Genomic DNA, 57,671 nt, shown 5'->3' with positions numbered 1-57,671 from the left:
AGGTCGGGCGGCGGACGGCTGGGCGCGGTGGGAACGGCGGACGTGATTGGGGCCGAAGGCGGGGTCGGAGGCTCCCGACGTCATTTCGACATCAGCTATTGACGACGCCGTAACAGGTGGCCTAGCGTCTGTCGAACCGCTTCGTCGAAGCGCTTCGACGATCATTCGGGAGCTGTCCCACAACGGCTGACGCGGTCCCACGAGGGCTGGAACACGAGGGCTGGAGGAGGTGCGCGATGGCCACCATGCACGACGTCGCCCGCCTCGCGCAGGTCTCGGTCAGCACCGTGTCGTACGTGCTCACCGGCACCCGGCCGATCTCGCAGGCCACCCGGGCCAAGGTCCTCGCCGCGATGGCTCAGCTCGACTACCAGCCCAACGCGATGGCCCGCGGCCTGGCCAGTCGGCGCAGTCGAATCCTGGGCCTGTTGATGCCCATGGACGAGCGCGGCCTGGGTGCGACCGAGACGGCGTTCGTCACCGGTGCCGCCGCCGCTGCCAGCGTCGCCGGCTACCACCTGGTGCTCTCCCCGATCGGCGGCGGCAACCTCGACGACCTGCGGCGGCTGGCCAGCCAGCGGATGCTCGACGGCGTCGTGCTGATGGAGGTGCAGCTCGCCGACGAGCGGGTCACCGTGCTCCAGGAGGCCGGCGTGCCGCTGGTGCTGATCGGCCGCACCGGGGACGCCGACGCGCTCTCGTACGTCGATATCGACTTCGAGCAGACCGTGCGGGAGGCCGTCGAGCATCTGGTCGGCCTGGGGCACCGGCACATCGTGTACGTCAACCACTCGGCCGCCACCCTCGCCAGCGGTTACGGCCCCGCGCTCCGTACCCGGGACACGTTCGTGGCGGCCATGACCGGGCACGGCCTGGAACCGGTGATGATCCCCGCCGAGGACAGCGCCGCCGGCGGCCGGGCCGCTCTGGCCGCCGCGTTCGCGCAGGCGCCGGAGCTGACCGCTGTGCTGGCCATGAACGAGACGGCGATCTTCGGCATCCTCGGCGAGTTGACCGGTCGCGGGCTGTCGGTGCCCGACGACGTCTCGGTCGTCTCGATGGTCACCTCGCCGCAGGTCGCCGAGCTGGCCACACCGGCGTTGACCGCGATGACGTCGCCCGGGTCGGCCCTGGGCCGAATCGCGATCGAGGCGTTGTTGCGGCACCTGGACGGGTCCGGCAACGAGCGCCACCAGCAACTGCTGCCGTGCGCGCTGGAGGTCCGCGGATCGACCGCCGCGCCACGACGATCGACAGTGACCACCTCTGGACCACGACGACCGACAGTGACCACCTCCGAACCGTTACCGACGGTCGGGGGCTGACCAGCAAAAACGGCCCGCCGCCGCGCTGCAACGCGACGACGGACCCAGTGAAGTACCGGGCTCGATACTCAACGAGGAGGATAGCAATGCAGCGATTCCGCCGGATCGTCGCCGCAATCGCCCTGGCGGCGACCGCGACGACCACAGTGGCCGCCTGCGGCGGTGGTGACAGTGGGGACGACAGCGGGGCCAAGACCCTGAAGCTGTGGCACTACGAGAGCGCCAACAGCGCCATGGGCATCGCCTGGGACCGGGCGATCGAGATCTTCAAGGCCGAGCACCCGGGCGTCGAGGTGCGCTTCGAGCGCAAGGCGTTCGAGCAGATCCAGCAGAACGCCGGGATGATCATCAACTCGTCCGAGGGCCCGGACATCATGGAGTACAACAAGGGCAACGCCACGGCCGGCCTGCTCTCCTCCCAGGGCCTGCTCTCCGACCTGAGCGCCGAGGCCGACAAGCGCGGCTGGGCCGACAAGCTCAGCCCCAGCCTCCAGACCACCGCCCGGTACAGCGACAAGGGCGTGATGGGCTCGGGCAACTGGTTCGGTGTGCCGAACTACGGCGAGTACGTCACGGTCTACTACAACAAGGACCTGTTCCAGCAGAACGGCGTGCAGGTGCCGACCACCCTCGCCGAGATGACCGCTGCGATGGACACCTTCGTCGGCAAGGGCATCACCCCGCTGGGCATGGCCGGCGCTGAGTACCCGGCCGGGCAGCTCTTCTACCAGTTGGCGCTGGCCAAGGCCGACCGGTCGTTCGTCGACAACTACCAGCTCTACAAGAACCCCGTCGACTTCAAGGCCGACCCGCTGAAGTACGGCGCGGACACCTTCGCCGACTGGGTGAAGAAGGGCTACGTCGCCAAGGACTCGGCGAGCCTCAAGGCCGAGGACATGGGCACCGCGTTCATCGGCGGCAAGACCCCGATGATCGTCTCGGGCAGCTGGTGGTACGGCCGGTTCAAGACCGAGATGAAGGCCAACTGGGACACCTTCCTCTTCCCCGGCAACACCCTGCAGGCCGGCTCCTCCGGCAACCTGTGGGTGGTCCCGGAGAGCAGCAAGGCCAAGAGTCTGGCGTACGACTTCATCGACATCACGCTGCGTCCGGAGATCCAGGACCTGATCGGCAACAACGGCGGCGTACCGGTGGCCGCTGACCCCGCGAAGATCACCGACGCGAAGGACCGCAAGCTCATCGAGGACTTCAACACGGTGAGCAAGCAGGATGGCCTGGCGTTCTACCCGGACTGGCCGGTCCCCGGCTACTACGACGTGCTCGTCGGTGGCTTCCAGGCCCTGATCAACGGGTCGAAGTCTCCCGACCAGGTGCTCGACACGATCGCCAAGCCGTACGCCGATGGCGTCAAGGAGATCACCGGCAAGTGACGCGGCGGGCGGCGGACGCGACCGGTACGACCGGCGCGTCCGCCCGCCCCACCGGGAAGGATCTTCCATGGCAGTCTCCGAGACCGTCGCCGCCCCGGCCGCGACACCAACCCCTCCCGCACCCCGCCGCGCTCCTCGCGGCCGCAATGCGGCGTACTGGCTCTACCTGCTCCCCGGAGCGGTGCTGTTCGTCCTGGTCATCGGCGCGCCGCTGGTCGGCACCGGTTACCTGTCGCTGACCAAGTGGTCCGGGGTTGGCGACCCCACCTTCATCGGGCTGGACAACTACCGGCAACTGCTGCACGACGAGGTGTTCTGGGCGTCGTTCCGCAACACCGTCTGGATGCTCGTCGCCATGGTGGTGGTGCCCACCCTGCTCGGGCTGCTGCTCGCCTCGGTGCTCTTCGACGTCATCGGCCGCCGGTTCAAGCCCCGCACCGCCGCTGCCCTGCGGGCCGCGTTCTACCTCCCGCAGGTGCTGCCCGTCGTGGTGGCCGGCATCGTCTGGGGCTGGATCCTGCGCCCCGACGGCGCGTTCAACAGCCTGCTCGGCGCGGTCGGTCTGGGAGCGCTGCAACACGACTGGCTCGGCGACCCGGACACGGCGCTGCCGGCCGTGATGGCGGTGATGATCTGGGTGCAGATCGGCTACCCGGTGGTCGTCTTCATGGCGGCGTTGCAGCGGGTCGACCCCGAGCTGTACGAGGCAGCGGAGGTCGACGGCGCGAACTGGCTGCACCGGTTCCGGGCCATCACGCTGCCGCAGATCCGGCCGGAGACGTTCGTGGTGGCCCTGACCTGCACCATCGCCGCGTTGAAGGTGTTCGGGCCGATCTTCGCCCTGACCCGGGGCGGCCCGGAGAACGCCACGAATGTGCCGTCCTACTTCGCCTACTACACCTTCTTCAAGAAGCTCCAGGTCGGCTACGGCTCCGCGATCTCGACCGTGCTCACACTGATCATCGTGGTGGTGGCTGTGGTCTTCATCTGGATGCAGGCCCGCAGCGAGCGCCGGGACCGGGGGATCTGACATGGCCGTCACGCTCACTCCGACCCCCGCATCGGCGGCGCCTCGTCGGCCGGTACGGGATCGGCACCACCGCGGCGTCGGCCGCTGGGTCGTGCTCGTCCTGGTCACGCTCGCCGCGCTCGCCATGCTGGTGCCGTTCTTGTTCATGCTGCTCAACGCGTTCAAGTCGCCCGGGGACTACTCGTCGAACGGGCCGCTGAGCTGGCCGACGGAGTTCTACACCAGGGGCCTGCGGACGTACTGGACCGAGGTTAACTTCCCCCTGAAGTTGTGGAACTCGACGCTCATCGCCGGGTCCGTGGCGGTGCTCGGCGTCGCCGTCTCCCTGCTCAACGCGTACGCGCTGGGCATTGGTCGGGTTCGGGGTCGGCTCTGGATCGTGGGGCTCTTCCTGCTGGCGAACATGCTTCCGCAGGAGGCGCTGATCTACCCGCTCTACTACGTGGCGAAGCAGGTCGGCCTCTACAACACCCAGCTCTCGGTGATCATCATCTTCACCGTGATCCAGAGCGCGTTCGGCACGTACCTGCTCGCCTCGGTGCTGGGCACGTTCCCGCGCTCGCTGCTGGAGGCCGCGTCGCTGGACGGCGCCGGCAAGTGGACGGTGCTGTGGCGGGTGGTCTTCCCCAACCTGCGGCCCACCCTCGCGGTGCTGCTCATCTTCTTCTTCATCTGGACCTGGAACGAGTTCCTCATCCCGCTGGTCATGCTGATCGACAACCAGACGCAGACCATCCCGGTCGCGATCGCGTCGTTGCAGGGTGACCGGCTGATGGACGCCCCGACGACCAACGCCGGTGCGTTGATCAGCCTGGTGCCGGCCATCCTCTTCTTCCTCATCTTCCAGCGCACTCTGGCGCGCGGCATCACGGCAGGAGCCGAGAAGTGAAGTTCACCGACGGGTACTGGCAACTGCGCCCGGGGGTCAGCGTCCTGCGCCCGGGCACAGTGGAATCCGTGCAGCCGGACGACCGTGGCTTCACCGTCTTCGCGCCGGCCGGTCAGATCACCGGTCGGGGCGACACCCTCAACCGGCCGGTGGTCACGGTCCGGTTCTTCTCCCCCGCTCCCGGCATCGTCGGGGTAACCATCGGTCACCACAGCGGTGGGCTGCCCCGCGAGCCGCACTTCGGTCTGACCACCGACGACGACTTCCCGGTCGCCGTCGACATCACCGGGATCACCGCCTCGCTCACCACCGGCGAGTTGACCGCCCGGGTCGCGCTCATCGACGGCTGGCGGGTCGAGTTCCTGCACGGCGACCGACTGGTCACCGCGTCCACCGCGCGCAGCGTCGGCATCGTCACCGACGGCGAGGGCCGCCGGCACGTGCACGACCGTCTCGCGCTCGGCGTCGGCGAGACGGTGTACGGGCTGGGCGAGCGGTTCGGCCCGTTCGTCAAGAACGGTCAGACCGTCGACATCTGGAACGCCGACGGTGGCACGGCCAGCGAGCAGGCGTACAAGAACGTGCCGTTCTATCTCAGCAGCGCCGGCTACGGGGTCTTCGTGGACCACCCGGAGCACGTGTCGTTCGAGGTCGGCTCGGAGGTCGTCACGCAGACGCAGTTCAGCGTGGAGGGCCAGTCCCTCACCTACTACGTCATCGACGGGCCCACCCCGAAGGACGTGCTGCGCCGCTACACCGCGCTGACCGGCCGACCGGCCCGGGTTCCCGCCTGGTCGTACGGGCTGTGGCTGTCGACGTCGTTCACCACCTCGTACGACGAGAAGACGGTCACCGAGTTCGTCGACGGGATGGCCGAGCGGGGTCTGCCGCTGTCGGTGTTCCACTTCGACTGCTTCTGGATGCGCCAGTTCCACTGGGTCGACTTCGTCTGGGACCCGGCGACGTTCCCCGACCCGGAGGGGATGCTGCGCCGGCTGCACGAGCGTGACCTGAAGGTCTGCGTCTGGATCAACCCGTACATCGCGCAGCGTTCGTACCTCTTCGAGGAGGGGCGCCAGGCCGGCTACCTGGTCCGCAACCCCGACGGCTCGGTGTGGCAGTGGGACAAGTGGCAGGCCGGCATGGCGCTTGTCGACTTCACCAACCCGGACGCGGTTCGGTGGTTCACCGGCAAACTCAAGGTCCTGCTGGACATGGGCGTCGACTGCTTCAAGACCGACTTCGGTGAGCGCATCCCGACCGACGTGGTGTGGCACGACGGCTCGGACCCGCAGCGGATGCACAACTACTACTCCTACCTCTACAACAAGGCGGTCTTCGAACTGCTTGAGGCCGAGCGCGGCAAGGGCGAGGCGGTGGTGTTCGCCCGCTCGGCGACCACCGGCGGGCAGCAGTTCCCGGTGCACTGGGGCGGCGACTGCGAGTCGACGTTCGTGGCGATGGCCGAGTCGCTGCGCGGCGGGCTGTCCCTGGCGGCGTCCGGTTTCGGCTACTGGAGCCATGACATCGGCGGTTTCGAGGGCACCCCCGACCCGGCCGTGTTCAAGCGGTGGATCGCCTTCGGGCTGCTCTCGTCGCACTCCCGGCTGCACGGCTCCGGCTCGTACCGGGTGCCGTGGGCGTACGACGAGGAGGCCGTGGACGTGCTGCGGCACTTCACCCGGCTCAAGCTCAGCCTGATGCCGTACCTGGCGGCCGCCGCGCAGGAGGCGCACCGCGACGGAATTCCCATGATGCGCCCGATGATCCTGGAGTTCCCGGACGACCCCGCCGCAGCGCAGTTGGACCGGCAGTACATGCTCGGCTCCGACGTGCTGGTCGCGCCGGTGCTCAGCGCCGACGGTCAGGTCACCTACTATGTGCCCGCCGGCACGTGGACGCACCTGGTCACCGGCGCGCAGGTCACAGGCCCGGCCTGGGTCACCGAGAAGCACGAGTTCGACAGCGTGCCGGTGCTCGCCCGTCCGGGCGCGGTCATCCCGTTCGGGGCACGCTCCGACCGGCCCGACTACGAATGGGCGGACGGCGTGCAGTTGCGGCTCTACACACCGGCGCAGGGGCAACGCCAACGGGTACGGATACCGGCACCCGGGGACGGCCCCGGCGCGGAGTTCGAGGTGAGCTTCCGCGACGGGGTGGCCACCGCCGAGTTGGTGGCGGGCGCCTCGTCGGCGTACGACTGCGTGGTGGCCGGTACGGAGGTGGTGGGGCGATGACGGAACGTACATTCCCGGAGAGTTTCGTCTGGGGTTCGGCGACGGCGGCGTACCAGATCGAGGGCGCGGCCACCGAGGACGGGCGCGGGCCGTCCATCTGGGACACCTACAGTCACACCCCGGGGCGGACGCTGAACGGCGACACCGGCGACGTGGCCGCCGACCACTACCACCGGTGGGCCGACGACCTCGGGCACATCGCCGACCTCGGGCTCGACGCGTACCGGTTCTCGATCTCCTGGCCGCGGGTGCAGCCGGGCGGCTCCGGGCGGTTCAACCAGGCCGGCCTGGACTTCTACTCCCGGCTGGTCGACGGGCTGCTGGAGCGCGGCATCCGCCCGGTGGCCACCATGTACCACTGGGACCTGCCACAGGAGTTGGAGGACGCCGGCGGCTGGCCGGTGCGGGAAACCGCGCTGCGCTTCGAGGAGTACGCGTCCGGGATCGTCGCCGCGCTCGGCGACCGGGTGCACACCTGGACCACGCTGAACGAGCCGTGGTGCTCGGCGTACCTGGGTTACGCCTCCGGGGTGCACGCGCCGGGGCGTACCGAGCCGGCGGCGGCGCTGGCCGCGGTGCACCACCTCAACCTGGCGCACGGCCTGGCCGGGCGGGTGGTCCGGGAGCTGGCCCCGGCGGCTGAGCTGTCGGTGACGCTGAACCTGCACGTCGTGCGCGGGGCGTCCGACTCGGACGCGGACCGGGACGCGGTGCGGCGGATCGACGGGCTGGCCAACCGGGCGTTCCTCGGCCCGATGCTGGACGGGGCGTACCCGGCCGACCTGCTCGCCGACACCGCGCCGGTCACCGACTGGTCGTTCGTCCACGACGGCGACGAGAAGCTGATCGCGGTGCCGCTGGACGTGCTCGGGGTCAACTACTACTCCAGCACCCTGGTCCGTGCCTGGGACGGGGTCTCGCCCCGGTCCGACGCGGACGGGCACGGTGCCTCGGCGCACTCGCCGTGGGTCGGTGCCGACGACGTCGACTTCCTGCCGCAGCCCGGCCCGTACACGGCGATGGGTTGGAACATCGACCCGCCCGCGCTGACCGAACTGCTGCTGCGCCTGCACCGCGAGTACCCGAACCAGCCGATGATGATCACCGAGAACGGCGCGGCCTTCGACGACGTGGTGTCAGCCGACGGCCGGATCCACGACGACCGGCGGATCGACTACATCCGTCGGCACGTGGCGGCGATGGCCGATGCCCGCGCACAGGGTGCCGACCTGCGCGGCTACTTCGTCTGGTCGCTGCTGGACAACTTCGAGTGGGGCTACGGCTACGACCGCCGCTTCGGGATCATCCGCGTCGACTACGACACGCAGGAGCGCACCTGGAAGGACAGCGCCCACTGGTACCGGCGGCTCGCCGCGACCGGTGAGCTGGACCAGGCTTCGGAGTAACCGCACCACGACGCGCCGCCGGCTGCCCTGCCGTAGTGCCGGGCAGCCGGCGGCGCGCCTGCTGCCACCCCTACCGGCCTTCTCGGCCGTCGGCAGGGATGGGCGGAGGCGAAGGGTAGGTGCCCACCCCTCCCCCGACGTCACGCGTCACCGCTGCGGCTTGCCGGGCTGCCGAGCCCGCTGACTAGACGCCGACGCGCTGCGGCGGGACGGTCAGGCCGTAGAGCGCCATCAGCTCCGGGGTGTCGACCCGACTGCCGTCGGCCACCGAGTCGCAGGCGATGTCGACGATCTGGTCCTTGTGCGCCAGCAGGTACGGCCGGGCACCCACGTCGGCGCTGGCCAGAGTGGCGATGCCGGGCCAGTGCCGGCGGCCGAACAGCATGGGGTAACCGCGCAGCCCGTCGTAGGTGGCGCAGACCAGCACGTCCGGGTACGGCAGCGCGGACACCCGCCGCACCGCGGCGGAGGTCAGGCCCGGCATGTCGACCGGAACCACCACCACCGCCTCGATTCCCTCGTCGTCCATGGCGGCCAGCCCGGCCCGGATGGACGAGCCGACCCCGGTGCCCCACGCCTTGTTGATCACGACGGTGGCCTTGGCCAGGTCGGCGGTCTGTCGAACCTGCTCGGCGGCGGCACCCAACACGACCACGATCTGCTCGCAGCCCGCCTCGGTCATCGTGTCGATCATCTGGTTGACCAGGGGCTTCTCCCCCTGGTGCAGCAGCGCCTCGGGACCGCCGATGCGGCGGCCACCACCGGCGGCGATGATCATTCCTGCGATCCGGTTCAGCTGCGCCCCCTCAAGCACGGGACCGACCGTGACCGGTCGGCCCCTCCTACGGACACTGCAACGAGGACCGCTGGCCGAGGGTGGCGGGGCGAAAAGGAGAAATAGCGCAACCGTTACACGTCCGGCATCTCCGGGAACGGACGGGCCACCGGTCAGGCCGCGTCGGCGTAGCAGTCGACGATGGACAGATCCAGCGGAAATCGCACCGGGGTGTCGCCGAACAGCAGCGCCGTGGCCCGCTCACCGCTGCGCTGCACCGCCGCCGCGACCGCCTCGGCCTGCCCCGCCGGGCAGTGCACGACCACCTCGTCGTGCTGGAAGAAGACCAGCTCGGCGTCGGTGCTGGCCAGCGCGGTGCGCAGCGTGGCCAGCAGGGTGGACGCCCACTCCGCGGCGGTGGCCTGGATGACGAAGTTGCGGGTGAACCGCCCCCGCGACCGCGCGGCACGCGCCCGCGGGCTCTGCCGGTCGGCCGCGCCGTCCGGATCGACCGGCCCCTCGTCCGGGTCACCGAACCCGAGAGAGCCGGGCGGGCACGTACGCCCCAGCCACGAGCGCACCAACCCACCGGCCTCACCGGTGCGCGCCGCCGCCTCGACGTAACCGAACGCCGTCGGGTAGCTGTGCTTCAACACCGCCAGCGCGGGCAGCGCCGCACCGCCGGTCTGCCCGTACATCGCGCCGAGCAGGGCCACCTTGGCCCGGGCGCGGTCGCCGCCGAACGAGTCGCGGGCCAGCGCCGCGTAGAGGTCGCCGGCACCGCCCGCCGCCGCCAGCCGCGCGTCGCCGGAGACCGCCGCGAGCACGCGAGGCTCCAACTGGCCGGCGTCGGCGACCACCAACCGCCAGCCCGGATCGGCCACCACCGCCCGGCGGATCACCTTGGGGATCTGCAACGCGCCCCCACCCCGGGTGGCCCAGCGGCCGGAGACGACGCCACCCGGGACGTACTCCGGCTGGAACCGGCCGTCGCGGACCCACTGCTCACGCCACGACCAGCCGTGCGCCGTCCAGATCCTGTACAGCTCCTTGTATTCCAGCACCAGTGGCACCGCCGGATGGTCCACCCCGCGCAGCACCCACGCCCGGGTGTTGGGCAGCTCCACCCCGACGCGGGCAAACGCCTTCAACAACTCGGCCGGCGAGTCGGCGTGCAACTGCCGGACGCCGAACGCGTCGGCGATCCGACTGGCCAACTCGGCCAGCCGGCGCGGCGGACCGCCGACCGGGGACGGCTCGCCCAGCAGCCCGGCGAGGATCTCGTCGTGCACCTCGCCCCGCCAGGGCAGCCCGGCGACGCCCATCTCCGCCGCGATCAGCGCACCGGCCGACTCGGCGGCCACCAGCAACCGGAACCGGCCCGGATGCTCGGCGGTGGCGATGCGGGCGAGCTGGTCGGCGTACACCTGGATCAGTGCCTCGATGCCCGGGCCCGGCGGGCCGGGCAGCGTGTCGAAGAGCGCGCCCTGGCCGTGCCCGGGCGGCGCGGCGGCGCGCGGCGGCGGGTCGGGCGGCACCACCGCGCCGGTCAACCGGGCCCAGGCGGCGGCCAGCGACCGAGGCTCGCCCCAGCGGCCGGCGTGCCCGAGCAGCAGCGCCTCGGTCAGCTCCACATCGTGGCAGCGCTCGACGCGCACCCCCGCGCGCAGCAGCGCGGGGTAGACCGCACCGGCGGCCGACCAGACCCAGCGCGGACGCCCGGCGGCCTCTCGCGCGGCCATGGCCGCGGCGAGGTCGGTGACGATCTCGGTCGGGCCGGTCGGCCTGCCGGCGGCATCCAACGGGCGCAGCTCGCCGCCGCCCCGCTCATCGGACACCACCGCCACCAGCACGGATGTGATTCTGCCTCGCCCCTCTGACATCGGCGGCGCCCATCCGACGGAACGGGCCGGCGCGGACGAAACGGGTCAGTGGATCGTGGGAGGGCTCGGTAGCGTGGCCTGGTGCCCCCACAGATCCCGCATTCCGATCCCGGCATTCCGGACACCAGGGGGCCGATGCGCTACCTGTGGTGGCTGATCCGGTGCCAACCCGGGCGGGTGCTGCGCGGCAGCCTGCTCGGGACGGTCTGGATGGTCGGGCTGTCGGCACGGCCCTACCTGATCGCCCGCGCCGTCGACGACGGCCTGGGCGCCCGCGACACCCGGGCCCTGGCGCTCTGGGTCGCGGCGATCGTCGTCGCAGGGATGGCCTTGTCGTTCGTGGGCACCATGCGGCACCGCACGATGACGTTCATCCGGGAGGACGCCAAGGCCCGCTCGGCAGAGGTCCTGCTGCGCCACCTGTCCCGGATCGGCGCCGCGCTGCCACGCCGGGTCGCCTCGGGCGAGGTGGCCACCGTCGGCGGCTCCGACATCAACTGGACGGCGGAGGTGCTGACGCTGACCGGGCCCGGCGTCGGCGCGATCGTCGCGTACGGGGTCATCGCCGTGGTGCTCTGGTCGATCTCCCCGATGCTCGCGCTCTGTGTGCTGGTGGGGGTGCCGGTGGTCGGGCTGGTCGTCGGGCCACTGCTGCGCCGCCTCGAACGTGTGGAGTCGATCTACCGCGGGCAGCAGGGCGCGCTCACCGCCCGATCCGGTGACATCGTGGCCGGGCTGCGGGTGCTCGCCGGCGTGGGCGGCCGGGACCTGTTCGCCCGGCGGTACGCGGCCAAGTCGCAGGACCTACGCGTCGAGGGCTACCGGGTCGGGGCGGTCAACAGCTGGATCGACGCGGCCACCGTCGCCATCCCCGGGTTGTTCCTGGCGACGGTGGTGTGGCTGACGGCTCGGATGGCGGTGAGCGGTGACGTCACGGTCGGTGAGCTGGTCGCCGTCTACGGCTACGTGGCGACCCTGATCGTGCCGGTCTGGTTTCTGATGGAGGGCAGTTACCAACTGATCCGGGGTCGGGTTGCCGCCCGCCGGATCGCCGACCTGCTCACCCTGAGCCCGGACGATGTCGGCGGCCCGGGCCGTCGGTGGCCGGGCTCCGTGCCCGACGCACGTCGGCCGGGCGCCCTGGCCGCACCGACCGGCCCCGCCGACCTGCACGACCCGGTGACCGGCCTGACCGTGCGCGCCGGCCGGCTGACCGGGGTGGCGGCGGACGACCCGGCAGCGGCCGTGGCCCTGGCCGACCGGCTCGGCCGGTACGTCGTGAGCGACACCACCTGGGGCGGTGTGCCGCTGACCGGGATCGCCCTCGACGAGGTCCGGGCCCGGATCCTGGTGGCCGACCACGACTCGTACCTCTTCGCCGGAACTCTGCGGGACATCCTGCGCGGCGCCGACGCGGACGACGACCGGATCGGATCGGCGCTGCGGGCCGCCTCGGCCGAGGATGTCGTCGACGCCCTGCCCGCCCGGCTGGACACCCCGATCGACGCCCGAGGCCGGACGCTCTCCGGGGGTCAGCGCCAACGGGTACGCCTGGCCCGGGCGCTCCACACCGAGCCGGAGGTGCTGATCCTCGTCGACCCGACGTCGGCGGTGGACGCGCACACCGAGGCGCGGATCGCCGAGCGACTGCGTGCCGCACGGGCCGGGCGGACCACGGTGGTGATCGCCACGTCGCCGCTGCTGCTCGGCCGGGCCGACCTGGTCGCGCATCTGAGCGCCGGCCGGATCACCGCCACCGGCAGCCACACCGAGCTGCTCGACCAGGACGCCGGCTACCGGCACCTGGTGGCGCGGGGCAGCGAGGACACCGACCTCGATCAGCCCGCCGACACCGAGGAGGCGTACCGGTGAGCCGGCTGCCGGTGGCCGACCGCGGCACCGTACGCCGGGCGTTGCGGGACATGATCAGCCGACACCGGCGGGCGGTCGGCCTCGTGCTGGCGCTGCACAGCGCCGCCGCGGTCGCCGGGCTCGCCCCGCCGTGGCTGCTGGGCACCATCATCGACCAGGTCACCGCCGGCGCGGGTGTGGCCACGGTGGACAGGCTGGCGCTGGCCATCGCCGGCTGCGTCCTGGTCAGCGCGTTGCTCGCCCGATACGCCCAGTACGCCGGCCACCGCTTCGGTGAGCGGGCCGTCGCCGAACTGCGCGAGGAGTTCGTCTCCCGGACTCTCCGGCTGCCGGTGTCGGTCGTCGAGCGCGCCGGCTCCGGGGACCTGGCCACCCGCAGTTCGGTCGACGTCGCGACCGTCGGGACCACCGTCCGGGACGTGGTGCCCGTCATCGTCATCGCCTCGGTGCAGTTGACGTTGCTGTTCGGGGCGGTGTTCCTGCTGCATCCGCTGCTCGGCCTGGCAGCGCTGGCCGGGCTCCCGACGATCATCGCGGTGACCCGCTGGTACCTGCGTCGGGCCAGCGCCGCGTACCTCACCGAGGGCGCGGTGTCGGCCGAGTTGACCGAGACGCTGACCACCACCGCCGAGGGGGCCCGCACGGTGGAGGCGCTGCGGCTGACCGACGACCGGATCGGGCACGGCACTGGCCGCATCGCCCTGGTGTGGCGCGCCCGGCGGGCGACCCTCGCGCTGCGCACGGTGTTCTTCTCGGTCGTGGAGGCCAGCTATCCGCTGCCGATCGCCATGGTCCTGCTCGTCGGCGGCTACCTGCTCACCCGGGACATGGTCTCGCTCGGCGCGGTGGTCGCCGCCGCGCTCTACCTGCAACAGGCGATCGACCCGCTGGACCGGCTGTTGCAGTGGACGGAGCAGGCGCAGCGCGGCTTCGCGTCGTACGCCCGGGTGCTCGGCGTCGGCCTGGTCCCGCCGGAGCCCTCCGGCACGACGGCCACGTCGCGGGGTGAGCGGCTCGTGGTGCGTGGGGCGCGGTTCTCCTACACCAGCGGGCAGGACGTGCTGCACGGCATCGACCTGGAGGTGCAGCCCGGTGAGCGGCTGGCCGTGGTCGGTCCGTCGGGTGCCGGCAAGTCGACGCTGGCCCGGCTGCTGGCCGGGATCGACGCTCCGCGTCAGGGTGTCGTCAGCATCGGCGGTTGCCCCGTCACCGACCTCGACCCCGCCGAGCGGCGTCGCCGGATCGCCCTGGTCACCCAAGAGCACCACGTCTTCATCGGCTCGGTGCGCGACAACCTCGCCTTCGCCGCGCCGGACGCCTCCGACGAGCAGATGCGCGCCGCGCTGGGCACCGTGGGCGCCGACTGGTACGCGGGGCTGCCCGACGACCTGGACACTCAGCTCGGCGACGGTGCCCTGCAACTCGGTGCCGCCGAGGCCCAGCAGCTGGCGCTGGCCCGGCTGGTGCTCGCCGACCCGCACACGCTGATCCTCGACGAGGCGACCGCAGCCCTCGATCCGACCACCGCCCGTCGTACCGAGCGGGCGCTGGCCGCCGTGCTCGTCGGGCGGACCGTCATCGCGATCGCCCACCGGCTCAACACCGCGCACGACGCCGACCGGGTCGCCGTCCTGGCGGACGGGCGGATCACCGAGATCGGCAGCCACGACGACCTCGTGGCTGCCGACGGGGCGTACGCGGGGCTCTGGCACTCCTGGCACAGCCAGGCCGACGAGCGCCCGAGGTGACCGACTACTTGACGGCGCCGGAGGTGAGGCCGGCCTGGATCTGCCGCTGGAACACCGCGTACACGATGATCATCGGGAGGATGGCGATGGTCAGCGCGGCGAACAGCCCGGACCAGTCCGCCTCGTAGCCGGCGTTGACCGAGATGTCGGCGATGCCCTGGGTGAGCACCCACTTGTCCTTGGCGTTCGACAGCAGCACCAGGGGAAGCTGGTACTGCGCCCACTGGCCGATGATGTTGAAGATCGCCACGCTGATCAGGCCGGGCTTCGCCATCGGCATCATCACCTGGAAGAACAGCCGGGTGTGCCCGCAGCCGTCGATCATGCCGGCCTCGGCGACCGACGACGGCAGCGTCTTGAAGAACGCGGCCAGGAAGAACACCGTGAACGGCAACGAGTAGGCGATGTAGACAAGCACCACGCCGGTGTGGGTGTCCAGCAGGCCCAGGTTGCGCACCACGAAGAAGAGCGGCACCAGGGCCAGGAAGACCGGGAACGCCAGCCCGGACACGAACAGGTAGTAGATCGCCCGGTTGCCCCAGAACTTGTACCGGGCCAGCACGTAGGCCGCCATCGAGCCGAGCAGCATGGTGCCGAACGTGCTGAAGCCGACGACGATGACACTGTTGAGGAAGTACCGGCCGACGTTCGCCTTGGTCCAGGCTCGACCGAAGTTCTCCCAGCGCAGCTCCGCGGGGAGCGTCCACGGGCTGCTGAAGATCTCGCTGGTGTTCTTGAACGCGGCGAGGAACGTCCAGAGGATCGGCACGATCACGATCACCGCCCAGACGGCGAGCGCGATGTGCCCCATACCGGCCAGGAACCGTACCTCCGAGCGGGGGCCCTTGCCCCGCCGGCCGGTCGCGTCCGGGTCGCCGGTCTTCGGCGGTAGCGCCGCCGGTGTCGGCGGCAGCGTCGACTGCGGGTTCATCAGTACTCCACGCTTTCCCGCTTGGTGAGCCGCAGCGTCAGCGCCGCGAACGTGATGGTGAGGAAGAACAGCGCCACGCCCATCGCGGAGGCGTAGCCGTACTTCGAGTAGACGAACGCGTTGCGGTAGATCTCCATGGCCAGGACGGTGGTGGCGCCGTCCGGGCCGCCACTGTCCACCGAGAGCACCGCGACGATGGCGAACGCGTCGAACGCCGCGATGCCCAGGTAGACCCAGGCCACCTGGAGGGTGTCCCAGAGCAGCGGCAGGGTGACCCGGAAGAACAGGGTCACCTTGCTCGCGCCGTCCATCTCGGCGGCCTCGTAGATCTCGCCCGGGATGGAGGCCATCCCGGCCGAGAACAGCACCACGTAGAAGCCGACGGCCTGCCACACCAGCACCGCGATGATCGACCAGAGGGCCAGGTTCGGCTGGACGAGGAAGAGGATCGGTTCCAGGCCGAACTCCATCAGCACGCCGTTGATCAGGCCGGACTCGTTGGGCCGGTACACCATCTGGAACAGCACCGCGATGATGGCCACCGCCAGGACCTGGGGGAAGAAGAACACCACCCGGTAGAACTTCGACCCCCAGACCCCCTGGCGTTGCCCGCCGCTGCTCTTGCCTCCCACGTTGAGCAGGAAGGCGAAGAACAGCGCGATGGCGATGGTGATCAGCGGCAGGGCAAGCAGCAGTACGCCGTGGTGTTGGACCGCCTTCAGGAAGCTGCCGTCGTCGAGCAGCCTCCGATAGTTGTCGAAGCCCACCCACTGCGGGGCCGACAGCCCCCGCCAGTTGGTCATCGAGATCTGGAACGCCTGCGCGTACGGCGCGATGACGAAGACCACGTACAGCGTGACCGGGGCGAACAGGAACCCGATCACGAATGGATACTTGCCGTGCCGCATGACCCTAGCTCCGATCGATCAGCGCTTGAACTTGGCGACCGAGCTGTCCTTCTTGATCGCGTCGGCGCGCTTCTGGATCCGCTCCACGAAGGCGTCCGCGTTGATCCGGCCGAACATCAGCTCGTTGGTGGCGGTCCGCGCCTCCGTGTCGAGCTCCTTGTACCAGCCGTCGAAGTACAGGTTGAACACGTCCTGACCGGCCGCCTTGAGCGCGGTCTGCGAGCTGGCCACACCGGGCGGGAAGGCGAAGCCCTCCGAGCCGGCGGTGACCACCGTCGGGGCCTTGACCACCTCGGTGAAGCCCTTGGCGCCCGCCGTGGACAGCATCTGGCGCATGTACTCCAGGCCGCCCTTGGGGTTCTTGCTCTTCGCCGAGACGAAGTAGCCCTCACCCGCGGTGGCGCGCAGCGCCGTGGCCGGCAGCTTGTCCGAGGCGGTCAGGCTCGGCACCGGCATGAGCTGGTAGTCGAAGCCCGCCGGGGTGTCCTGCTTCTGCTCGCCCTCCAGCCAGTCACCGCTGGGGTAAAGGGCCAGCTTGTACTGGTTCTGCCGCAGCTGCACGTCGGTGTGCTTGAGCCCCTCGAAGCTCTTGTCGCTGAACTTCGCGCCGACCTCGGCCCACGCGGTGGCAGCCTGCTTGACCGCGTCCTGCTTCCAGGCGCCGTCCTCCAGGTTGTCGATGTTCTTGAGCACGTCCGTTCCGCCGATCTTGGCGGCGTGGGTGAGGATCACGTTCCACTGGTAGTAGGCCGCGTTCGCGCCGGCGTACCCGTACGGCGTGATGCCCTTGCCCTTGATGGCGGTGAGGAGGGCGATGAAGTCGTCCCAGGTCTTCGCGGGCGCCCAGCCGTTGTCCTTGAACAGCTTGGCGGAGTACCAGATGCCGAAGACGGTGGAGACGTAGTACAGGACGTACGGCTTGCCGTTGAACGAGCCCGCCTCGACGGTGCCGGGCACCACGGTGTCGCGGACCTTCTTGGCCGGGTCGTCGACCGACGGGGCGTCCCACAGCTCGGTGAGGTCCTGGAGCTGACCGTCGGCGACCAGCGCGCCGAAGTCCATCAGCTTCTCGCCCGAGTTGTTCACGAACTCCGGCGGGTTGCCGGACGCGAAGCGCGGCTGGAGCACCGTGGAGACCGCCTGCGTGGCCTGGTGCTTGACCTCCGCCTTGGGGAACGCCTTCTTGTACAGCGGCTCGTGCACGTCGGTGGCGTACTTCTCGCCGTAGCCACCATTGAAGATGATCACCTCGAGCGGGGCGTCCTCCTTGACGCCCAGCGGGTTGGTGGCGCTCTTGGTGCCCTCGGCGACCTGCTCGTTCTTCTCGTCGCCGCCGCTGGTGGCGCAGGCGCTGAGCAGACCGATGGCCGGAGTGGCGAGCAGGCCCACGGCGGCGGCGCGACGCAGCACCGTGCGACGGTCGAGTGCGGCCGGGTATTCGGGGGTAATCGACATCGTCGTCTCTCCTTGTGGAATTCGGGTCAGGCGGTGCGCCGGAGACGCCCGGCGTACCGCGACTCGAGGGCGATGTTGTGCTCGTCCCCACCGGGGACGTTGGCGGAGAGGTAGATAGGGGGTACCTCCCCGGCCTGGTGGAACCGTCGTACGACCTCGGCGGTCAGCAGCTGCGCCAGCAGCGCCGTGGTGACCGAGGAGACCGCACAGACCGCGCCGCCGCCCTCGAGCGGCAGCAGTGCATCGCCGTACGGCGCGCCGTTGTCCAGCACGACGTCGGCGAGGTCGGCGAGCCGCTGACCGGACGGGTGCCGTGGGGCGACCCGTGCGGTGTGCTCGACCGAGGTGACCGCGATCAACGGGTGACCGCGCTTGGTGACCAGCGTCGCCAGCTCGACCACCGAGCCGTTGATGCCGGACTGGGAAGCCACCACGAACACGTCGCGCGGCTGCGGCGCCGCGAGCGCGTAGATCTGGTGGGCGATCCAGGGGTCGCGTTCCAGCTTGGGATCGGCGAGTACGTCGCGCGGGGCGTCGCCGTGCACCACCAGGTCCCGCACCGAGAGCCGGTTGGTGGGGACCAGCCCGCCGGCCCGGGCGACCAGCTCGGCGGCGAACCCCTCGGAGTGCCCGGCGCCGAACGCCTGGAGCACACCACCGGCACGCAGGCTGTCGGCGATCAGGTCGGCGGCCCGGGTGATCCCGTCGGCCTCGGAGTCGAGCAGTCGGTCGAGCACCGGGCGGACCGCGTCCGCGTACCCCTGGGCACTGATCATGAGAGGGCTCCCTTCGCGGCCTTGTGGCCGTCGACGGCCTGTGCGGTACGCCGGAAGGCCGCGTGGGCGCGGTCGTGGGTGCGTTGGGCCACGGCGATGTAGAGCAGGTCGAGCACCACCAGCTGGGGGTGGCGGGCGGAGAGCGCGTCCGGCCGGAAGGTGGTGGCCTGGCTGGCGGTGAGCAGCACGATGTCGGCCAGCTCGGCCAGCGGCGAGCGGGGGAAGCCGGTGAGGGCGAGGGTGGTGGCGCCGCGGCTGCCCGCCTCGGCGAGCATCTCGATGGTCTCCCGTGTCTGTCCGGTGTGGGAGATGCCCAGCGCCACGTCCCCGGCGCGCAGCAGCGCCGCGCTGGCCAGCCCCTCGTGCACGTCGTTCCAGGCCCAGGCGGCAACCCCGATGCGGTGCAGGCTGAACTGCATCTCCTCGCCCACGAGAGCGCTGCCGCTGGCGCCGAAGATGTTCACCCGGTTGGCACCGGCGATCGCCACCGCGGCCCGTTCCACCTCGACGAGGTCGAGCAGCGCGGCGGTGTCGTGCATGGCCCGGGTGTCGGCGGCCATGATCTGGTCGAGGACCCGGGCGAGGGGGTCGCCCGGCTGGATCTCCCGGCCGATGTCGACGGTCCAGCCGGCGGATCGGGCCCGACCGGTCTCGGCGGCGATGCCGAGTCGCAGGTCCGCGTAGCCCTCGAAGCCCATGGCCCGGCAGAAGCGGGTGATGGTGGCCGGTGAGGTGCCGCTGCGCTCGGCCAGCTCCACGATGGTGGCTCGGGCGGCGGCCTCCGGGTCGCTCAGCACGTGCTCGGCGACGCGGCGCAGCGCGCCGGTCAACTCGCCGAGGCCGGCGCGGACCCGGGCCAGCACGCCGTCCGAGGCGGATCCGAGCGTGCCCCGTCGGTCGAACGCGTCGGCATCGACCACCGCGGTCCCCGCGGCGGTGTCCACCTCGTGTTCAACCATCGACGCCTCACCTTTTCGAAAAGACTGTTAACTGTTAGTGGTAAAAGTTCTTACTGAACGCCCCCCTGTGTCAAGACCGTGGGCGAAGTTTTCAAACTGTTACCTGGCGCACTGACCGGCCCTTGCCCCGCGCGACGGCGCCGACCAGCATGAACGGACCCATCGCCGCGCAACGCAAGGAGGGCCGTGCCGATGTCCGACACCGTCGTGGTCGGTCTCGACGTCGGGGGTACGTCCACCCGGGCGACCGCCCTGACCCTCACCGGCGTACGCCTCGGCACCGGCCGCGCCGGCGGTGGAAACCCCACCAGCCACGGCGCCGAACGAGCCGCCACCGAACTGCTCACCGCCCTGCGGCACGCCCTCGCCGACGTCGACCCGGCCCGGGTCGCCGCCGGCACCATCGGGCTCGCCGGAGCCGGCCGCCTACGCGCCGACCCCGCCGGACGAGCCGCCTTCGACCGGGCCTGGCACGACGCCGGCCTACGCTGCCCGTACGCCGTGCACGGCGACGCCCTCGTCGCGTACGCCTCCGGCACCGCCGACCCCGACGGGACAGTGCTCATCGCCGGCACCGGGGCCATCACCGCGCAGGTCCGCGACCTGCGGCTGGACCGCGTCGCCGACGGCCACGGCTGGCTGCTCGGCGACGCCGGATCGGGCTTCTGGCTCGGCCGCGAGTCGGTCCGCCGGCTCCTCGCCGACCTGGACACCGGCCGCACCCCCGGCACACTCGCCACCGCCGTGCTCACCGAACTGATGGGCAGCGCCAACATCGCCACCCGCCCACGGGACACCGTGGACGCCACCATCCAGGCGGTGACCCGCCGACCACCGATCGAACTGGCCCGGCTGGCACCGCTGGTCGTCACCGCCGCCGCCGACGGCGAGCCGGTGGCCACCGCCCTCATCGCCGAAGCCGCCGCACACCTGGCCGCCAGCGTCGGCCGGATCCGCCCAGCCGGGGCGGTCACACCTGTCGTGCTCGGCGGCGGACTGCTCACCGGAGACACCCCGCTGGCCATCGCCGTCCGCGCCGAGATCGCCCGGCACTGGCCGGACGCGCCGCTGCGCACCGCGGGCGACGGTGCCGCCGCAGCCGCCTGGCTCGCCGCCCGCGACCTGGCCGAGGTGACCGACCCGACCGCCCTACACGCCCGCCTCTTCCCCACCCCCTGACCCACCCCGCCCCACCGCACCGCCGGCATGATCGCGCTCGATCCTGGATATAGGCCCCAATCTCGCGCCCGGAGGGCACTACATCCCGGATCGAGCACGATCATGGGGGCGCGAGCAGGCCTACTTGAGCTGGCCTGCGGTGAGGCCGGCCTGGACCTGCCGTTGGAAGGCCACGTAGACGGCGAGCACCGGCAGCACCGCGATGCTCAACCCGGCGAAGAGCCGGGCGTAGTCCCCCGCGTAGCCCTGGCTCACCGACAGGGCGAACAGCCCCTGGGCGAGCACCCACTTGGACTCGTCGCCCTGCATCAGCACCTGCGGCAGCAGGAACTGGTTCCAGTGGCTGAGGAAGTTGAAGATCGCGACACTGATCAATCCCGGACGCGCCATCGGCAGCATCACCCGGAAGAAGAGCCGGAAGTGACCGCAGCCGTCGACCATGGCGGCCTCCGCCACCGAGGTGGGCAGGGTCCGGAAGAACGCGGTCAGGAAGAACACCGTGAATGGCAGCGAGTACGCCGCGTACACCAGGATCAGGCCGGTCCAGGTGCCGAAGAGACCGGCGTTGCGGACCACGAAGAACAGCGGCACGAGGGCAAGGAACACCGGGAACATCAGCCCGCCGACGAACAGGTAGTAGACGATCTGACGGCCCCGGAACTCGTACCGGGCGAAGACGTACGCGGCGGTGGCGCCCATCAGCATGGTGAGGCTGACGGAGCCGGCGACCACCACGAGGCTGTTGAGGAAGTACCGGCCGATGTGCGCTCCGGTCCAGGCCCGCGCCCAGTTGTCCCAGTGCAGCGCCCCGGGCAGCCCCCACGGGTCGGCCAGGATCTCGCCGTTGGTCTTGAACGAGCTGAGGAACATCCACAGCAGCGGCAGGACGGTGAGCAGGCCCCACAGCAGCAGAAAGCCGTGCGAGAGGGCGTTGGCCACGCCGGTCTCCCGACGCACCGGGCGGTCCCGGCCGGTGACCGGCGTCGGCGCGGTCGTGGTGCGTTGATCCACAGTGGTCACGAGTATTCGATCCGTTCACGCCGGCCGACCCGAAGCGACAGCACCGCCACCGAGAGGGTCAGGAAGAACATCACCACGCCGATCGCCGAGGCGTAGCCGAACTTGGTCTCGCTGCCGAAGGCGGTGTCGTACATCCGGACACCGATGACGTCGGTGGAGAAGTTCGGCCCACCGTTGGTCATCAGCTGCACGAGGATGAACCCGTCCAGGGCGAAGATGGCCAGGTAGACCCAGGCGACCTGCACGGTGTCCCAGAGCAGCGGCAGGGTGACCCGACGCAGCGTGGTGACCCGGGACGCGCCGTCGAGCAGCACCGCCTCGTAGATCTCCTTCGGCACGGCCGACATCGCGGCGCCGAACAGCACCACGTAGAAGCCGACGTTGCTCCACACCATCACCGCCAGCACACACCAGAAGGCGGTGGCCGGGTCGCCGAGCCAGGTCGGCGCGGGCAGGCCGATCCCGTGCAGGGCAGCGGTGAGCAGCCCCTTGTTCGGGTGGTACACCTCCTTCCAGAGCAGCGCGATGATCACCACGGAGAGCACCTGCGGGAAGAAGTACACGGTGCGGTAGAGCGCGCCGCCGCGTACCCCTGTCACACCGGCGCGGCCCTTGCGCCCGCCCATGGCGAGCATGGTGGCGAAGAAGAGCCCGAGCACGATGGTCAGCACCGGCACCAGGCCCAGCAGGATCGCGTTGTTTTTCAGCGCGTTCCAGACGTAGTCGTCGTGCCACAGGGTCTTGAAGTTCGCCAGGCCGACCTGGTTGGCGTCCGCCGAGTAGCCGAGCCAGTCGGTGGTGGAGATCTGGAACGCCTGCAGGTATGGCGAGACGACGAAGATGACGTAGAGCAGCACCGGCGGCACCAGGAAGGTGACGATCAGCGGCCACTTGCCATGTCTCACGGTGAGGACCTTTCCCCGGAGTGCGGCCGGTGAGGGCGGAGGTCCCCCACCGGCCGGGCGGTCAGGCCGCTCGCTTGTACTTCTTGATCGAGCTGTCCTGGGCGATCGAGTCGGCGCCCTTCTGGCACTGGTCGAGGAACTCCGCCGGGCCGATCCGGCCGCTGAAGAACTCGCCACACGCGGCGTCGACGAGGTTGCGCTCCAGCTTGCGGTAGTAGTTGTTGTAGACCCAGTTGAAGCCGTTGGCGCCGGACGCGTCGAGCGCCTTGACCACGCTGTTCAGCCCGTACGGCAGCTCGACGCCCTCGGTGGCGCCGGCGACCACGGTGAGGCTGGCGACCTTCCGGGTGAAGTCCTGTGCGCCCTTGCGGGAGAGCATGGTCCGGAAGTACTCCAGCCCACCGGCGACGTTGCGGGCCTTGGCCGGCACCATGAACGGCTCGCCGGCGGTGCCCCGGATCGCCTCGAACGGCAGCTTGTCGCCGCTGCCCAGGCTCGGCGTCGGCGCGATGGTCATGTTGAACCCGGCCGGGGTGACGTCCTTCTGTTCACTCTCCAGCCACGAGCCGCAGGAGATGAAGGCGGCCTTGCCCTGGCACCAGGCGGTCTGTGACTGCTTGTGGTCGAGCCCCGAGGACCCCTCCAGGATGAACTTGTCCTTCACGATCTGGTGCCACGCGTCGGCGGCGGTCCTCATCGAATCGGACTTCCAGGCGTTCGGCTCAAGGTTGTCGATGGCGGTCGCCACGGACGGGCCACCGAGCTTGATGGCGGTGGCGATGACCGGCCAGCTCATGTAGCGCGGGTGCAGCCCGGCGTACGTCCAGGGGGCGATGCCGGCTGCCTTGATCTGCTTGCAGAGCGCGATGTGGTCGTCCCAGGTCTTGGCGTACTCCCACCTGCGCTCGCTGAGGAGCTTGTCGGAGTACCAGATGCCGTAGGCGGTGTAGGTGTAGTTGAGCACCAGGAACGTGCCGTCGTACGACCCGACCTCGACCGCGCCGGGCAGCAGGGTGTCCTTGACCGTCTTGCCGGGCACGTCGAGGCTCGGCGCGGCGATCAACTCGCCCAGGTCGGCGATGGCGTTCTGGCTGACCAGGCCGTTGAAGTCGATCTGGCTGGCGCCGGAGTTGTTGACCACGTCCGGCGGGGTGCCGTCGACGAAGCGAGGCTGGAGGGTCTTGCTGATCTCCTGCGTGGCGGAGTGCTTGATCTTCGCCTTCGGATACCTCTCGGTGTACATGGCCTCGTGGGCCTTGGCGTACTCCTCGCCGAACCCGCCGCCGAAGATCACCACCTCGAGCGGAGCGTCCTCCTTGACGCCGAGCGGGTTCTGCTCGCTCTTGGTGCCCTTGTAGGCGGCGCTGTCGTCGTTGTCGCCTCCGCCGGTGGCGCAGCCGGCGAGCAGGCCGGCGGCGGGGGTCGCCAGCAGGCCGGCGGCGGCGCTGCGCCGCAGGATGTCACGCCTGTTCATAAGGTCTCCTCGGTTCGGGTCGGGCGGTCGCCGGGTGGTGGGGGAAGGCGTCCGTCTCGCGAGGCACGGGGTTTGTTGCTTGTCTTCACTCAGCTCGAAGTTACTGAAGAATTTCTACGGCAGCGGCGCGTGGACTTCAACCCCCGAGGGCCGAACCGTTATCACCACCGGCCACCACCAGGTCGCATAGCCTGAGGCGATGGGCCGCCTGCGCCAGTTCGCCGAGCGCACCCCGGCCGGTCGGGAGCGGTACGTCGATCTGCTCCGCGCGCTCGCCATCACCATGGTCGTTCTCGGACACTGGGGCGTCGCGGTGATCGTGCGCGACGACGCCGGTCTGCCCACTGGGCGCTCCGCGCTCAGCAACCTGCCGTGGGCGTACCCGCTGACCTGGGTGGCCCAGGTGATGCCGGTCTTCTTCCTGGTCGGCGGCTACGCCAACGCGGCCTCGCTGACCCGCCTGCGCTCCCGGGGCGGCGACGCCGCCGGCTGGCTGCTCGACCGCAGCGCCCGACTGGTCCGCCCCACCAGCGTGCTGGTCCTGGTGCTCGGCGGCGCCGCCGCGCTGGCCCGGCTGCTCGACACCGACCCCACCCGGATCCGCGAGGTGGTCTGGTTCGCCACCATCCCGCTCTGGTTCCTGGTCGCCTACCTGGCGGTGGTCGCGCTCACCCCGCCGATGTACGCGCTGCACCGCCGCTTCGGCCTGGCCGTCCCGCTGGTGCTGGTCGCCCTGGTGGGCCTCGGTGACCTGGGCCGGCTGACCGGGCCGGTGGAGCTGAGCTTCGGCAACTACCTGTTCGGCTGGCTGGCGGTGCACCAGCTCGGCTTCGCCTGGTACGACACCCGGCCGGCAGCGGCCGGCCCGCCGGCTGCCGGTGGAGCCGCCGCCCATCCGCCGACCGACGCCGCCGGTCCGTCGGCTGGCGAGCATCCGGGGGTACGTCGGCGCCGGCTGCCGATCTCTCGCCGGGCCGGCGTGGTGTTCCTGGCCGGAGGGCTGGCCGCGCTGCTGCTGCTCACCGTGCCCGGCCCCTGGCCGGTGGCCATGCTGAACGTGCCCGGCGAGAGGCTCGACAACGCCGGGCCGCCCAGTCTCGCGCTACTGGCCGTCGCCGCCGCCCAGCTCGGCCTGATCCTGCTGCTACGCGGCCCCACGGAGCGCCTGCTGCGCCACACCCGCCCGTGGCAACTGGTGATCGGGGTCAACCTGGTGGTGCTGACCGTCTTTCTCTGGCACCTGACCGCCGCGATCCTGCTGATCGGGCTGCTCGACGCGACGGGGACCCTGCCCACACCGGTGGTCGGTTCGACGGCCTGGTGGGCGTGGCGGGTGCCCTGGCTGCTGCTGCTCGCGGTCGTCCTGGCGGTGCTGGTGGCCATCTTCGGGCCGGTGGAGGCTCGCAGCAGCCGGCACCGCACCGGGCGCCGGGCCGGCCGGGGCACCACGACCCGCACGGTGTTGACCGTGGCCGGCTACGCCGCCGTGGTGGTCGCCCTGATGCTCAACAGCGCGACCCCGAAACTCGCCGCGGAGCCGCTCGGCATGCCCGCCCCGGCGCTGCTGGCGTACCTGGCCGGGGCGAGCCTGCTGCGACTGCTCAGGTCTGGGTGGGGAACCCGAGGTTGACCCCGCCGTGCCGGGGGTCCAGCCAGCGGCTGGTGACGACCTTGCCCCGGGTGAAGAAGCGCACGCCGTCCTCGCCGTGCGCGTGCAGGTCACCGAAGAGCGACGACTTCCAGCCGCCGAACGAGTGGTACGCCATCGGCACCGGGATCGGCACGTTGATGCCGACCATGCCGACCTCCACCTCGTGCTGGTAGCGCCGGGCGGCGCCGCCGTCGTTGGTGAAGATCGCCGTGCCGTTGCCGTACGGGCTGGCGTTGACCAGCTCGACCGCCTCGTCGTACGAGCCGACCCGGACCACGCTGAGCACCGGCCCGAAGATCTCGTCGGTGTAGATCGACATCTGCGGGGTCACCCGGTCGAACAGCGTCGGGCCGAGCCAGAAACCCTCCGGGTCGCCGTCGGGTGTCACGTCCCGACCGTCGACGACCGGCACCGCTCCGGCGGTCACCCCGGCGTCCACGTAGGAGCGCACCTTCGCCGCGTGCGCGGCGGTGACCAGCGGGCCCATGTCGCAGCCCCGCCGGCCGTCACCGGTACGCAGCCCGGCCATCCGCGCGGCGATCCGCTCGACCAGCGCGTCCGCGACCGGCTCCACCGCCACCAGCACCGAGATGGCCATGCACCGCTCCCCCGCCGACCCGAAACCCGCGTTGACCGCCGCGTCGGCGGCCAGGTCCAGGTCGGCGTCGGGGAGCACCACCATGTGGTTCTTCGCCCCGCCGAGAGCCTGCACCCGCTTACCGGCAGTCGTGCCACGTTGGTAGACGTACCGGGCGATCGGGGTGGAGCCGACGAACGACACCGACCGCACCTCCGGGTGGTCCAGCAGCGCGTCGACCGCTTCCTTGTCGCCGTTGACGACGTTGAGCACCCCGTCGGGCAAGCCGGCCTCGGCGAACCACTCGGCCAGCAGCAGCGCCGCGCTCGGATCCTTCTCGCTCGGCTTGAGCACCACCGCGTTGCCGCAGGCCACCGCCACCGGCACGAACCACAGCGGCACCATCACCGGGAAGTTGAACGGGGAGATCACCGCGACCACACCGAGCGGCTGCCGGATCGTGTACGAGTCGACCTCGGTGGAGACGTTCTCGCTGAAGGCGCCGCGCAGCGCCGAGGGCAGGCCGCAGGCGTACTCGATGACCTCCAGGCCGCGCTGCACCTCGCCGGCGGCGTCGGCGAGCACCTTGCCGTGCTCGGCCGTGATCACCTCGGCGAGCCGGTCCCGCCGGGCGTGCACCAACTCGCGGAACGCGAACAGCACCGCCGACCGCTTCGCCAGCGACGCGTCCCGCCAGGCGCGGGCCGCGCGGGCGGCGGCCTGCACCGCGACGTCGACGTCCGCCGCCGAGGCCAGCTCCACCTCGGCGGTACGCCGACCCGTCGCGGGATCGAACACGTCACCGCGCCGCTCGGACGTGCCACCCACCCGCTTGCCGTCGACGAAGTGCCCGATGCTCATGCCGCCACCCCCGCCGACGAGCGGATCGCGTCGACGAGGATCGCCAGGCCCTCGCGGGCCTCCTCCTCGGTCAGTGTCAACGGTGGACCCATCCGCAGGACGTTGCCGTACAGGCCGCCCTTGCCGGCGAGCAGACCACCGGCACGGCAGGCCTCGAACACCTGGTTGGTCAGCGCCGGGTCCGGTTCGCTGGTGCCCGGCCGGACGAACTCGACGCCGAGCATCAGCCCCTTTCCGCGTACCTCCGCGACGCAGTCGAGACCGCCCACGGCGGACCGCAGGCCGTCGGCGAGGATCGCGCCGACGCGGGCCGCGTTCGCCTGGAGATCGTGCGTGATCAGGTAGTCGAGCACCGCGTTACCGGCCGCGGTGGAGATCGGGTTGCCGCCGAACGTGGAGAAGCTGATCCCCGGCACCGCCTGGAGCACCTCGGCCCGACCGACCACCCCCGCCAGGGCGAACCCGTTGCCGACACCCTTGGCGAAGGTGAGCAGATCGGGGGTGACGCCGTGCGCCTGGTAGCCCCAGAAGTGCTCCCCGGTACGCCCCCAACCGGTCTGCACCTCGTCGGCGATGAACAGGATGCCGTGCTCGTCGAGGACCTTCTTCCAGCCCGCGAAGAGCCCGTCCGGCGGATGCACGAAACCACCCACCCCCTGGATCGGCTCGGCGATCAACGCGGCCACGTCACCGGAGGTCTGGGTGGCCAGCACCTCACGCAGGTCGTCCACCGCCGCGTCGACCTGCTCCCCGGCGCTCAGCCGGGACAGCAGACCACGCACCCGGTCACCGGAGTGCAGCCAGGCCACCTGGAGCGGGTTGAGGGCGCTGGCCGACCAGGTGCGGTTGCCGGTGACGCCCATCGCCGCGTACGACCGGCCGTGGTAACTGTTGCGCACGGCCAGGACCTGGTGGGAGCGGCGGTAGTTGGTGGCCACCAGCAGCGCCGCCTCGTTCGCCTCGGTGCCCGAGTTGGTGAAGAACACCCGCGCGTCGGGGATGCCGGAGCGCTGCGCGATCTTCTCGGCCAACTCGACCTGCTGCCGGATCAGGTAGAGCGTCGAGGTGTGCGCGATGCCTGTGGCGAGTTGACGCTCGACCGCCTCCCGGATCTCCGGAATGTCGTAACCGATCATGTTGGTCAGCACACCGCCGAAGAAGTCCAGGTAGCTGCGCCCCTGGGCGTCGGTGACCCGGCGGCCCGAACCGGAGACCAGCTCGATCGGCTCGGCGTAGTACAGCGGCATCCAGGAGGGAAGCACGGCCCGGTGCCGGGCCAACAGGTCATCGGTCATCAGGCAGCCCTTCAGGCGACGTACGCGGATACCGCACGTTCCCACCGCAGGACCGGTGCGGACAACTGCCACTGTGTCGCGCCATCCGCACACCGACCTGACACCACGTCAACCGGCCGCTGCGATTTCCGAAGCCGTGCCGCCACTTACCCGACATTTCCAGATGTCAAATGCGGCAACCTCCGCGCAATCCGCAGCCCTGGTGTCAGCGCCAACCATCAGCGCCGCCACCATCGGTCAGCCGAGCGCCTCGTACAGCGCCTGCATGGACCGGATCGCGGACCGGACTTCCTGAAGGATGGCGGAGGTCGGCGCCGGTGGTACCCACGGGTTCGCGCCGCTGTCGAAGCCCACCGTCTCCACGTCGCAGCCGTACCGCAGGCCGAGAAGTCGAACCGCGTCGCAGTGCTGGAACGGAACGAAGATGTCGGTGGTGACCAGCAGCAGGCGCGCCCCGACCGGCACCGGCCCCAGCAATTCCGCCCAGCCGATCAGTGTGTCCGCCGTGTTGGCCCGCTGACCCGGACGGGTCGACGGCGCGGCCAGCACGTGCACCGAGGGCTGCACGTCCACGTGGGACCGCACCCACCAGGCCTGACCGGACTGGGTCGTGCCGGAGCGCTCGTCGGTGGCCGGTGCCGCGCCGAAGGCGTTCCGCAGTGCCTCATCGACCGCGTCGCCCTCGGTCGCCACATGGCCCAGCCCGAGCCGCCCGGCGATCACATTCTGCTCGGGAATCGGCCGCAGGCTGCCCAGCCCTGCTACCGAGGAGGCGTACACACCCTGGCGAAGGATCGTCGCGGCCAGGTGGGCACGCGCCATCATGGTGCGGACGCCGCCTCCGAGCACCAGGACGTGGTCGAACCGCCGGTTTCGCGGCATCACCCGGCCAGCCAGCCCCAACGACCTCGCGGCCGCGCGGATGCGCGCATCGGTCGGAGGCGCGAAGCTCTCCCCCACCGCCTGGTGGCGCTCCAACTGTCCCTTCCGGTAATCCCAGCAGGTGGCGGAGAATTCTTCCAGGGCCCGCAGCCGGTCGGCGACCGAACCGGCCAACCGCGGCCCACCACCGAACTCCGCCAGCAGCGCGGTCATGGCCGGCGAATCGATCCAGGACGCGATCCGATCGACGAGTGCGGCCCGGTCGAGCGTTGCGCGTCCGGCGCCAGCGGCGATCCGCTCACCGTTCGACGGGCCGGCAGTCGGCAGTGGCACCGAGGGGAAGACCGTCGCCGTCACGCGGCCAGGCTCCCGGCCAGCGCCCGGTGCAGCCGCTGCATCGACAGAATTCCGGACCGGATCTCCTGGAGATAGCGATCGGGGTTGGTGGCGCCGGGCGCGAGTGGCACGGTGGCCTGCGCCGGATCGAAGCCGATGGTGTCGATCCCGCACCCGTACCGTGCCGCCAGCATGCGAATCGCGTCGCTGTGCTGAAACGGCACATAGATCGGGGAGGTGACGACCAGGATCCGGTCGCTCGACCGGAGGCTGGACCGTTGGGCCCAGAACTCGTACGTGTCGGGGGTGTTGGCGCGGCGCTGCTCCGGTTCGCTGGAGGGCGCGGCGAACACGTGCACCGGGGGACGGTCATCGGCCCGGTAGGTGCGGACCTGCCAGGATCGGTGCGTTCCGAGTTCGTCGGACGACTCGCACAGCGCAGGCTCCACGAGACCAAAGGCGCCGCGCACACCGACGTCCATCGCGTCCATCTCGAACCGGCTGTCCGCCAGACCGGGCAGCGCGGTCTCCGCCTCGGTCAAGGGCCGGAAACTGCCGAGCGCCGCCACCTGGCCGACCGTCACGGCGCCGTCGCGCACCAGACGGGCGGCGTACTCGGTGCGTTGCAGGCAGGCCCGCCCGAGGCCACCCAGGACAAGGAGGTGGTCGTATGTCGCGCGTGGCGGGTCGGCGGGATCGACCAGACACAGCGCTCTCGCCACGTCCAGCACGAGCGCCGCACGGTCCAAGCCGAACGTCGGCGCCGTCACCTGGTCGCGTTCGACATTGCCCTGCTTGCGGAAATCCCAGTGTAGTTCGGAGAAGGCCTCGAGCCACGCGAGCAGTTCACCGACGTCGACCGAGGGCAATGTGCCGCCGTACTCCTCGACCAGTGACCGCATCGGTGGTGACGACGCCCAACCCAGAATCTCCTCGGCCGCGGCCTCGGGACGGAATTTCGGCTCGCAAGTCGGAAGAGCGACAGCAGCGAAGCTGACCATGCTTCTCCTTCACGGAACTCGTGGCGTACGGGGTCCGAGAGTTCTGACCACGCCTCGGACTCTAGACGAAGTGACGTCCATCGGTCGGTGGCAAGCCACGCGGAACCCGACATCCTGGCCGGTCAGGCGGGAGCCGGCAGGCGAGGGATCCGCCCACACAGTTCGTCTCGACGGGCACCGTCGACCGGTGGTACCGACCGCCGTTGCGCGCGGCGGTCCGATAAGGACGAATGTCTCCCGTCGATCAGTAACGCCGGACCACCCGTTCATAGGATCGACATGGGTACGGCGCTGATCGAATCTCGATCGATGCCCCCTGCTTCCTTTTCCACCCCGGAACGGATCGCCGAGGAACTCGCGAAGCTGAACTACCTGGCCGAGCCCGGGCTCTCCGCAGCGGTCTTCCTCGCGAAGAAGCTCAAGCTACCGCTGTTCCTCGAAGGCGATCCCGGCGTGGGAAAGACGGTGCTGGCCAGAAAGATCGCCGAGATGCTGGGCGTCGCGCCGATCCGATTGCAGTGCCACAGCGGCATCGACCGCTCCCAGGCCCTCTACGAGTGGGATTTCACCCGCCAGCTGCTGCATTTGCGCAGCACCCCGGACGGTGAGTCGATCTACCGGAGGGAATTCCTGATCGCCCGACCGATTCTCCGGGCGGTGGAGGAGCGACCATCGGTGCTGCTCATCGACGAGATCGATCGGGCCGACGACGAGTTCGAGGCATTCCTGCTCGAAGTGCTCGAAGGCGACACTCTCAGCATCCCCGACTACCAGACGATCACAATCGACGAGCCGCCCTTCGTCGTTCTCACCTCCAACGGCACCCGCGAGGTACACGGCGCTCTCAAACGACGATGCGTCTACCACTGGGTCGGCCACCCGACCACGGAGAACGAAATGGAGATCATCCGGCTCAACGTGCCGGAGGTGGCGGGCACTCCGCTGGCCGAACAGATCGCGCACGCCATGGCGCAGTTACGGAAACTGTCGCTGAACCGGCCCCCCGGCGTCGCCGAATCGATCGCCTTCGCCCACGCGGCGATCGCTCTCGGCCGGCGTACCGTCGCCGACGCCGCCGACGACGCGCTAGGAGTGCTGGTGAAGCACCACGAGGACGAGGACGCCGTTCGAGGCGTTCTGCGGGCGGCCAGGTGACGGTCGACGGTGACCCGGTCGTCGACCTAGTCGGGTTCGCCGGGCGGCTACGCATCGATGGCCTAAGGGTCGAGGTCGCGCGGCTGTCCACTGCGCTGCGTGCGCTCGGCGCCTACGAACCGCTCGACCGCGACGGCATCTACTGGGCGATGCGTCTGACCCTGTGTTCACGTCGCGAGGACCTGCCGGTCTTCGACGCCGCCTTCGCCGCCTGGTTCGGGCCCGTCAGGTCCGCCAGCCCGGTGGTGCCGGCGCCGCGCGCTCCGGAGCGACACGGCGAGGCGGCGGGCGAGGAACCCACCGAAGACGGTGACGCCCCCCGGACAGACCGCACCCGGGCCGGGTCGGCGGAGCGCTTGGCGCCGCCCCCACCGTGGCCCCTGACACCCGCCGACCACGCCGAGCTGGAGTCCTTCATCCAAGCGTTCACCAGCGCGGTTCCCCTGCGCCGCACGATGCGCCGCGCGGCGGGTGGGAGGCGGTACATCGACGTGTCCCGCACCGCGCGGACGATGATGCGCAGCGCGGGTGAGCCGACCCAAGTGTGGCACCACCGCCGTCTGCACGCTCGACGCCGCCTGGTCCTGCTGCTCGACCTCAGTCATTCGATGCGGAAACACCGCGGCCTGCTGTTGCGGTTCGGCTACGCCGCGGTGGCCGCCGCGCCGCTGTCCACCGAGGTGTTCACCATCGGCACCCGCCTCGACCGGATCACCTGCGAGCTGCGGTCCCGCGACCCCCAGTCGGCGATGAGCGCATTGGCCGCCCGCCGCATGGACTGGGACGCCGGCACCCGGCTTGGCAGCGCCGTCACCGCCTTCGGCCGGCTCTGGGGAGGGCATCGCGTGGTGCGGTCGGCGAACCTCGTGATCGTCTCGGACGGGTGGGAGTACGCCGACCCGGCGCCGCTGGTGGCACAGGTGAGCCGGTTGTCCCGGCTGGCCCACCGGGTGATCTGGGGCCATCCGAGGGCCGGTGAGCCCGGTTTCGTTCCGTACGCGCCCGCGCTGAAGGACAGCCTGCCGTACGTCCAACTGGTCCCCACACCCGACGCGACGGCCCTGCGCTCCCTCGCCGACCTGCTGGCCTGCCCCACCTGCCGGCCGCACTGCCCGCGTCATCGCGAGTTCAGGAAATGGAGTGTCCCTACGTGACCCAGGCCCTCTCCGAGACGGTACGCCGCGCCCTGACCCGAGACACCATGCTGCGGCTCGCCCACGATGCCGAACAGGCGTTGGTCATCGTGCGAAAAGACGATCACCGAGCGCGTGTGTACGAGACCGAGGAGGAACTGCTACGTGCTGCGGTCGAAAGGTATCTCGACGAGGCGCAGACCCGGCGCCAGTGGACGGGGCAGGTCGACCACGACTGGTCCTTCCGCGAGAACGGCAACACGAACGCCGCCACGATCCTGAGGTTCTGCGCGTTTCTCGGCCGCCCCCTGCCCTCGACCCCGGCCATCGACGCGTTGTACGAAAAGGCGCTGGACGAACTCCGCTCGGACGGCACCGTACGCAGCCGGTGGGCCGAGGTGACTGTCACCTACCGGCTCATCCGCAGCCTTCGGGCCTCCGGCCGGCCGGCCGACGCGCTACCCCTGGCCATGGCCCAGCACCCTGAATCCCTGTTCGGTTCCGGCGCGGAACCCCGCGCCGGCGACATCCAGTTCGAAGCCGGCGCCTGCCTGCTCGAACTGGGCCAGACCGCGGAGGTCCACAGCGCGCTCGGCGAGCTGGAGTCCTACTGGGAGTCCTCCGACGCCCGGTCCTACTCGACCCGGCACCGCTACGGCTTCATCCTCGCGCTGGCCGACCAGGCGGACGGCCGGTGCCCGGATGCCGTCACACGTATGACGCAGGCGCTGGCGCACCTGGACGAGTCCCGAATCGCCGACACGCGCCACGATGTCTACGAACTGTCACTGGTCCTCACTCTGGCCGAACTGCTTGCCCACGCCCAGCAGGACAACGACCGCGCGGTCTCCCTCGCGGCGCGGGCATTGAAGTTGGCCGAGCAGATCCGGGGGCGGTGGGGAGTGATCTCCCGGGCCCGTACGCCACTGTCGACGGCGTTCCGGCGGGTCTACGGCGACATCGCGCTGCTGGCCGACGCTCTGCGTGGTCCGGGGTCGGCTGAGGTGGGGTTGCGTGTGTGCCTGGCCGCCAAGCAGACCGGGCTTGCCGCACAGATGCGCGCCGAGGTGTCGTCGCTGCCCCGACAACTTCAAGGCTTGATCGACGAGGTGCTCCGAGCCGAGCAGGTCGACCCGGCCGATGAGGCCGCGGATACGGACGCACTGAGCGAGCAGCAGGCGGCACAGAAAGAGAAGCTCGCCACGCTGCACCGCCGGATCGAGAAGCGGGTCAATCCGATCCTCGCCGAGATGGCGCTGCCCACCCCGACGGACCTGACTGCCCTGCGCCGGGCGGTGGGCTCCCGGTACGCGCTCGACTTCGCCGCCCTCCCGGACAGCCTCGACACCGAAACGAACTGGTTCCGCTCCCTGATCACACCGAACGATGGCGTCTTCTTCGAGCGGTTCGCACCGGGTGACCAGGTCACCGACTACGTCGCTGGCCGACGAGCCCGCGATCCGGACGCCCCGCTCGACCTCGATCTAGGTGCCCCGAACTGGCGGAAAATGGCTTGCCATGTGCTGCCCGGCGAGCTGCGTCGCCGGCTCGACGCGGTCACCGACGACCCGCTGGAGTTAGTGATCTCGGCACATCAGGAGCTGTGTCTGCTGCCCTGGGCCGCACTCGTGCTCGACCGGCGGGGAACCCGGCTGGTGCGCAGGGCCGTGCTGACTCAAACCCCGGTCCTCACGTGTCTGTCCGACGCGCCGCCGCCGGCGGTGACCGGCCCGGCGCTGGTCCGGGTGGTCTCAGAGGCCGAAGCGGGCTCCTCGGTCAACCGGGATCGGGAGGCGTGGGGCCTCACGTTCGACAAGGACAGGATTCTTCTGAGCCTCTGCTCCCTCGACGGACGGCAGACCACACCGAACGCGTTCCCGCGGATCAGTGCGGCGCTGCGTGAACGCATCGATTGCGGACTGATCCACGTCAAGGCGCACGGCACGGGTCACGGTCTCGATCAGCACCTGATCCTTCCGGAGGAGACGGACACCGACGGCCAGTTGTCGGCGGCGTACGCGTTGGCCCTACGCTGGCCGGCGTCGACGTTGCTGGTGTCCTGCCGGGTCGGTGCGGTGACAAACGTGGCGGACATCGAGCCGGTCGGCCTCGTCGTGGCCGTGCTGACCGGCGGGGGGCGCTGCGTCGCCGCCGCCATCGAGGAGGTGGCGAGGCTGCCCACCAGCCGGATGGCCGCCCATCTCGTGGGGCTCATCCGGCCGGCCGAGGGCCGGCAGCCCGCGATCCGACTCGACCACGCGCTCCGGCTCGCCCAGCTTCACTTCATCGACGAGCCGGAGGCCAACTGGGCGTTGTTCAACGCCTACGTCAGATAGGGCGGGTCCGCTGCACCGGCCGGCCCAGGACGGCCGACACCCGTTCCGCGCGGTCCGGTTCGGCGGCGTACTTGTCGAGGATGAACCAGCGCGCTCGCCAGTCGCGGTAGCCGGGCTTGCCGCCGAACGCCGCGCGGCACTCCTCGACGCCGTCGAAGAAGTTGGGCAGGACCGCCCCCCCGAAGCCGCGCAGGGTACTGCGTTGCTTCTCCTGGCCGTTCCGGTCGACTGTCACCTCCGTCAACCAGGCCGACATGGCCTCGACCGCATCGTCGTCGAGTACCTCGTGCGCCATGCACGGGGCGAACGTCAGCCGGCTGGGCAGTCGGCGGCCCGGCATGAGCAGCGCGGCGGCCAGCCGGATCTGCACGACGGCGAGTTGGAGGTCATCGCGCGGCTGCTGCGGCTCGTTCCTGCTGTTGAGGACGGGCTTCTCGACGTACTCGTAGGCGCTGTCGAACCGATTGCGCAGCGTCTCGCGGCTGTCGTCCCAGGAGTCGTCGTCACCGAGCGGGAAGTAGCCGAGCCGTTGCATCTCCGGGTACAGCGCCAGCGTCAGCAGCACGGCCCGCGCTGTCATGATCCCGGGGTTCACGAAGGTCGTGTGCAATGCCAGTTTGTCCTTCGTCGGCTCGTCGACGAAACCGTGCTTCGCGACGCGCTCGGCGGCCGCGAGCGCCTCCTTCCCCCGGTCGGCGCCCTCGGCCAGGTCGCTGAAGATGATCTGGACGCGTTCCTCGCGGCGCTGCCGGTCCGCTCCGGCGTCGTCGGCCGCGAACTCCTCGGCCCACCGATCGATGACCCGTTCGGCGATGCGGCACGAGGTGCCGGTCTCGGCCAATCCCAACTGGACCAGGATCTCGTCATACGCCCGGCCGATGCCGGGGTTGTCCCGGTGGTAGGTGAGATAACTCCCGTGACGCTCGCGCGCTTCCTGGTGGACGGCCTGGGCGCGGTCGTAGGACGCCTGCGTGTCCCCCTTTGACTCGGCCAGAGCGAGCGCGCGCAGCGCACCCAGCGCGCGCGGCGCGAACTCCGGCCAGGGCAGAGCACGGGCCGCGTTCGCGATCCGCAGCACACGCTCGTGATTCGCCCGGGCCTTCGCCAAGGCTTCACCCCCAGTTTCGGTGAACCCGTTCGGAATTCGCTGTACGGCCAGCCAGGACGCCTCGTACATCAGCCAGCCCATCAGCGGCAGCATCTCGGCGACGTCCTCGGGCGGCAGTTGGGGGGCCGGGTCCCGGTGGTACGCAGCGACATCGGCCTCAATGGCAGCCACGAGTTCGTCGTCGCATGCTCTCCGGCGGCGACGAAGGGCCAGGCAGAGCTCTTCCAGATGCTTGGCGCTCATGACGGTCACGGGTCCTCCTGGGGTGTTGTCAGCGGTCCGAGCGGGTCATCGCAGTTCGCGTCGTGATCTGATCAAATGCCGTGCGAGCCAGCCGACAAACGCCACCACCCCGGCAGCGGCCGAGCAGACTCCGGTGACCGACGGGCTGGGCGGCTGCGCGGTCTGCCAGCGGACCAGGCAGGTCGTCACGAACCAGGCCACCGACGCGGCGAACCCGGCGGTGGCCATGCCGACCCAGAACCGCCACCGGAACTGGCGGGCCGACGGGAACGCGGCGGCGAGCACCAGGAGCAGCCCGCCGGCGGCCACCGAGACGATGAACGGCGCGCGCGACGATGCGTAGATCGGCATGTTGTAATTGAGCGACTGGGACGCCGTCAGCAGCAGACCGACGGCGGCGAGAACCGCTGTCTGCAGGGCGGTCGTGACCTCGTTGCGCTCGCTGAGATCCCGTAGCTGCTGTTCCAGGTCGGCCGATCCGATCTGCGCCATCGGCTCGGCGTAGGCAACGGTGTTGTGCGCCATGTCCGTCGCATCGTCGATCTCGCTCGACAGCCAGGCCACGTACTCCCGGTCCGCGGCGACCGGGCCGGTCAGGCCCTCGGCCCAGGCGTGGCGGTCCCGGATCGCCAGGGTGTCGGCCCAGTCGAGTAGCCAGGCCCGGGCGTTGTGCTCGGCGGCCTTGATCGTCTGGGACATGAAGCGCAGGTCGGCCTCGTCGGCGACGCCCAACGCCGTCTCGCGCCGGAGCTTGCGGAGTCTCTCCTCGCGGGTCTTGCTCGGTTCCGGATACGTCTGCTCGCCGCGTTCCACCTGGGTGGCGAGGTCGTACAAGCGGCTCTGCCGATCCTGCGTACGGCGTTCCCTGAACCGGCGGGCCTCGTGCCGGATCTTGGCCATCTCCCAGAGGTAGCCAGGCAGCGGCCGGAGCCTGGCGTCGCCGTGCGGCCACACCCAGGAGTCGCTCACCATTTCCCGCGTCGTGGGGGCAAGCAGCACGAAGACGCGTTCGAGCCGGTCCGGGTCGGCGGAGCGAACCTCCCAGAGACAGCAGCCGGGAGCCGGCTCGATCAGTTGATCGCCTGCGGTGACCAGACCATCCGGCAGGGCCGCGTGCGCAGCGGCGACGAGATCCGCGGCGGCTGCGTCGCCGTCGTAGAGCGCGTAGAACAGCCGTACCTGACCGGTGCAGTCCTCGTCGGTGGCCTCGCCCGCCGCGTGTCGCCAATCCCGGTCGAGTTCGCGCCAGTCCGCGGAGCCGTCGGGTGGCGCCAGGCAGACCAGGAAGGCGTCGAGGTTGGTGGTGGTGTACCGCAACGCCTGCCGGACCGCCTTGCGGTCCGGGTCATGGTCAGGCCCAGGGTCATCGAGGGATTGGACGGCGCGCGGTGTGTTCGTCGGCACGCGGGGCAGCTCGGCTGTTTCGGTGATGCCGAGGGCGCCGCACGCGGTGACGATTCGATCGGCCGTCGCAACATCCCGCAGCCGGTGGAAGTAGGTGTACACGTGCAGGGCGTACTTGTGCAGCCTCATCGCGGCCGGCCGGCGCGTGCCCCCGGATCCTTTCCCTTTCCCTTTCCCAATCGTTCGGTCAGCCGGTCGGCCTGCTGCCGCAGCCCCACCGGCAGCGGCACCTCGGGCCCGCCCCCGAGGCCCGCCTTGGCCCCTTGAAGCGTCTCGAGCGCCTCGATCTGCTGTCGACACAGATTGACTTCGGCCAGGTCACCCCGATCCAGCGCCGCGTCCATCCGCGCCACGTAGCCACCGAACAGCTTCCATTTCTCGGTCGACAGCCGGGAATGGCGCACTTCACCCAACGCCTCGATGGCGTAGTGAAGGATTCGATTTGACTCAACCGCATCTTTGTCCATCATCGACAGCGATGATAGTCGGCCGCGGTTCCGCGAGAGCCGCCCGTCAGAGGCGACCCGAAACCGAAACGGTTGCCCAGCCGTCATCCGATCCGGCCGGAAAAGGCCGTCCGATCAGGGGACCGCGATCATCGCAATCCCATAGACGGTAGTCGTCCGCGCAGGTCAGCGAGGAACAGCAGCCGACGGCTGCGGCCGACCGGGCAGCTGGCCGGCCATCATGTCGGCTAACCGACACCGCGGTCGAGCAGCCGATCAGAAGGAGCAGTTCACCAGATCGCATTCGGGATTGAGGCGGACACCGAAACGCGCCTCGACCCCGGCCCGGATGTGCGCGGCGAACTTCATGATCTCCGACGTCGTTGCTCCGCCCCGATTGGTCACCGCGAGCGTGTGCCGGCTGGACAAGGCGACGGTGCCGTCTCCCCACTGAGTGCCGTAACCACGAGGGAATCCGGCCCGCTCGATCAGCCAGGCCGCCGGCAACTTGATGCCCTTGACATCCGGGTAGCGGGGACAGTCGCGTGCGCTGTCCGGCACCTCGGAGAGGACCGGGTTGATGAAGAAGGAGCCCACGCTCCAGGTGTCGTGATCGTCCGGGTCGAGCACCATGGCCCGGCCGCGTCGCAGGGCGAGCACCGCCTCGCGCACGTCGGCCGGAGAGGCGGTGCCGCCGATCTCGACGCCCAGCCTGCCGGCCAGTTCCGCGTACTCGATGGGCCGAGACTGACCACCGCTGCGCAGGCGGTACGTCACCTCCAGCACAACCCACCGGTCGCTGTGCTTGAAGACGGACTGCCGGTGGCTGCCAAAGCCACAGCGGTCCGGGGTCCACCGCTCGACCTGGCCGGTCTGCCGGTCGTAGACGGACAGCGAGTGAAGGACATCCGAGGTGACCGTGCCGAACGCGCCGACGTTCTGCACCGGTGTACCACCCACCAGGCCGGGGATCCCGGAGAGTGCCTCCAGGCCGGCAAGCCCCGCGTCGACGGCGGCCGCGACCAGGCGGTCCCATTCGACGCCGGCTGCGGAAGTCAGCAACTCCCCATCGATGTCGAACTCCGAGCTGGCCATCTTGATGACCGTTCCGTCCCAGCCGACGTCGCCCACCACCAGGTTCGACCCGCCGCCCATCACCAACAGCGGATCACCGGCGGCGGTGACCTGTTGCAGCAGGTCGACCGCCTCGCGGGTGGTTTCCGGAACGTACAGGCGACCGATCGGACCACCGACCCGCATCGTGGTCAGATCCGCAAACGTGGTAGTCACCGTGCCAGACTACTGACCGGCCCAACCGATGCTCGCCGCTTGTGCGGATCGAGCAGGTGACTCAGGAACCGGACGGCGACCGCAGCCGCCGGGCGGCGATCTGCACCGCCCGCTCACAGATCGAATGCCGGTCGGCCGCCGGGGTCCGTCGCAGGATGAGGCCCGCCAGAATGTTGACCGGCCATGACGTGACGTCGTCCGGCCGGGTGCCGTTCACCTCGAGAAACAACTCCACGTCGTACTCGTTCGAGCTTCGCTCAAGGTAGTCCTGAACGACAGCGAGAAGGGCCTCCGCGAGTGCCAGCGCCGCCGGACGTCCGTCGCTGACGTCGATGCCACTTCCAGCCGCCGTCAAGATCCGGTCCTGCAACATCTTGGCGTCCATGGCCGCCATTCGATACAGGTCGTCGGAGGACATCGGACTGCCCGTCTCCTCGATCACAGCTGGCACATCCCGTCGAACCGGCCGAGACCACGTTGCCACCACATTCGGTAGGTGCCGGATGTCGTGGGTGATGGTCCTCCATAGGTGAGAACCGCAGTATTGCATCGCCACTCGCTCGTCCAGGCAACAACGCCGTCGGAAACCCGTCAATACGAATGACGCGAATGGGCAGTCCGATCAGGCCGGACGGCGGAGCACGGCGAGCGTGGCGTCATCGTGCTGCTTGACCGGACCGCGTCCCGTTCGCACCAGCAGTTCCGGTCGGCTGGCCTCGTACTCGCGAACGGCGTCGATCACCGCACGAGGTCCGGACCGCTCGGCGATACCGAACACGTCGGCCCAGGTGAGCTGGAAGAACTCGGTCAGGCGCGAGACCCCGTCGGTGCAGAGCAGCAGCCGACGCAGCCCCGAGGACGCCACGCTACCGGTAACGGCCTCGGCCGCCGCCGCCGGATCGGTCGACGCCACCCAGAAGCCTCCCTGCTGATTGCGGAGGCGACCCACCGTGTGCCGGTCGTAAGCCGGAAGGGTGTCGGTGCGGTCGTCATGGACGACGGTGAGGCCGTCCCCGTTCTCGAAGACCACCGACGAGTCGCACAACACCAGATAGTCCACCTGCTCAACCTGGGCGCGCACGATCGCAACCGTCGACGATGGACTGTGCGGGTTCGACAGATCGCAGCGGCCCGAGTGTTGGTCACACACCTGCTCGATGGCGGTGGCCAGGATCAGGGCCAGCGACTCCGTCGGACCGTCCGTCAACGCCCGGGACAGGCAATCGCCCAACTGCCGCACCAGCCATGCCGGACCGTGCACACAGCCGGTGTCGAGACCGGGCAGTTGCGTGACCCCGTCCATCACGATCGCATAGTCGGCCGCCACGACCACGTGGTCCTCGTTCGGCCGATCCGACCCGGGGGCTGTGGCGAAAGCGAAGTCCAAGACGTCCTCATCCCGGGCCGCGCGGGGACGGCAGCCCGCTCAAGCTGACGGGCTTCGGGAGGATTCTCCGCTCAGCCGGCCAGGGTTTCCGCGATGGCCTCGCGGAACACCTCCGAGCGGTGCTCGTAGTTGCGGAACTGACCATAGCTGGGCGCGGCCGGCGACAACAGCACGACGCCGTCGGCGGGGGTGATCTTCCGCGCCTGCCGGACGGCAGCTGTCAGATCGTCAACGATCTCGCAACGCACCCCGGGCAGCCCGTCCAGCGCGTGGACGATCCGAGGGCCGCTGTCTGGAATGCCGATGACGGCGATCTCCCGCTCCGCCAGGTGGTCGCGCAGCGGGGTGTAGTCCACCCCCCGGTCGTTGCCGCCGACGATCACGGTCAACGGCCGCCCGTCGTACGCGTCGATCGCGTGCATCGCCGCGTACGGGCTGGTGGCCAAGGTGTCGTCGACGAACGTCAGGCCGGACGGGTCGGGAATCTCGGTGAGCCGGTGCGCCAGGCCCTGGAACTCGGCGATCGCCACGGCGAGAGTGTCCTTACGGGCGACCACGTCGACGCCGAGCGCGTCGAGCGCGGCCAGCGCCACGCACAGGTTGCTCTCGTTGTGCCGCCCCACCAGCGGCAGTACGGCGCGTGGGAAGAGCGGTTGGCCACGCAGATGGAACCAGGGCGTCCCGTCCGGACCGGTGTCGACGTGGGTGGTGCCGGGCAGCCCGGCCCGTACCACCGGTCGGTCGCCCAGCTCCGCGCTGAGCCGCGGGTCGGCGCCGTTGACGACCACGGTCTCCGGGCCGTGTGCGATCAGGTTGAGCTTGTCCCGGTAGTACTCCCGCTCGCCGCCGTGCGCGTCCAGGTGTTCGGGAAAGAGCGCGGTGACGACCGCGACGCGCGGCGAGTCGGTGAGGTCGCTGCACTGGTAACTGGAGAGTTCCAGCACGTAGAGATCGGCGTCCGGCAGTTCCAGCGTCGGCACGCCGATGTTGCCACCGAACAGGTTCGGCCGCTCGACCGCGTTCAGCAGATGACTGATCAGACTGGAGGTGGTGCTCTTGCCCTTGCTGCCGGTGACCCCGACGGTGCGGGCCGCGTGGTCGGCCATCCAGAGCGCGGTCCCCTGTGTCACGGGAACGCCACGTCGGCGCAGCTCCGTCATCCACGGATGCGTCTGCGGCACCCCCGGAGAGCGGATCACCACGTCCGCCGCGACCAGCCGGGCGAGCCCATCCTCGCCGGTGACCAGTGGCGCTGCCTGCGCGACCGGCCCCTCCCACGGCAGCGACAGGAAGTTCGTCCGGTCGTCCACGGCGACCAGGCCGGCCGGCCCGTGTGCGGCGACGGCGGTGACAGCGGCCACGCCCTCACGGCCGGTACCCCAGACGGCCACGGAGCGTCCGCGCAGGTCAGCCAGGTGCACCTATGATCTCCTTGCTCGCAAGCGGGCGGGCTCGGACTAGTATGACCTGTGCCTAACGGACAACTGCGGCGGATGGATGCCTTTACCTTCCCGTCCTACTCGATCGACTTCGCCACCGGCGAGGTGTTGTTCGACTACGCGTTGACCGGCCCGGCCGGTGAGCAACGCTTCACCGAGGTGATCACCCTTCCGCTGCCGGCGGAGCCGCCGTCGGACGAGACGGTCGCCACCCTCGGCCGGGTCCTCGAACTGCTGCACGTAGTGGCCGGGGTCAGCTACTACAAGGCCGCCGCGCCGCCCCGGCTGGTGCTGCCGGCGCCGCTGGGCGCGGCCACCGTCGACTACGTCACGGCCGTCTACACCAAGGGCCTCGCCGAGTACGCGTACCGCAACCAGCTGCCGCACGTGCTCCACCTGCGCCCGGAGGTGCCGGCCGGCTCCCCGGAGACGCCACGGGTGTACGACAACTCCGACCGTCGCCCGCTCTCCGCCGTCGGCGGCGGCAAGGACTCGATCGTCAGCCTGGAGGCGCTGCGCCGCGCCGAGCTGGACCCGGTGCCGTTCTCGGTCAACCCGAACCACGTGATCGTCTCGGTCAACGAGGCGTCCGGATTGACCCCGCTGGCCGCTCGGCGGCGGATCGACCCGGTGCTGTTCGACCTGAACGCGGCCGGCGCGCTGAACGGGCACATCCCGGTCACCGCCATCAACTCGCTGATCGCGGTGGCCACCGCCGTGCTGCACGGGCTCGGCCCGGTGGTGATGTCCAACGAGCGCTCCGCGTCCGACCCGAACCTCATCTGGGACGGCCACGAGATCAACCACCAGTGGTCCAAGGGCGTCGAGGCCGAAGGGCTGCTGCGGGCCGCGCTGGCCGAGCACGCCGGCCTGACCGAGCCGTACTTTTCGCTGCTGCGTTCGCTGTCTGAGCTGCACATCGCCCGGCTGTTCGCCGAGTTCACCCGGTACGACGACGTGGTGACCAGTTGCAACGCCGCGTTCAAGCTGCGCGGCGCGAGCGAGCGCTGGTGCCGTGACTGCCCGAAGTGCCGGTTCGTCTTCCTGGCGATGGCGCCGTTCATGCCGCGCGAGCGGGTCACCCACATCTTCGGCGGCGACCTGCTCGCCGACCCGGAGCAGATTCCCGGCTACCGCGAGCTGCTGGGCGTGGACGGACACAAGCCGTTCGAGTGCGTGGGCGAGGTCGAGGAATCGGTGGTGGCCCTTGGTCTGCTCGCCGAGCAGGACCAGTGGCGCGATGCCCCGGTGATCCGAGCCCTGGTGGACGCCGTCCCGGCAACCGCCTGGTCCGCGGTGGCCACCTCCGACGTCTTCACCCCCGGCGGCCCCAACCACATCCCCGAAACCTACGCGAAGGCCCTGACGGACCTAACCGCCTGACCCCCCACTCCCCCCACTCCCCCCACTCCCCCCGTTGATCATGAAGTTATTGCCACTCGCGCCGGCGAGTCACGGCAACAACTTCATGATCAACGCGGGCGGAGGGCTGGGCCGGGGTCAGGGGGTGCGGACCGCCTCCAGGGCCAGGAGTGCCACGTGGAGGGAGAGGCTGGTTTCCACCGAATCCAGGTCTGCGTCGAGGATGCGGGCGATGCGGGCCAGGCGCTCGTAGAAGGCCGGCCGGGACAGGTGGGCGGCGGCAGCGCCGGCGGTCTTGTTGCGCCCCTGCTCCAGGTACGCGCGCAGGGTGTCCAGCAGCCGCTCCCGGGGGTGCCGGGCGTCGTACTCCAGCAACGCGCCGAGTTCCCGCTCCACGAACGTCTGCAACCGGGGCTCGTCACGCAGCAGGTGCAGCAGCCCGGCCAGCCCGACGTGCGGCAGCCGGAAGACCGGCAGGTCACGCCGGTCCCGTCGGGCCGCCTCGGCGATCTGTCGCGCCTCGACCAGCGACCGCCGTGCCTCCCGCAGGCTGCCCACCCCGGACCCGGCCGCCACGATCAATCCGCCCGGCGCACCACCGGCGGTGCGGGCCGGATCGTTCGCCACCCGGGCGCCCTCGCCGCCGAAAGCCGCCCGGGACACCTCGGAGCCGGGGGCCGCCCGGGACACCTCGACGACCGATGCCGCCCGCGCCGGCTCGGTGCCGGACGTCGCGCGGACCGCGCCGTCGAGGCGTACCCGACGTAGTGCTCCGGCGAACGCGGACAGCGCGCGGTCCTCGGCGGCCGGGTCCGGCAGGGCCAGCAGCGCACCCACCGCGTTGTCGTCTACGGCGCTGGTCAGCGCGGTCAGCTTCGCCTCCCGCAGTGCCTGGCCGACGGCCTCGGACAGGTCCCGCAGCCGGGCCTGGCCGGCCTCGGGGCCGCCCTCGCCAGCGGGGTCGTCGGCGCGGTGCCGGACCATCACCCCGACGAGGTGCCGGCGATCGAGCACCACACCGAGCGCCTTGGCGCGCAGCGCGACCTCGTCCACCGGCCGGGAGTGGTCGAGCAGAGCGGTGAGCAGGGTGCGGTGGATCTGCCGTTCCAGCCCTTCGGCGTCGCGGCGGATCAGCCGGCCCAGCGCGAGGGTGGACGCGGCCCGCTCGATCAGGATGGTGAGTCGGGTGGGTGGTCCGGCGTCCGGCGGCGTCGACTCGCCGGCCCGGTGGGTGGGCAGGTCCCCGGTGGCCGGCCAGCGCAGCAGCAGCCGCCCCCAGTCCTGCCCCCGGGCGCCGACGACCGTCACCAGCCAGCCGCTGGCCGGGTCGTACGCCGTCCGCCCGGCCGGACGGATCCGTCGGGAGTGCTGCTCCCAGCCGTCCAGCAGCAGTTCGGCGCTCTCCCCCGCCGGGTCGTACCCGAGGACCTGCCGGGACAGGTTCTCCAGCACCACCGGGCAGCCGGACAGGTCGGCGGCCTGCCGGATCACCTCGGCGGCGTCGGCGCCCTCGACGGAGAGGTCGGTGAACCGCTGGTGGATCTCCTCGGTGGCGCGCAGTTCGGTGAGCTGCGCGTCGACGATGAGCGCGTGCACCGCCTCGGTGATCCGCACGAACGGGGTTGCCCGGCGCAGCTCGACCAGCGGCAGTCCGCGCCGTTCGGCGGCGGCGATCATCACCCGGGGCACGCCGCTGCCGTAACGGCGGCCCAGCTCGACGACGAGCCCGGAGACGCCGACATCGGCGAGGTCGCCGATGAACGCGCGCAGTCCCGCGTCGTCGCCGGGCAGCCCGATCCCGGTGGTGAGCACCAACTCGCCGCCGCCGAGCAGGGTGGCGATGTCGGGCACCTCGGCGACGTGCACCCAGCGGACCGGACCGTCCAGCCCGGCGTTCCCGGCGACCACGCGCGGCGTACCGTGGCGTACCGGGTCCAGGGCGAGGACCTCACGGACGGTAGGGAACACGGCCGACACGCTACCCTCCGTTACGCCAGATCTCGACAATTGCCGACGAGCGTCACCAAGGGTCGTCGCGGCTCAACTCCCAGCATGCGACAGCGGTGGCGGCGGCGACGTTGAGTGAGTCGACGCCGCGGCGCATCGGGATGACCACGCGGGCGTCGGCGGCGTCCATCGCGGCCCGGGTCAGCCCGGCACCCTCAGCACCGAGCAGCAGCGCCGAACGGGCCCGCTGGGCGGCGTCGAGACGCTGGATCGGCACCGCGTCCGGTGCCGGGGTCATCGCCAGCACGGCGAACCCGGCCGCCTGGACCTCGGCGAGCGCGTCCGGCCAGGGGTCCAGCTTCGCGTACGGCACGGCGAACACCTCACCCATGCTGACCCGGACGCTGCGCCGGTAGAGCGGGTCGGCGCAGCTCGGCGAGAGCAGCACAGCGTCCACGCCGAGCGCCGCGACCGCCCGGAAGATGGCGCCAAGATTGGTGTGGTTGTTGACGTCCTCCAGGATCACCACCCGGCGCGCGGCGGCGAGCACCTCGGCCGCCGTCGGCAGCGGCCGGCGGTGGAACGACGCCAGCACCCCCCGGTGTACGTGGAAGCCGGTGGCCCGTTGGAGCACGTCCTGGGTGGCCGCGTACACGGGCGCGTCGCCGGTGTCCAGGTCGGCGAGCTGGTCGATGCGCTTGGCGTCGACCAGGTACGACCGGGCCGGGTAGCCGGCGCGCAGCGCCCGACGCAGCACCAACTCCCCCTCGGCGATGAAGAGGCCGTGCGGCGGCTCCCAGCGGGTGCGCAGCTCGACGTCGGTGAGCGCGCGGTAGTCGGCGATCCGGTCGTCGTCGGGGTCGGTGATCTGGTGGACGGGCACCCGACGATTCTGCCGGACGGCGAACCTCGCGCTCCGACGCCCGCCCGGCAGGGTGTTTTGTCCGGTGAAGAACGGGAATGGCCGGCCGAGTGTCGGACTCGACGGGAAGGACCAGTCAGGTGAGCGCGGACCACACCTCGCCGGGCGAAGCGGGCACCCTGCCCCGCCGCCCGACCGTCGCGGACCACATCGTCTCCCGCCTGAGCAGTTGGGGAGTGCACCGCTACTTCGGCTACCCCGGCGACGGCATCAACGGCCTCACCTCCGCGCTGCAACGCACCGGCGGGCGCGCCCAGTTCATCCAGGTGCGGCACGAGGAGACCGCCGGCTTCGCGGCCTCCGCGCACGTCAAGTACGGCGGAGGGCCGCTGGGCTGCGCGCTGGTGACCAGCGGACCGGGCGCGATCCACCTGCTCAACGGCCTGTACGACGCCAAGCTCGACCACCAGCCCGTGATCGCCCTGGTCGGGCACACCGCGGTCACCGCTGAGGGCGGCGGCTACTACCAGGAGGTCGACCTGCTTGCCCTCTACAAGGACGTGGCGGCGGCGTTCCTGGCGCAGCTCGACCATCCGGCGCAGGTCCGCCACCTGGTCGACCGGGCGTGCCGCACGGCGCTGGCCCGGCGTACCGTCACCGCCCTGGTTCTCCCGTCGGACCTGCAGGACGAGCCGGCTGTTCCGGAGCCGCCGTACGCGCACGGCTACTACCACACCAGCAACGTGCCGAGCAGCACGCCGACGGTGCCGCCGGAGGGGGATCTACGCCGGGCCGCCGAGGTGCTGCGCGGCGGGCAGAAGGTCGCGATGCTGGTCGGGCAGGGCGCGCTCGGCGCGCAGGACGAGGTCCGGGAGATCGCCCATCGGCTCGGCGCCGGGGTGGCCACCGCGCTGCTCGGCTTCACGGCCGTGGACCACCGGGAACCGTGGGTGACCGGCGCGATCGGGCTGCTCGGCAGCCGACCAAGCTGGAAGCTGATGAGCGACTGCGACAGGCTGCTGATCGTGGGCAGCAACATGCCGTACTCGGAGTTCTACCCGCCGCCCGGGAAAGCCCGTGCCGTGCAGATCGACCTGGACGGCACCCAGCTCGGGCTGCGGTACCCGACCGAGGTGAACCTGACCGGCGACGCCCGGCCCACCCTGCGGGCGCTGCTGCGTGAGCTGGGCCCCGGCCCCGGGCCGACCGCCTGGCGGGCGGAGATCGCCGAGGCCACCTCGGCGTGGCGGCGGGTGCAACGGGAACTGGCCGAGCAGAGCGCCGACCCGGTCAACCCGCAACTGCTGTTCAGCACCCTCAGCGACCGGCTCCCCGACGACGTGATGCTCGCCGTGGACTGCGGCACCGCGACCGCCTGGTACGCGCGACACGTGCAGGTCCGGCCCGGCATGTTGGCCAGTCTCTCCGGCACCCTGCTGTCCATGGGCGGGGCCATGCCGTACGCGTTGAGCGCGAAGTTCTCCCACCCGCACCGGCCACTCGTGGCGCTGATCGGCGACGGCGCGATGCAGATGAACGGGGTCAACGAGCTCATCACCGTGGCCAAGTACTGGCGCGGCTGGGCCGACCCGCGTTTCGTGGTGCTGGTGCTCAACAACCGGGATCTGGCGTTCGTCAGCTGGGAGCAACGCTCCAGCGAGGGAACGCCGATGTTCCCGGACAGCCAGCAACTGCCGGACATCGGCTACCACCAGTGGGCGCAGGTGCTCGGGCTGCACGGTGAGCTGGTCGACGACCCCGACCAGGTGCCGGGCGTCTGGGACCAGGCGCTCGCCGCCGACCGCCCAGTGGTGATCAACGCGCTGGTCGACCCGGCCGAGTTGATGCTGCCGCCGCACTTCACCGCCGAGCAGGCGCGCAAGACCGCGGCGGCGGTGCTGCGAGGTGACACCGACTGGGCCGGAATCATTCGGCGCGGCCTGCCCGCGACGATCAGCAGCTACCGCCCTCGCCGCCGGGAGCGTTGACCGGGTCGGCCGTCGACAGGGCTTCCTGTGTGGTCTGGAGGATCTCCTCCGACAGGGGCGTCTGTCCCGTCGCGCGGGCGAGCGTGAGCGCACCGACCATCGTCGCGAGGTCGACTATCGCCCGTTGGCGGGCTTCGTTCTCGCCTCGGCCGAGGGCGTCCTCAAGGTTCGTCAGCCGCTTGAGGGTCTCCTCCACGCCGGCCACGTACGACGTGCGGAGCGGGCTGTCGGCGGACGCCCGGGCGGCGTCGGCGGCCAGCGCGGTGTTGGCACATCCCGTGCCGGGCGCGTCGCGATGCTCCGGCGACAGGTAGTGCCGCAGCAGCGCGGACCACGCTTCCGACCCATCGGGTAGCTCGTCGCCGAGCTGGGCCAACAGGGCCAGGAGCTCACCGAAGGCCGTCGTGGCGGCGATGCCCAGCAGTTCGTCCTTCGAGCTGAACTGCTTGTAGAACCCACCGTGGGTCAGCCCTGCGGCACCCATGATGTCCTGGACGCTCATTCCCGCCGCGCCTCGCTCACGGAGCAGTCTCGAGGTGGCGGCCACCACTTCCTCGCGGTGCCTCGCCGCCTCGGCACGTGATGTCCGACCCACTGCCGCGCCCCTCTCACCTGCTCACCGACCAACCTCCCCCGATTATAGAGGATGAACCTAATCCAAAACTTGTCGCGACCTGCGCTCGCCAGTTAGATTACGGGCGTCATCTAAAAAGCTCGACGACTGGAGATCACGATGAGCACCTACCTGATCAACCACCTGCGCATTCCGGGTGGCGTCCCGAACGAGGCAGGGCTGACCTACCTGGAGCAGGTCGAGGCCACCGTGCACCCGTACGGCGGCAAGTGGCTCGCCCAGGGCGACGTGGACGTGGTCGAGGGCGCGTGGCCGGGGTCGGTCGTCCTGATCGAGTTCCCCACCCGCGCCGACGCCGAGAACTGGTACAACTCGCCCGAGTACCAGGCCATCCTGCCGCTGCGGACGAACAACGCGATCTCGGACCTCATCCTGATCGACAGCCTGGCCCCGGACTTCACCGTCGCCGGTTTCGCCCAGCAGGTCCGCGCCGCGATCGCGGCAGCCTCGCGCTGACTCGAGGCGACCAGGACGAGTTCGCCGCCGAGGCCACTGCCGGGAAACCCCATGGCAGTGGCCTCGCCGCGCGCGACGCCCAGCAGCATCACGGCGCGCGACGCCCAGCAGCCCTCGCCGCGTGTGACGCCAGCAGCCCTACGGCGCGCGTGACGCCGGTAGCGGCAGAGGCGTGACCGTCCGGGCGCGGCGTGAGCGCCGATCAGCCCCGGCGGTCGAGCCAGCGTTGCAGGGCCGAGCGGGGATCCTGGGAGGGCTCGCGGTCGGGAGTGGCCGGGGCGCGCGTGACCGGACGGCGGGGCTCACCGGCCAGCTCGCGGCTGGGTGCGGTGAACGCCTTCTCCGGCTGACCCTTGACGGCCGTGGCGATGACCCGGGCAACCGCGTCGATCACCTTGGCCTGCACGGCGGAACCCACCGAGTCGGTCGGGTCGTCCGGGTTGGCGGCGATGCCGGCGACCGCCACCTGCGGGGTGAAGCCGACGAACGTCTCGGTGGCGTTCTCCTCCGAGCTGCCCGTCTTACCGGCGGCCGGCCGGCCGTCGAGGATGCTGTTCACAGCGGTGGCGGTGCCGCCGTTGCACTGCCCGTACGGCGACTGCTGGCCCACCGGGCACCGAGCGGCGTCGGTCGCGGCGCGGGCCACGTCGGCGTCGAGGACCCGCTTGCAGGACGGCTGCCCGACCGGCATCTTCTCGCCGTTCGCGGCGGTCACCGAAACCACCGGCACCGGTGTGCAGTAGGTGCCCTCGGCGGCCACCGTGGCGTACGCGTTGGCCAGGTCCAGCGGGGTGGTGGCGGCCACGCCGAGGGTGAACGAACCCCAGTTCGCGGCGTTGTTCTTGGCGAAGGCGGCGTCCGAGTCGGCGCGGAAGGTGATGCCGAGCCGCTGCGCCATCTCCACCACCTTGTCCTCGCCGACCTGCTCGGCCAGCCAGACGAAGTAGGTGTTCACCGAGCGGCCGAAGCCGTCCCACATCATCCGGTACCCGTCCATCCAGTCCGGGTTGGCGTTGACCGGGCACCAGCGGCCGTCACAGCTTCCCGGGCCCTCGGCGGCGTACCGGGTGGGCAGCTTGGCGGGCGCGTCGAAGCCGGTGGAGAGGGTACGGCCCGACTCCAGCGCGGCGAGCATGGTGAACAGCTTGAACGTCGAACCCGCCTGGTACCCGTCGACGCTTGGCCCACCGGAGATCAGCGGGTTGACCGTGTTCGGGTAGTTGACCTGCCCGGCCGGGTTGTCGGCCAGGCTGTAGTGCCGGTTGACCGCCATCGCCAGCACCTGCCCTGTGCCCGGCTGCACGGCCGCGATCGGCAGGGCGCGCTTGTTGTCGTACCCGTAGACCTTGGTGGCCTGCTGCTGCGCGGTGGCCTGGACCTTCGGGTCCAGGGTGGTGACGACGGTGTAGCCACCCGAGCGCAGCGCCTGCTCGCGCTCCGCGACAGTGGCCCCGAACGCCGGCTGGGTCAGCCACCACTGGCGCAGGTAGTCGCAGAAGTAACCCCAACCGTCGTGACCCTGGGAGACGGCGGTGCAGCCGTTGGGCTGGGCGGTGGGGTGCAGGGTCAGCGGCTCCACCTTCGCCTGCGCGGCCTGCGCGACGGTGATCGCCCCGGTTTCGGCCATCGAGTCCAACACGTACGACCGGCGGGCCAGCGCGTCGTCCTTGTTCCCGTCGATCGGGCTGTACGCGTCGGGGGACTGCACCAGGCCGGCGAGCAGCGCCGACTCGGCGAGGGTCAGCCGCGCCGGAGGCTTGCCGAAGTAGCGCTGGCTGGCCGCCGCGATCCCGTACGCGCCGGAGCCGAAGTAGGCGATGTTCAGGTACCGGTTGAGGATCTCGTCCTTGCCGAGGCTCTGCTCCAGCGCGCTCGCGTACCGGATCTCCTGGACCTTGCGGCCCACCGTCGGGTCCGTGGCGGCGGCCCGCTCCTCGGCGCTGCGCGTCGGGTCGGTCTTGAGGACGTTACGGACGTACTGCATGGTGAGCGTGGAGCCACCCTGCTCGGTGCCGCCGCCCTTGACGTTGGCCACCAGCGCCCGGAGCAGGCCCCGCACGTCCGCGCCGCCGTGGTCGTAGAACCGCCGGTCCTCGGCGGCCACGATCGCCTGCCGCATCACCGGAGCGATGTCCGCCAGCGCGACGTCTGTGCGGTTCACGTCGTAGAACGTCGTGATCAGCGTCTTGCCGTCGTTCGCGTAGAGGTACGACCGCTGCGGGGTGGCGGGGGTGCGCAACGCCTCGGGCAGTGCGGCGTACGTGCCGATCGCGGACCGGGCGGCGAACCCGAGCAGCAGGTTGCCCGGCAGCGCGGCCAGTGCCAGGACGAGCCCGGCCAGCAAGCCGGCGAGCAGCACGGTGAACAGCCGCGACAGCGGCGAGCGAGAGGCGGCCATGTTCCCCAGGATTGCCACGAAAGCCGCCAACCGACCACCCCCGCAGGCCAACTGTCAGCAACTTCACCGCCCCCCCACCAGCCAACCCCCACCCAACCCTCCCCGCCCACCTCCCCCACCCTCGCCCCGGTGATCATGAAGTTATTGCCCCGACGCGCCGACGCGAAGGGCAATAACTCCATGATCAACGAGGGCCAGAGGGGCGGGAGGCCAGGGTTAGGGGTTTGGGGTGGTTAGGCTGGCGCTGGCGGCGTCGCGGACGGTTTCGCGGGGCATCAGGCGGCCGGAGCGGTAGCCGATGCCGATGCCGGCGATCAGCACGAAGATCGCGCCGAACGTCTGAAGCGAGCCGATCAGGGCACCGCCCAGGCCCAGCAGCGGCGCGGCGATGATCAGCATGACGCCGTCGCCGAGGCTGAACGTGCCGGATCGGGCCACCGCCCACCCGATGAGGAACCAGCCCACGCTGTAGAAGGTGGCACCCACCAGGACCAGCGAACGCGCGGTGGTGCCGAAGACCGGCGTCTGCTCGGTCAGCCCCGCGAAGGGCAGCATCAGCACGGTCCCGGCGATGCTGACCAGCAATCCCGCCACGGCCACCCGGCGGCTGCGGGTGGCGGCCAGCAACCCGGTGAGGGCCAGCAGCGCGAGCAGGCCGAGCCAGACCGCGGCCACCCAGCCGATCAGGTACGCGGCCTGACCGTCGGCGGGATAGGGGTCGTTGCCCACCCCGCCGTCGCTGGCCATCGCCACCACGCCGTAGAGGACGGCGTACGCGGGCAGCAGCCACACCGCGGCCCGCGCGAACCGGCGCAGCGACCAGGCCCAACTGGCGTTCGTCGCCGGCCCGGCCGGGGTCGGTTCGTCGACGAACGGCAGTACGCCGAACCCGCCGCCACTGCGTCGGGAACCCAGTGGGCCGATCGGATCGTGCGCGCCGGGCACCGGGGTCGAGGACCACATCCGATTCGCGGGATCCTTCATGCGTCACCTCGCTCGTCCACGAGCGGTGCGAGACGCGCCGGGGCGCCCCGATTACCTGCTCACCACCCGTCCTAGGACCGATCGTGGCAGGCGTCGGAGCGCCCCATGAGTCTTTCTCGCATTTACCCGGCCGGGCGGCCGGAGTGCTGGATCAGCCGCGCTCGCGCTGGTCGGCCGGGTCCTCGGTCAGGCTGGCCGGGGACACCGGCTCCGGGGCCGGCAGCCCCTGCGGCTTGTTGCCGCCGGTGGCCTGCGCCTCGGCGACGCGTACCTCATCGTGGATCTGCTGGGCGGCATCCGCCGCGGCCTGCGCCGCCTCCGCGGCCTCCCGCTCCACCTGGCTCGCGTGTTCGGCCGCCTCCGGTGCGGGCAGGTCCCCCACCATCTGGCTCAGCCCGCCGAGCGCGCCACCCATGCCCTCCAGGGCCTTGGTCAGCTCGGCCGGGATGATCCAGACCTTGTTGGCGCTGCCCTGGGCGATCTGCGGCAGGGCTTGCAGGTACTGGTAGGCGAGCACCTTCTGGCTCGGGTTCGCCTGGTGAATCGCGTCGAAGACCGTCCGGATCGCCTTCGCCTGACCCTCGGCCTGCAGGATCCGGGCCTGCCGGTCACCGTCGGCGCGCAGCACCGCCGACTGCTTGTCACCCTCGGCGGTGAGGATCACCGACTGCTTGTGGCCCTCCGCGGTGAGGATCGCCGCGCGACGGTCCCGCTCGGCGCGCATCTGCTTCTCCATCGAGTCACGGATGCTGGCCGGCGGCTCGATCGCCTTGATCTCCACCCGGGTCACCTTGATGCCCCAGCGGCCGGTGGTCTCGTCCAGCACCCCGGAGAGGTGCCGGTTGATCTCGTCGCGGCTGGTCAGCGCCCGCTCCAGGTCCAGCGAGCCAATCACGTTACGCAACGTGGTGACGGTCAACTGCTCGATGGCCTGCAGGAAGCTGGAGATCTCGTAGGTCGCCCGGACCGAGTCGACCACCTTGAAGTAGAGAACCGTGTCGATCGAGACCACCAGGTTGTCCGAGGTGATCACCGGCTGCGGCGGGAAGCTGACCACCTGCTCCCGCATGTCGACCTTCGTCCGCACAGCGTCGACGAACGGCACCAGCAGGTTGAGGCCAGGGCTGAGGGTGCGCTTGTACTTACCGAGCCGTTCCACCACATCCTGGCGCTGCTGCGGAACGATCCGCACCGCCTTAGCCAGCGTAATCACGGCGATCAACGCCACCGCGATGATCAGCACACCTATGAACTCCATCAGTTCACCCTCTCGCTTCCGGCAGCTCGCTGGCGGAAGAAACATCGTCCTGCCACACCAGGGCTGTCGCGCCCCGGACCTTTATCACCCGAACCCGTTGACCGGCTTCGAAAGTCTGCGTCGTGTCATATGCCCGCGCGGTCCACAACTCGCCATCGATCTTGACGAGGCCATGCTCGGCGTCGACCCGCTCCAGCACCAGCGCTGTGGAGCCCTCGATCGCCTCCACGCCGAACGGCTGCTCGCCGCTCTCCAACGCGGAACGGCGGTGCCGCCGGACGACCGGCCGCGCCAGCACCAGGCTCAACGCCGACACCACCGCGAAGACGAGCGCCTGCACGGCCACCGGTGCGCCCAGGGCCGCGGCGCCGGCAGCGGCGAACGCGCCGACCCCGAACATGATGAGAAACAGTGTCGCCGTGAAGATCTCGGCGACCGCCAGAACCACACCCAATACGATCCACACCACGGCGTCCACAACACGATCGTGACACGGAAATGCACATGCAGCCCACCCGTGATGATCGTTAGGCTCAGCGGCGGCAATCGCACCGTCCGATTCCGACAGCCTGAACGAGGAGTTCCCGTTGACGCTGCTGCCCGAAACCGCCCGGCAGATCGACATCCAGGTCGCCCGCGCCCAGGCCGACGGCCACGTCCCGTCGCTGGTGCTCGGCGTGGTCCGCGACGGCACGCTGGCGCACCTCGCCACCGCGGGCGAACACCCCCGCCCCGGCGTCGATCTGCAGTACCGGCTGGGTTCGATCAGCAAGACGATGACCGCCACCCTGATCATGCAGTTGCGTGACGCCGGCCGACTCGCCCTGGACGATCCGCTGGAGCGACACCTGCCGGGCACCGGCGTCGGCGCGCTCACGCTGCGCCAGTTACTCGGGCACGCCAGCGGCATGCAGCGCGAACCCGACGGCGACTGGTGGGAGCGGACCTCCGGCGTCGACCTGACAACCCTGCTCGCCGGGCTCACCGCCGACAAGATCGCTCACCCACCGCATGCCACGTACCACTACTCCAATCTGGCGTACGGGCTGCTCGGCGGAATGCTCGAACGGCTCACCGGGACGCCCTGGGCCGACCTCCTCGACGAGCGGGTCCTCACCCCGCTGGGCATGAGCCGCACCACCTACTCCGCCACCGAACCGTTCGCCCGCGGCTACGTCGTCCACCCCTGGCACGACACGCTGCGCGAGGAGCCCCGCACCGACACGGGGTCGATGGCCCCCGCCGGGCAGCTCTGGTCGACGATCGAGGACCTGGGCCGCTGGGCCGCGTTCCTCGCCGACCCCGACCCGTCGGTGCTGGCCGCAGACACCCTGACCGAGATGTGCTCCCCCGTGGTGATCAGCGACCTGGAGTCCTGGACCCACGGGCACGGTCTCGGCCTCGAACTCCACCGCGAAGACAACCGGGTGTACGTCGGACACGGCGGCTCCATGCCCGGCTACGTCGCCTCGCTGGCCGTACACCGGCCCAGCCGCACCGCCGTCGTCGGCTTCGCCAACTCGTACGGTTTCCGTACCGGACACATCGGCGCGCTCGGCCGGCAACTGCTCACCCTGGTGCTCGACGCCGAGCCCACGCCGGCCACCCCGTGGCGGCCGGCCGAGGCCGCGCCGCCCGCCGAGCTACGGGAGCTGACCGGCCGCTGGTGGTGGATGGGCACCTCCATCGAGGTGTACGCGGACAGCGCGGGTGACCTGCACGCCGGCCCGGTCGGCGCACCCGACCTGCGCTTCGTGGCCATTGGTCCGGACCGGTGGCGGGGCCGCGCCGGCGACCAGGACGGCGAGATCCTCACCGTCGTGCGTGACGAGCAGGGCCGAGCCGTCGCGCTGGACATCGCGACCTTCGTCTACACCCGTACGCCCGACCAGGAACCCTGAGTCGCGCGCCCAGTTCCGGGCGGGGCTGGCTGGCTGGCTGGCTGGCTGGCTGGCTGGCTGGCTGGCTGGCTGGCTGGCTGGCTGGCTGGCTGGCACACAATCATGGATGTAGTGGCCTCCAAGGGTCGACGAGGCCACTACATCCCGGAAATAGTGCGGATCTTGCCCGGCACGGAGCGCGGCGCGGTCGGTTCTTGCCGGGTCAGGCGGGCTCGGTGACGAAGTCGATGAGGCGTTCCATCGCGTTGATCAAGGGGGTCTCCACGTCAGCGAAGCTGTTCACACGAGACAGGACGTGCCGCCACATGTCCGCCGGCTCGGCCACACCGAGAGCGGCGCAGACGCCCTCCTTCCATGGGCGACCCGGGGGCACCACCGGCCAGGCCGCGATGCCCAGCGCCGCCGGCTTGACCGCCTGCCAGACATCGACGTAGGGGTGCCCGGTCACCAGCACGTACGGCGAGTTCACCCGAGCCACGATCCGGCTCTCCTTGCTGCCCGGCACGAGATGGTCGACCAGGACACCGAGCCGTCGGGTCGGGCCGGGGCCGAAGTCGCGTACCACGGCGTCGAGGTCGTCGATGCCGTCCAGCGGCTCCACGACCACGCCCTCGATCCGCAGGTCGTCACCCCAGATTCGCTCGACCAGCGCGGCGTCGTGAATGCCCTCCACCCAGATCCGGCTGGCCTTGGCCACCTGGGCGCGGACGTTGTCCACCGCCACCGAGCCGGACGCGGTGCGTCGCCGGGCCGCCGGCACCGGTGCACGGCCCGGGCGGCGCAACGTCACCGGCCGCCCGTCGAGCAGGAACGCCGCCGGTAGCAGCGGAAAGTTGCGCCGCCGGCCATGCCGGTCCTCCAACACCACCGCGCCGGCCTCGAAACCCACCACCGCGCCGCAGAACCCCGAGTCGGCGTCCTCCACCACGAGATCAGGCTCGGCGTCCACCTCCGGGGTGACCTTCCGCCGTCGCCAGTCCCCCGCCAGCACGTCCTCGCCGTATCGCCCCGCCATGTCGATCACGCTAACCCCGCCGCCTCCACCCATCACCCCGACACACCGCCCATCCGGCAAACCCCACCGCACCACCGCACCACCGCACCACCGCACCACCGCACCACCGCACCACCGCACCACCGCACCACCGCACCACCGCACCACCGCACCACCGCA

General features: G+C 70.6%; 46 protein-coding genes. 17 read left to right on the top strand and 29 right to left on the bottom strand.

The genetic code is table 11. The features are described from left to right. Positions 1–236 precede the first annotated feature (236 nt). The 6 genes from ABZ808_RS29075 (at position 237) to ABZ808_RS29050 (ending at position 8,278) form a co-directional block, all read left to right on the top strand. On the top strand, positions 237–1,325 hold the full coding sequence (locus ABZ808_RS29075; protein ID WP_357012524.1) for a LacI family DNA-binding transcriptional regulator: 1,089 nt from the start codon (positions 237–239) through the stop codon (positions 1,323–1,325). A gap of 86 nt (positions 1,326–1,411) precedes the next feature. Then, a complete protein-coding gene (locus tag ABZ808_RS29070) occupies positions 1,412–2,716 on the top strand; it encodes an extracellular solute-binding protein (protein ID WP_357012523.1) in 1,305 nt (434 codons plus the stop codon). 67 nt (positions 2,717–2,783) lie between these two features. Continuing rightward, entirely contained in the window at positions 2,784–3,746 is a 963-nt protein-coding gene (locus ABZ808_RS29065; RefSeq protein ID WP_357012522.1) for a sugar ABC transporter permease, read from the top strand. A gap of 1 nt (position 3,747) precedes the next feature. After that, on the top strand, positions 3,748–4,635 hold the full coding sequence (locus tag ABZ808_RS29060; RefSeq protein WP_357012520.1) for a carbohydrate ABC transporter permease: 888 nt from the start codon (positions 3,748–3,750) through the stop codon (positions 4,633–4,635). After that, positions 4,632–6,872 (top strand): alpha-xylosidase, encoded by a 2,241-nt coding sequence (gene yicI, locus ABZ808_RS29055; protein ID WP_357012519.1) that lies wholly within the window; start codon positions 4,632–4,634, stop codon positions 6,870–6,872. The genes ABZ808_RS29060 and yicI overlap by 4 nt, the downstream gene beginning before the upstream one ends. Next, positions 6,869–8,278 carry a GH1 family beta-glucosidase gene (locus tag ABZ808_RS29050; protein WP_357012517.1) on the top strand — a complete coding sequence of 470 codons (1,410 nt, stop codon included), beginning with the start codon at positions 6,869–6,871 and terminating at the stop codon, positions 8,276–8,278. Before yicI ends, ABZ808_RS29050 begins: the two co-directional genes overlap by 4 nt. 184 nt (positions 8,279–8,462) lie before the next feature. Here the strand turns inward: ABZ808_RS29050 and ABZ808_RS29045 are convergent, their stop codons facing one another. Beyond that, positions 8,463–9,056 (bottom strand): nucleotidyltransferase family protein, encoded by a 594-nt coding sequence (locus ABZ808_RS29045; RefSeq protein WP_357012594.1) that lies wholly within the window; start codon positions 9,054–9,056, stop codon positions 8,463–8,465. A 170-nt stretch (positions 9,057–9,226) separates the two neighbouring features. Then, positions 9,227–10,936: a bifunctional 3'-5' exonuclease/DNA polymerase gene (locus tag ABZ808_RS29040; RefSeq protein ID WP_357012516.1), complete on the bottom strand. Its 1,710-nt coding sequence runs from the start codon at positions 10,934–10,936 to the stop codon at positions 9,227–9,229. A gap of 135 nt (positions 10,937–11,071) precedes the next feature. Here ABZ808_RS29040 and ABZ808_RS29035 point away from each other — a divergent pair, with 135 nt between their 5' ends. After that, positions 11,072–12,808 carry an ABC transporter ATP-binding protein gene (locus ABZ808_RS29035; protein WP_357012592.1) on the top strand — a complete coding sequence of 579 codons (1,737 nt, stop codon included), beginning with the start codon at positions 11,072–11,074 and terminating at the stop codon, positions 12,806–12,808. Positions 12,809–12,858: 50 nt separating this feature from the next. Next, the gene (locus ABZ808_RS29030) at positions 12,859–14,556 is read left to right on the top strand and encodes an ABC transporter ATP-binding protein (RefSeq protein WP_357012591.1); all 1,698 of its coding nucleotides are present in this window, start codon (positions 12,859–12,861) and stop codon (positions 14,554–14,556) included. A gap of 4 nt (positions 14,557–14,560) precedes the next feature. Here ABZ808_RS29030 and ABZ808_RS29025 read toward each other — a convergent pair whose 3' ends face one another. From ABZ808_RS29025 to ABZ808_RS29005, 5 genes are read right to left on the bottom strand one after another with little or no spacing between them, the layout of a single operon-like run. Beyond that, complete coding sequence (locus tag ABZ808_RS29025; protein WP_357012514.1) at positions 14,561–15,487, bottom strand: carbohydrate ABC transporter permease; 927 nt, start codon at positions 15,485–15,487, stop codon at positions 14,561–14,563. Further along, on the bottom strand, positions 15,487–16,395 hold the full coding sequence (locus ABZ808_RS29020; protein WP_357012513.1) for a sugar ABC transporter permease: 909 nt from the start codon (positions 16,393–16,395) through the stop codon (positions 15,487–15,489). The genes ABZ808_RS29025 and ABZ808_RS29020 overlap by 1 nt, the downstream gene beginning before the upstream one ends. An 18-nt stretch (positions 16,396–16,413) precedes the next feature. Then, positions 16,414–17,850 (bottom strand): N-acetylglucosamine/diacetylchitobiose ABC transporter substrate-binding protein, encoded by a 1,437-nt coding sequence (gene ngcE / locus ABZ808_RS29015; protein ID WP_357012511.1) that lies wholly within the window; start codon positions 17,848–17,850, stop codon positions 16,414–16,416. A 26-nt stretch (positions 17,851–17,876) separates the two neighbouring features. Continuing rightward, complete coding sequence (locus tag ABZ808_RS29010; RefSeq protein ID WP_357012510.1) at positions 17,877–18,626, bottom strand: SIS domain-containing protein; 750 nt, start codon at positions 18,624–18,626, stop codon at positions 17,877–17,879. Then, positions 18,623–19,585 carry a MurR/RpiR family transcriptional regulator gene (locus ABZ808_RS29005; protein WP_357012509.1) on the bottom strand — a complete coding sequence of 321 codons (963 nt, stop codon included), beginning with the start codon at positions 19,583–19,585 and terminating at the stop codon, positions 18,623–18,625. Before ABZ808_RS29005 ends, ABZ808_RS29010 begins: the two co-directional genes overlap by 4 nt. 192 nt (positions 19,586–19,777) lie before the next feature. Here ABZ808_RS29005 and ABZ808_RS29000 point away from each other — a divergent pair, with 192 nt between their 5' ends. After that, positions 19,778–20,764 (top strand): BadF/BadG/BcrA/BcrD ATPase family protein, encoded by a 987-nt coding sequence (locus ABZ808_RS29000; RefSeq protein WP_357012507.1) that lies wholly within the window; start codon positions 19,778–19,780, stop codon positions 20,762–20,764. Between the two features lie 120 nt (positions 20,765–20,884). On the opposite strand, the gene ABZ808_RS28995 is transcribed toward ABZ808_RS29000, so the two are convergent. The 3 genes from ABZ808_RS28995 to ngcE (ABZ808_RS28985) form a co-directional block, all read right to left on the bottom strand. Continuing rightward, positions 20,885–21,784, bottom strand: coding sequence for a carbohydrate ABC transporter permease (locus ABZ808_RS28995; protein WP_357012506.1), 900 nt, complete (start codon positions 21,782–21,784; stop codon positions 20,885–20,887). Next, on the bottom strand, positions 21,781–22,689 hold the full coding sequence (locus ABZ808_RS28990) for a sugar ABC transporter permease (RefSeq protein WP_357012504.1): 909 nt from the start codon (positions 22,687–22,689) through the stop codon (positions 21,781–21,783). The genes ABZ808_RS28995 and ABZ808_RS28990 overlap by 4 nt, the downstream gene beginning before the upstream one ends. A gap of 61 nt (positions 22,690–22,750) precedes the next feature. Continuing rightward, positions 22,751–24,163 (bottom strand): N-acetylglucosamine/diacetylchitobiose ABC transporter substrate-binding protein, encoded by a 1,413-nt coding sequence (ngcE, locus tag ABZ808_RS28985; RefSeq protein WP_357012502.1) that lies wholly within the window; start codon positions 24,161–24,163, stop codon positions 22,751–22,753. Between the two features lie 199 nt (positions 24,164–24,362). On the opposite strand from ngcE (ABZ808_RS28985), the gene ABZ808_RS28980 reads away from it, so the two are divergent. Further along, positions 24,363–25,793, top strand: a complete 1,431-nt coding sequence (locus tag ABZ808_RS28980; RefSeq protein WP_357012501.1) for an acyltransferase — start codon at positions 24,363–24,365, stop codon at positions 25,791–25,793. On the opposite strand, the gene ABZ808_RS28975 is transcribed toward ABZ808_RS28980, so the two are convergent. The 4 genes from ABZ808_RS28975 to ABZ808_RS28960 form a co-directional block, all read right to left on the bottom strand. Continuing rightward, on the bottom strand, positions 25,765–27,252 hold the full coding sequence (locus ABZ808_RS28975) for a CoA-acylating methylmalonate-semialdehyde dehydrogenase (RefSeq protein WP_357012500.1): 1,488 nt from the start codon (positions 27,250–27,252) through the stop codon (positions 25,765–25,767). The genes ABZ808_RS28980 and ABZ808_RS28975 overlap by 29 nt on opposite strands. After that, positions 27,249–28,550 (bottom strand): aspartate aminotransferase family protein, encoded by a 1,302-nt coding sequence (locus ABZ808_RS28970; RefSeq protein ID WP_357012590.1) that lies wholly within the window; start codon positions 28,548–28,550, stop codon positions 27,249–27,251. The genes ABZ808_RS28975 and ABZ808_RS28970 overlap by 4 nt, the downstream gene beginning before the upstream one ends. A 234-nt stretch (positions 28,551–28,784) precedes the next feature. After that, positions 28,785–29,786 (bottom strand): hypothetical protein, encoded by a 1,002-nt coding sequence (locus ABZ808_RS28965; protein ID WP_357012499.1) that lies wholly within the window; start codon positions 29,784–29,786, stop codon positions 28,785–28,787. Continuing rightward, the gene (locus ABZ808_RS28960; RefSeq protein ID WP_357012498.1) at positions 29,783–30,766 is read right to left on the bottom strand and encodes a hypothetical protein; all 984 of its coding nucleotides are present in this window, start codon (positions 30,764–30,766) and stop codon (positions 29,783–29,785) included. The genes ABZ808_RS28965 and ABZ808_RS28960 overlap by 4 nt, the downstream gene beginning before the upstream one ends. A 279-nt stretch (positions 30,767–31,045) precedes the next feature. Here ABZ808_RS28960 and ABZ808_RS28955 point away from each other — a divergent pair, with 279 nt between their 5' ends. The 3 genes from ABZ808_RS28955 to ABZ808_RS28945 are packed head-to-tail and all read left to right on the top strand — an operon-like array spanning position 31,046 to position 35,390. Next, positions 31,046–31,921 (top strand): MoxR family ATPase, encoded by an 876-nt coding sequence (locus ABZ808_RS28955; protein WP_357012497.1) that lies wholly within the window; start codon positions 31,046–31,048, stop codon positions 31,919–31,921. Then, positions 31,918–33,075, top strand: coding sequence for a VWA domain-containing protein (locus ABZ808_RS28950; protein WP_357012496.1), 1,158 nt, complete (start codon positions 31,918–31,920; stop codon positions 33,073–33,075). Before ABZ808_RS28955 ends, ABZ808_RS28950 begins: the two co-directional genes overlap by 4 nt. Further along, positions 33,072–35,390 (top strand): hypothetical protein, encoded by a 2,319-nt coding sequence (locus ABZ808_RS28945; RefSeq protein WP_357012495.1) that lies wholly within the window; start codon positions 33,072–33,074, stop codon positions 35,388–35,390. Before ABZ808_RS28950 ends, ABZ808_RS28945 begins: the two co-directional genes overlap by 4 nt. On the opposite strand, the gene ABZ808_RS28940 is transcribed toward ABZ808_RS28945, so the two are convergent. The 7 genes from ABZ808_RS28940 to murD form a co-directional block, all read right to left on the bottom strand. Beyond that, positions 35,383–36,750 (bottom strand): hypothetical protein, encoded by a 1,368-nt coding sequence (locus ABZ808_RS28940; RefSeq protein ID WP_357012494.1) that lies wholly within the window; start codon positions 36,748–36,750, stop codon positions 35,383–35,385. The genes ABZ808_RS28945 and ABZ808_RS28940 overlap by 8 nt on opposite strands. A gap of 36 nt (positions 36,751–36,786) precedes the next feature. Further along, complete coding sequence (locus ABZ808_RS28935) at positions 36,787–38,274, bottom strand: CATRA conflict system CASPASE/TPR repeat-associated protein (RefSeq protein ID WP_357012493.1); 1,488 nt, start codon at positions 38,272–38,274, stop codon at positions 36,787–36,789. Then, complete coding sequence (locus ABZ808_RS28930; protein WP_357012492.1) at positions 38,271–38,615, bottom strand: CATRA system-associated protein; 345 nt, start codon at positions 38,613–38,615, stop codon at positions 38,271–38,273. Before ABZ808_RS28930 ends, ABZ808_RS28935 begins: the two co-directional genes overlap by 4 nt. Positions 38,616–38,867: 252 nt before the next feature. Further along, on the bottom strand, positions 38,868–39,881 hold the full coding sequence (locus tag ABZ808_RS28925; protein WP_357012491.1) for a UDP-N-acetylmuramate dehydrogenase: 1,014 nt from the start codon (positions 39,879–39,881) through the stop codon (positions 38,868–38,870). A 61-nt stretch (positions 39,882–39,942) separates the two neighbouring features. Then, positions 39,943–40,323, bottom strand: a complete 381-nt coding sequence (locus tag ABZ808_RS28920; RefSeq protein ID WP_357012489.1) for a hypothetical protein — start codon at positions 40,321–40,323, stop codon at positions 39,943–39,945. Between the two features lie 180 nt (positions 40,324–40,503). After that, positions 40,504–41,268, bottom strand: a complete 765-nt coding sequence (locus ABZ808_RS28915; protein ID WP_357012488.1) for a protein phosphatase 2C domain-containing protein — start codon at positions 41,266–41,268, stop codon at positions 40,504–40,506. A gap of 71 nt (positions 41,269–41,339) precedes the next feature. After that, positions 41,340–42,689, bottom strand: coding sequence for a UDP-N-acetylmuramoyl-L-alanine--D-glutamate ligase (gene murD, locus ABZ808_RS28910; protein ID WP_357012486.1), 1,350 nt, complete (start codon positions 42,687–42,689; stop codon positions 41,340–41,342). A 48-nt stretch (positions 42,690–42,737) separates the two neighbouring features. On the opposite strand from murD, the gene ABZ808_RS28905 reads away from it, so the two are divergent. Beyond that, entirely contained in the window at positions 42,738–44,090 is a 1,353-nt protein-coding gene (locus ABZ808_RS28905) for a hypothetical protein (RefSeq protein ID WP_357012485.1), read from the top strand. A gap of 117 nt (positions 44,091–44,207) precedes the next feature. Here the strand turns inward: ABZ808_RS28905 and ABZ808_RS28900 are convergent, their stop codons facing one another. Beyond that, positions 44,208–46,046, bottom strand: a complete 1,839-nt coding sequence (locus ABZ808_RS28900; RefSeq protein ID WP_357012483.1) for a PucR family transcriptional regulator — start codon at positions 46,044–46,046, stop codon at positions 44,208–44,210. A 43-nt stretch (positions 46,047–46,089) separates the two neighbouring features. Beyond that, entirely contained in the window at positions 46,090–46,950 is an 861-nt protein-coding gene (locus ABZ808_RS28895) for an RNA methyltransferase (RefSeq protein WP_357012588.1), read from the bottom strand. A gap of 68 nt (positions 46,951–47,018) precedes the next feature. On the opposite strand from ABZ808_RS28895, the gene ABZ808_RS28890 reads away from it, so the two are divergent. After that, positions 47,019–48,866, top strand: a complete 1,848-nt coding sequence (locus tag ABZ808_RS28890) for a thiamine pyrophosphate-requiring protein (protein ID WP_357012482.1) — start codon at positions 47,019–47,021, stop codon at positions 48,864–48,866. On the opposite strand, the gene ABZ808_RS28885 is transcribed toward ABZ808_RS28890, so the two are convergent. After that, entirely contained in the window at positions 48,832–49,413 is a 582-nt protein-coding gene (locus tag ABZ808_RS28885) for a TetR/AcrR family transcriptional regulator (RefSeq protein ID WP_357012480.1), read from the bottom strand. The two genes, ABZ808_RS28890 and ABZ808_RS28885, sit on opposite strands and share 35 nt — an antisense overlap. A gap of 186 nt (positions 49,414–49,599) precedes the next feature. Between ABZ808_RS28885 and ABZ808_RS28880 the strand changes: the two genes are divergently transcribed. Further along, positions 49,600–49,956 carry a DUF1330 domain-containing protein gene (locus ABZ808_RS28880; RefSeq protein WP_357012479.1) on the top strand — a complete coding sequence of 119 codons (357 nt, stop codon included), beginning with the start codon at positions 49,600–49,602 and terminating at the stop codon, positions 49,954–49,956. A gap of 202 nt (positions 49,957–50,158) precedes the next feature. Here the strand turns inward: ABZ808_RS28880 and ABZ808_RS28875 are convergent, their stop codons facing one another. The 4 genes from ABZ808_RS28875 to ABZ808_RS28860 form a co-directional block, all read right to left on the bottom strand. Then, a complete protein-coding gene (locus tag ABZ808_RS28875; protein ID WP_357012478.1) occupies positions 50,159–52,354 on the bottom strand; it encodes a transglycosylase domain-containing protein in 2,196 nt (731 codons plus the stop codon). 216 nt (positions 52,355–52,570) lie between these two features. Next, positions 52,571–53,338, bottom strand: a complete 768-nt coding sequence (locus tag ABZ808_RS28870; RefSeq protein WP_357012477.1) for a hypothetical protein — start codon at positions 53,336–53,338, stop codon at positions 52,571–52,573. A gap of 151 nt (positions 53,339–53,489) precedes the next feature. Beyond that, positions 53,490–54,596, bottom strand: a complete 1,107-nt coding sequence (locus tag ABZ808_RS28865) for an SPFH domain-containing protein (RefSeq protein ID WP_357012476.1) — start codon at positions 54,594–54,596, stop codon at positions 53,490–53,492. Positions 54,597–54,600: 4 nt separating this feature from the next. Then, a complete protein-coding gene (locus ABZ808_RS28860) occupies positions 54,601–55,074 on the bottom strand; it encodes an NfeD family protein (protein WP_357012474.1) in 474 nt (157 codons plus the stop codon). Between the two features lie 109 nt (positions 55,075–55,183). Between ABZ808_RS28860 and ABZ808_RS28855 the strand changes: the two genes are divergently transcribed. After that, positions 55,184–56,497, top strand: coding sequence for a serine hydrolase domain-containing protein (locus ABZ808_RS28855; RefSeq protein ID WP_357012472.1), 1,314 nt, complete (start codon positions 55,184–55,186; stop codon positions 56,495–56,497). A 202-nt stretch (positions 56,498–56,699) separates the two neighbouring features. On the opposite strand, the gene ABZ808_RS28850 is transcribed toward ABZ808_RS28855, so the two are convergent. Then, a complete protein-coding gene (locus tag ABZ808_RS28850) occupies positions 56,700–57,512 on the bottom strand; it encodes a DUF3097 domain-containing protein (RefSeq protein ID WP_357012470.1) in 813 nt (270 codons plus the stop codon). Between the last annotated feature and the right edge of the window lie 159 nt (positions 57,513–57,671).

The organism is Micromonospora sp. NPDC047527 (assembly GCF_040643015.1).
In the GTDB taxonomy this organism is placed as follows: Bacteria; Actinomycetota; Actinomycetes; order Mycobacteriales; family Micromonosporaceae; genus Micromonospora.
Note: the sequence above shows the minus strand (reverse complement) of the source record. Positions and strands in the feature narration are given on the sequence as shown.

Coding starts and splice junctions, on each gene's coding strand:
- ABZ808_RS29075 (WP_357012524.1), top strand. CDS start 237: ATGGCCACCATGCACGACGTCGCCCGCCTCGCGCAGGTCTCGGTCAGC.
- ABZ808_RS29070 (WP_357012523.1), top strand. CDS start 1,412: ATGCAGCGATTCCGCCGGATCGTCGCCGCAATCGCCCTGGCGGCGACC.
- ABZ808_RS29065 (WP_357012522.1), top strand. CDS start 2,784: ATGGCAGTCTCCGAGACCGTCGCCGCCCCGGCCGCGACACCAACCCCT.
- ABZ808_RS29060 (WP_357012520.1), top strand. CDS start 3,748: ATGGCCGTCACGCTCACTCCGACCCCCGCATCGGCGGCGCCTCGTCGG.
- ABZ808_RS29050 (WP_357012517.1), top strand. CDS start 6,869: ATGACGGAACGTACATTCCCGGAGAGTTTCGTCTGGGGTTCGGCGACG.
- ABZ808_RS29045 (WP_357012594.1), bottom strand. CDS start 9,056: ATGATCATCGCCGCCGGTGGTGGCCGCCGCATCGGCGGTCCCGAGGCG.
- ABZ808_RS29040 (WP_357012516.1), bottom strand. CDS start 10,936: ATGTCAGAGGGGCGAGGCAGAATCACATCCGTGCTGGTGGCGGTGGTG.
- ABZ808_RS29035 (WP_357012592.1), top strand. CDS start 11,072: ATGCGCTACCTGTGGTGGCTGATCCGGTGCCAACCCGGGCGGGTGCTG.
- ABZ808_RS29030 (WP_357012591.1), top strand. CDS start 12,859: ATGATCAGCCGACACCGGCGGGCGGTCGGCCTCGTGCTGGCGCTGCAC.
- ABZ808_RS29025 (WP_357012514.1), bottom strand. CDS start 15,487: ATGAACCCGCAGTCGACGCTGCCGCCGACACCGGCGGCGCTACCGCCG.
- ABZ808_RS29020 (WP_357012513.1), bottom strand. CDS start 16,395: ATGCGGCACGGCAAGTATCCATTCGTGATCGGGTTCCTGTTCGCCCCG.
- ngcE (WP_357012511.1), bottom strand. CDS start 17,850: ATGTCGATTACCCCCGAATACCCGGCCGCACTCGACCGTCGCACGGTG.
- ABZ808_RS29010 (WP_357012510.1), bottom strand. CDS start 18,626: ATGATCAGTGCCCAGGGGTACGCGGACGCGGTCCGCCCGGTGCTCGAC.
- ABZ808_RS29005 (WP_357012509.1), bottom strand. CDS start 19,585: ATGGTTGAACACGAGGTGGACACCGCCGCGGGGACCGCGGTGGTCGAT.
- ABZ808_RS29000 (WP_357012507.1), top strand. CDS start 19,778: ATGTCCGACACCGTCGTGGTCGGTCTCGACGTCGGGGGTACGTCCACC.
- ngcE (WP_357012502.1), bottom strand. CDS start 24,163: ATGAACAGGCGTGACATCCTGCGGCGCAGCGCCGCCGCCGGCCTGCTG.
- ABZ808_RS28980 (WP_357012501.1), top strand. CDS start 24,363: ATGGGCCGCCTGCGCCAGTTCGCCGAGCGCACCCCGGCCGGTCGGGAG.
- ABZ808_RS28975 (WP_357012500.1), bottom strand. CDS start 27,252: ATGAGCATCGGGCACTTCGTCGACGGCAAGCGGGTGGGTGGCACGTCC.
- ABZ808_RS28960 (WP_357012498.1), bottom strand. CDS start 30,766: ATGGTCAGCTTCGCTGCTGTCGCTCTTCCGACTTGCGAGCCGAAATTC.
- ABZ808_RS28955 (WP_357012497.1), top strand. CDS start 31,046: ATGGGTACGGCGCTGATCGAATCTCGATCGATGCCCCCTGCTTCCTTT.
- ABZ808_RS28935 (WP_357012493.1), bottom strand. CDS start 38,274: ATGAGGCTGCACAAGTACGCCCTGCACGTGTACACCTACTTCCACCGG.
- ABZ808_RS28930 (WP_357012492.1), bottom strand. CDS start 38,615: ATGATGGACAAAGATGCGGTTGAGTCAAATCGAATCCTTCACTACGCC.
- ABZ808_RS28880 (WP_357012479.1), top strand. CDS start 49,600: ATGAGCACCTACCTGATCAACCACCTGCGCATTCCGGGTGGCGTCCCG.
- ABZ808_RS28875 (WP_357012478.1), bottom strand. CDS start 52,354: ATGGCCGCCTCTCGCTCGCCGCTGTCGCGGCTGTTCACCGTGCTGCTC.
- ABZ808_RS28870 (WP_357012477.1), bottom strand. CDS start 53,338: ATGAAGGATCCCGCGAATCGGATGTGGTCCTCGACCCCGGTGCCCGGC.
- ABZ808_RS28865 (WP_357012476.1), bottom strand. CDS start 54,596: ATGGAGTTCATAGGTGTGCTGATCATCGCGGTGGCGTTGATCGCCGTG.
- ABZ808_RS28850 (WP_357012470.1), bottom strand. CDS start 57,512: ATGGCGGGGCGATACGGCGAGGACGTGCTGGCGGGGGACTGGCGACGG.